We start from the raw sequence: 57671 nt of genomic DNA on the forward strand, positions 1-57671 counted from the left end.
CTTCTTGCGGTTCTGCAGCCGAGTGGTGCGCGCTGCGACGACCGGACGGGAGGCGAGATAGGCGATCAGGAAGGCGGCGCCGGAATAGATGACGATTTCGACCAGGGACGGCCCCCAGATCTTCTTCAGGCCCTTCATGGCCATATAGGCGGTGAAGGCGCTGGCCATCACCGCGATCAGGACCGGCACCCAGAACCTTGCCGCTTCCAGCCTGTCTTCGACGTTGAGGATGCGCTTCTTGATGAAAAACAGGATGGCGGCGGCGCATGCCGCGCCGAAAACCGGCGAGATGACCCAGCTTGCCGCGATCTGGGACATGGTGACCCAGTTGATCAGCCCGAAGCCCGACGCCGCGATGCCGCCGCCAAGCACGCCGCCGACAATGGAATGCGTGGTCGAGACCGGCGCGCTAAGCATGGTGGCGAGATTGATCCACAGCGCTGCGGCGAAAAGCGCGCTCAGCATAAGATCGCGGAACTGCGAGACGTCGATGCTCGTGCCCGGCGAAATGATGCCCTTGGACACCGTCTTGACGACATCGCCGCCCGCAAGGATCGCACCCGCACTTTCGCACACGGCAGCGATCAATACGGCGGCCAGCACGGTCAGAACCTTGCCGCCGACCGCCGGCCCCATGTTGTTGGCGACATCGTTCGCGCCGATGTTCAAGGCCATGTAGCCGCCGACGACGGCGGCGACCGCCACGATCAGCCATTCCTGGCCGAAACTGTCTTGCGACCAGGCGACGAAGATGGCGATCAGCAGCAGGAAAATGCCCGATAGCGCGATGGGAACCAGGGAGCGAAGAACGCTGGGGAACTGCGACTGGCCGACGCCGTAGCGCTTGAGATCGCTTACGTAGCGGTTGGCGGGGTTTTTCTGCTGACTGCTCACGGCATCTTACGTTTAATGGTTCTTAGTCACCTCATCCCATATCGATGTCGCGATGTAAATCCGCAGTCTGTTTGACGGTGCGAGGATGTGAGTTGTTTCAGTGCAGATGCAAAATCATCGCAAGGCACATAGGGGAAACACGGAATTGATAGCTATCTCCCGAGCAGGTTTAATGATGACGTAAAGGAAATAATAGATTTTTTCCGGGGGCAGGATAACCAAGTCGATTGGAGGACTGTCGCATGCGCCGTTTATTTGTCGGAGCCGCACTCGCCACCTTGTTGACGGCACCAGCCGCGGCCCAGTTCATCCCTTCGGAGTCATCGCTATCGGGCATGTACCCGGGCAAGGCCTATTCACCCTATGCCGAGCGCGACTTTCCCGACCGGGTTTTTTTTGGCGACACCCATTTGCACACCGGGCTTTCGGTTGATGCCGGGCTGTTCGGTGCGCGCCTTGGTCTTGACGATGCCTACCGTTTCGCCAAGGGAGAGCAGGTGATCTCCAACACCGGGCAGCCGGTGAAGCTTTCCCGCCCGCTCGACTGGTTGGTGATCGCCGATCATTCCGACGCCATGGGCTTTTTCAACGACCTGTCGAAGGGCGCCCCCAATATTCTCGCCTTCGAGGAAGGAAAGCGCTGGTACGAAGGCTTGCAGGCGGGCGGCGAGGCTTCCGCCAATGCGGCGCTGGACCTGATCACGACTTTCGCGCAAGGCAAGATTCCCCCTGACCTTCTGGCGGATTATTCGCCCGGCGCGAAGAACTACGCTAGCGTCTGGGAAAAGGTCGTGAATGCGGCAGAGGCCCACAACGACCCGGGCAACTTTTCGACGATCATCGGCTTCGAGTGGACATCGCTCGTCAGCGGCAACAACCTGCACCGCAACGTCCTGTTCCGCGACGGGGCGGAAAAGGCCGGCCAGGTGGTGCCCTATACGACGCAGCCGCCTGTCGGCTCGACCGACCCGCTCGACCTTTACAAGTGGCTTGAGAACTACGAGGCGAAGACGGGCGGCACCGTGCTGGCGCTTGCCCACAACGGCAACCTTTCCAACGGGCTGATGTTTCCCGTCGACGCGCAATATACGGGCCGTGCGCTCGACGCCGAATACGTTGAAAAGCGCGCACGCTGGGAAAAGATGTACGAAACGACGCAGATCAAGGGCGACGGCGAGGCCCACCCGCTGCTTTCCCCGGATGACGCTTTCGCGAACTATGAGACCTGGGACGTCGGCAACCTGGACCTGACCCAGGCGAAGACGCCGGAAATGCTGCAATACGAATATACCCGCGAGGCGCTGAAGAACGGGCTGAAGCTGGAAGCGCGGCTCGGCACCAACCCGTATAAATTCGGCATTGTCGGCTCCACCGACAGCCACACCGCACTTTCCACCGCCGAGGAGGACAATTTCTTCGGGAAGGCGGCCAACGCCGAGCCGAAACCGGAGCGCATGCTCCACCCCTTCACAAAGACGGACATCGGCGCCTTCGAAGGCTACCAGCTCGTTTCCTCCGGCTATGCGGCCGTCTGGGCGGTGGAGAACACGCGCACGGCGATTTTCGACGCCATGGCGCGCAAGGAAGTCTACGCGACGACCGGCCCGCGCATGATCGTGCGCTTCTTCGGCGGATGGGACTTCACGGACGATGACCTCAAAAGCCGTCAGCCGGCCTTCCGTGGATATGGCAAGGGCGTGCCCATGGGGGGCGACCTGAGGCCGCGATCCGGCGATGGCGCGCCGACCTTCATGGTCTATGCGCTGCGCGATCCGATCGGCGCCAACCTCGACCGCATCCAGATCATCAAGGGCTGGCTGGACGGCGAAGGCAACACGCACGAAAAGGTCTATGACGTCGCGTGGTCGCCGGGACGCGAACCGGATGCCAATGGCGTGCTTCCCGATGTCGGCAACACGGTGGACGTCGCGGCGGCGAACTGGACCAACACCATCGGCGCATCGGAGCTTGCGACTGTGTGGACCGACCCGGACTTCGATCCCGCGCAACCGGCCTTCTACTATGCCCGCGTTCTGGAGATCCCGACACCGCGATGGGTGGTCTATGACGCATTCCGCTTTGGTGTCGAAATTCCCGAGGCGGCCGAAACCAGCGCTCAGGAACGCGCCTACACATCGCCGATCTGGTACGGGCCTGAAGGTTAGGTCCTGGGCCTGTAAGCAGGCTTGAAACGGCATGCGTGGGTTTGCTCGGTTTCCGAAGAGTTGTTCGCGAAGGCGATGCCGTTTTCTTGGGAAATCTTCCAGTAGAAAATGGACGGATGTGATCGCGAACCCACACTCTGGCAAACAATCGGGGTGAGCTGCGCTAATATACTAATGTTGGGTTGTAAATTGCTTCGAACGATGAATTAATTTGCCCTCAAGTCAGGCAGGGGCGGAACATGTTTCGAAGTAAAGCGCGGAACCTGCAAGGAAAAACCGCCGGGGACGGTTTTGTCGCGTTTCGCCGGCCATCGGTAGCCGGCATGATGTTTGCGGCGTTTCTGGCGCCCGTCACGTCCGTCGTGGCGGAGCAGGAAAACGCAGGATCGCTCGAGACCGCGGCGATGCCGATGGCGGCGACACAAGCGAGCGAGCCACCGCCGCGGGGGGCGGACGGGCAAGGTGCCGCGGTTGCCCTGCCCAGGGCGAAGGCGGCGTCCAGGGAACGCATCGGCGTCACCTTCGAGCTTATCGATTTCGAAAGGAAGCACGACGGGCCGGTGTGTTACATGAACTCCGGCGAACGCCGCGTATTGCCCGAAACGCTCGTGACGGACGGATGCGGAATATCCGCTCCCGTGGATGTGGATTCCTTTGGACCGGGCGGCACCGTGAGGCTGGCGAAAAGCGTGGTGCTCGATTGCGATTTCGCCATCGCCGTCGAAGCTTTCGTCGCAAACGAGATGAGCGACATGACGCTGATCCAGTTCGGTCAACGTCTCGTCGGGCTCGAAGCCGACGCATCCTCCGTCTGCCCGCAAGGCGATGCCGGCGCATCGGACGCGGAGGCAGCCACCGGCGGACGGGCGATCGAATTCACGGGCTTCACGCTTGCCGACAACAGCGAGGTCACCGTTTCCGACAACTGGGGCAAGCATACGCCCGAAGGAAACTTCCTCATGGTGCTGCAGAGAAAAGGATGCACGCGCTTTGAGGAAGTGCATGCGCCGGGCGAGCAGCGGCACGGAGGCGACGGGCTTCGCTTCGCGGCCCCCTGCGAGGGCGACAATTGCAAGGGCCGCCCTTGCCCGTGAAACAGCGTTAAGCCTTTCTTATTTCCGCTGCGTGACAGTGCGTGCATGCCTGCACGGACTCTCAAGATCGCGCTTGCGAGCGCTTGTTTCATGATACTGGCCGGGTGCGGCGCGCTTTGGGACACGGAAGAGCGCGAACCCTGGCGGGCGCGCGAAGAAGCGCAGTGCCTGGCGTCCGGCGAGGTGGAACGCACCCCTTTCATTCAACCGGCGCGCACGATTTCCGGCCCCGGCATCTGCGGTATCGACCACCCCTTCGAGGTGGCCGCGCTGCAGGGCGGGCAAGTCGGGTTGTCGGCACCGGCGACGATGAGCTGTTCCCATGTCCGGGAAACGGAAAACTGGCTTTCTGAAAGCGTTCAGCCGGCGGCCATGGCGATTTTCGGGTCCGCCGTCACGGAGCTTACGGTCGCCGCCTCCTACTCATGCCGCGGGCGGAACGGGGCGAGCAAGGGGCCGCTTTCCGAACATGCGTTCGCGAACGCTCTCGACATTTCGTCCTTCAAGCTGGCCGACGGGCGCAAGATCGCCGTCGAAAGCGGGTGGGGCGACATCTACGAAGGCGCATTTCTGCGCACGGCGCACAACGGAGCGTGCGAGCGGTTTTCGACGGTTCTCGGGCCGGAGGCCGATCGCCACCACCATGACCATTTCCATCTCGACCTTGCCCGGCACGGGCGCAACGGCGACCACCGCGTGTGCCAGTGAGAAGGCCGGTCGATATCCGTACCATGATCATGAAAAAGCCGCGCGCCCGAAGGGACGCGCGGCCTTGTTTGTCATCGTCCAGTCGTTACCGGCAGAAGCGGTACTCGCCCGAATAAGCGACGAAATAGCCGGAGCGCGGATCGAAGCTGCGGTACTTGCGGCTGCAATAGGAGTACCACTCCGGCGTCCATGGTTCCGGCGCGTATTCGACGTATACGCGCTCGCGGTAGACCGGCGCCGGCTCCACGTAATAGTCGCGGTAAACGCGCCGGGGCGGGGGAGGAGCGACATAGACCGGCGCCGGCGGGTCGATGTAGCGGGGACCGGACAGCATGGTCCCGAGCAGGGTTCCGGCGGCAAGGCCGGCCGCACCCGCCGCGATTGCCGTTCCCGGATCGCCGGCATCCGCCGTGGAGGCCATCGGCAGCATCATCGCGCCGGCGAGGGCGGCGGTCAGGCCTTTCGATATCGTCATTCCGCGAAGCATTCGTCTTCTCCGAAGATAGTTCCGGGCCGGTTCTCACGGCCGATACAAGTGTTTCGATTCTTCGAACCGGATTAGAGGACCGGAAAACGCCGAAACCATGTCCGGCGCTTGGCGAACCCGGGGAAATTTCAGCTTATTGGCAAAGCTTCCTGACACCCGAGTAGGTGGTGTAGAGGCCGGTTTCCGGCTCGAAGGAGCGGTACTTCCCCGAGCAGTAGCGATACCATTCCGGCGTCCAGGGGCGCGGCGAATAGTCCACTACAACCGGCCCGCCGTAATTGCCGTAGGCAGGGCCGCGGGGCGGCGCATAGACAGGGCGCGGCGGGTCGATGTATTCGCGCGGCTGCGACAGCGCGGAACCGAGGATCGCGCCGGCGGCAAGGCCGATCACGCCTGCGGCAACCGCCGCGCCCGCGTCGTTGTCGTGGCGCCTGCCATGGCGGGGGCGGTGATTGTGATGATGGCCGTGGTTGTTGCGCCAGCCATGGCGGTGGCCGGCTTCGGCGGAGGTGGTAACGCTCGGCAGGACGATGGCGCCGGCAAGGACGGCGGCAAGGGCCTTGGTGGCGAAGGTCCTGGAGATCGTGGTCTTGGAGGTCATGGGCTTCGGTCTCCGATTGCATCGCGGGGGCGGTGCGTTGAATTCGATGAGACCGTTATAGACAGGGGACCGTGAACCCGTTCTGAGATGCGCGTTCATCTGGCGTTCAGGTTTCGCGGCAGCAGGAGCGCAAGAAGAAAGCGCCGGGGCCGGCGCTTTCTCATTCGCTTCGAAGCCGATTGTTCCGCCGTTCAGTAGCAGAACCTGTACTGGCCTGAATAGGCAAGGAAATAGCCCGTATCCGGGTTGAAGCTGCGATAGCGCGAGCTGCAATAGCTGTACCATTCCGGCGTCCAGGGCGCATAGGCCCCGCGCCGATAAACCGGCGCCGGAGCAACATAGCGAGGTTGCGCAAGACTGCCGGCGATGATGGCGCCCGTCGCAAGGCCGATGATGCCTGCGGCAGCCGCGGCGCCCGGATTGTAGTAGTTTCCGCCGTAATAGTATCTGCGTCCGCCGTAGTAGCGCTTGCCTCGATAATAACGACGCCCCCCGCGATAGCCGCGCTTGCCCCGATAGCCGCGTCCTCCGCGAGCATAGCGCTTGCCTTTCCGCCAGCGACGCCCGCGCGACTGCACCTTCTGCACCAGAGCAGAGCTGTCTTGCGACGCGGTGACGGGCACCAGGGATTTGACAACGGGCATGGCGGCAAGAGCCGGCGTCTGTGGCAGGAACGACGTCACCGTAAACGCCAGGGCGACTGCCAGGGCAGGTGTTTTTCTTCCAGGCATGGGACCATCCCTTTCTGTTGCGCGCATTTTCCCGCAACAGGAGCAGCGCCAGAAAATGGCCGCCAGCCTATAATTTTGTTTTCGTGCCTCCAGCCGGCGTCCGGGGAAATTAACTATACGACATATTGTCCAATTTTTCGAGTATTCGATAAAAATACGTCAGAATGGCTGACAAAAGAGTGCCAGACGATATCTGGCTCTCTTTATGAAATCAGGCGTGAATTTGCGTGTATCTTGTCAGTTGCAGAAGCGATACTGCCCGGAATACGCGAGATAGTATCCGGTGTCCGGATCAAAGCTGCGGTACTTCGCTCTGCAGTAGCGAAACCACGCGGGCGACCAGGGCTCATAGCCGCCGGCGGGTATCGGCGGATCGATGTATTCGCGCTGCTGGGGCTTCGAAAGCGTGCTGCCGAGGATGGCGCCTGCCGCAAGCCCGATGATGCCGGCGGCGACGGCGGCGCCGGCGTTGTCCTTGCCGCGCTTCTTGCGGGGAGGCTGATGATAATGATCGTGCCCGTGATGGCGGCGGTCGTCCCGGCGGGAGTGGCGGCGGTCGTCGCGGCGCGAATGACGCCGGTCCTTGCGCCACCTTCGATCGCGGCGATGATCCACCTTCTGAACGAGAGCGGAAGTATCGCCATCCGTTACGGCAATTACAGGAGGCGCAATTGCCGGCATGGCAATGGCGGGCGGAGGCGGGGCAAGCGATGTCGCGACGAGCGCCAGGGCGGCGAGCGTAATGGGCAACTTTCTACTCACGAAAAAACTCTCCATTCGTGTTCGAACGCACCAAAATTGCATGTGCGGAGGATTCATAGCGGTCGCCCGTGTGCGACCTGTGGCGGAATTCGTGACAGCCTGCAACCGATATTGACGATAAGATGGCTGGCCGGATGTGTAACGGCTTGACGGGATCAACGTTCCATCACAACCGTGAGAGAGCCAGTGTGGTGAATTTGAAATACGCCTCGTTCTGGCGGCATCCTCCGAAGCGTATTTCAAATTCGAAGACCACACTGGCAGCTTTATTTTGCCAGTTACCCTTTTGAACCCGAAGTTCGTTCAGATCACGCTGCGACGGGAGACGAACTTCAGATTCGGGTAACTGGGCGAGGAGGATGAATGACAGACACCGGCGACGTGATACGCCCGACCGACGAGGGGGCGAGAAGGCTCGCCAGGCGATTGATACGTGCGGCGCGATTCGCCGCGATCGCCGTGAAAGAGGCGGAAAGCCAGGTGCCTTTCGTCTCGCGCGTCGCATGCGCAACGGATATCGACGGATCGCCTTTGATCCTGATCTCGACGCTTTCCGCGCATACGCGGGGTCTGATCGAATATCCCGTCTGTTCGCTCATGTTCGGCGAACCGGGCAAGGGCGATCCGCTGGCCCATCCGCGCGTGACCGTCATCGGCCAGGCGGAACGGCTGGAGCGCGGCAGCGCGGACGAGGGCCTTGCGCGGGAGCGCTATCTCGCCCGCCAGCCGAAGGCGAAGCTTTACGCCGATTTCGGCGATTTCGCGCTCTACCGGATCAGGGTCGAACGGGCGAGCCTCAACGGCGGCTTCGGCAAGGCCTTCGAACTGGTGCGCGATGACATTATGGTGGCCGCCGACAGGCTTGGCGGATTCGCCGAGATGGAAGCTGGCGCGGTGGCCCATATGAACGAGGACCATGCAGACGCAATCGCGCTTTATGCCCGCACTTTCGGCAAGGCGGACGAAGCCGCCGGCTGGGCGATGACCGGGCTCGATCCCGACGGTTTCGACCTGATGGCGGGGGATCGGGTGCTGCGGATCGATTTCGACCCGCCATTGTCATCGGTGGACGATGTCCGGCCGAGGCTCGTGGAAATGGCAAAGCAAGCCCGCGCGGATGGTTGACCCCCGGCCGGCTCCCTTCACGCGCGGTTTCGATTGATGCGCGCAAGGCGAGCCGGTAGGTTTCTCGTCGATGAATTTAGCGAATCCGGGACGTTTCATGAGCCGACTTTCTCGCACGATCGCCATTCTTCTGGCTGCGGTGCTGGCGACGACCGGCATGGCGCAAGCCGCCTTCAGGCTCGATTCACACAAGGACCGGCTGTTTCGCTATCCGGGCCTTCTTGCCGGAAAGCCCGGCGACGATTTCGTCATCGTCGACTACGACAAGCGCCGCGACATCCACCGCCGCGACAAGGAATGGGAGCGCAAGGTCCACGGCGAATACGTGTCCACCTACCCCAACCGCTCGCAAGAAGACCTGAAGCTGAAGGCGAACGGGCGCACCGTCAGCTACATCCGCGTCGGCAATGCGGAGCGCAACGCGAAAGCAATCGTCATTTATATCCACGGGCAGGGCGGAAACCGCTTCCAGGGCAACAACGACTGGAGCTTCGGCGGCAACTTCAACCGCATCAAGAACCTGATGGCGCGAAACGGCGGGCTCTATATCTCGCCGGATTTCGCCGACTTCAAGGGCCGCGGCGAGGCGGACATTGCCGCCATCATGCGCCACTACAAACAGACATCGCCGAACGCGCCGATCTTCGTCGCCTGCGGCTCCATGGGCAGTTTCCTCTGCTGGCGCCTTGCCAAGAATCCCTCCACCGCGTCGATGATGGGCGGCATGCTGCTGATGGGCGCGGCGTGGGACGACAGCTTCTTCTCAAGCTCCACGTTCAGGGCACGCAAGCTGCCGATCTATTTCGGCCACGGAAGCTGGGACAAGGTCTATGACTGGCAGAGGCAGGCGGCGTTCTACACAAAGCTCAAGAAACTATCGCCCGGTTATCCGGCCAAGTTCGCGCTCTTCGAAACAGGCACGCATGGCACGCCGATCCGCATGACCGACTGGCGGCTGATCCTCAACTGGATGCTGGAGGTCGGCGGTTATTGAGCGCGCATGCCTGATCTTTCCGGTTTCGATCCGCACTTCACGCTTGCCCAGTTTGCGGTGATCGCCTTCGGCTTCGCTTTCGCGGCCTTCTTGAAGGGGGCGACGGGCCTCGGATTCTCGACGACCTGCCTGCCGTTCCTCGTTCTGGCGGTGGGCCTCAAATCCGCGCTGCCGCTGATCATCCTGCCGTCGATTGCAAGCAACATCTTCGTCATGCGCCAGGCCGGGCACTTTCGTGAGACGGTCGCCCGCTTCTGGCCGATGCTGCTGGCGAGCGTGCCGGGGCTCATCCTCGGGCTTTGGCTGCTCGACACGGTCGACGGGGAGCAGGCGGCGATCGTGCTCGGCGGCGTGCTCGTCGCCTATAGCCTTTATGCGCTGAGGAGCCCTGATTTCACGCTCTCGGAGCCCGCGGCGCGGGCGCTCGCGCCGGTGTCGGGCTTCGCCACCGGGCTCGTCAACGGGGTGACGGGCTCGCAGATCATGCCGGTGCTGCCCTATCTCATTTCGCTCAAGCTTTCGCGCGAACGCTTCGTCCAGGCGATCAACTGTTCTTTCACGATTGGCAGCATCGTCATGGCGCTCGGTCTTTCGAAGCTGGGGCTGATGACGGTGGCGAGCCTTGCCGTCTCGGTTGGCGGGCTCGGCTTTGTCTACGCGGGCACAAGGGCGGGCGGGGTCTTGCGCCGCCGCCTCGACGAGACGGCGTTCCGCCGGCTGGTGCTGATCCTGCTTCTGACGCTCGGCATGGCGCTGGTGGTGCGGGGGATTTGAGAAATAACTTCTTTATTCATTATAGGTTATTTTTGCATTAAGCTTTTCGAAATCATTTATAGGTCAAGCATTCTTGGTTGATGTCTATTTTCAGGATCAATTACTTTATGGACCTTTATTATTTCGTGACGTGAACTCAGAAGAGCGCCAGAATTATCATATTCATACTGGTATCTTACGGTGCAGCGAAGCGATGTTCCAGGTTTCACAATCACGCGGCCTGACCTAAATTCACTTAGCCAATCTTCATCTTGAATATGAGCAGTTATCGGAGTTTTGCCATGCTTGAATTCCCATAGAGCGTTTCCGAGCATATCTGGCTTACGAACAAGCAATGTCATATCCATATCGCCTGTAGAAATTCTATCACGTTCTTCCGGAAGTATGTCGCTAATTAGTTCATTACTATTTTTATCTACATGGTAAGTTTCGCTTTTTGACTGAAGTGTAACAAAATCTTTTGGGCCCAGTAATTTTTTTGCGCCTTGGAACTGATCCATTGGAGGAATTATGTATCTAAGGGGTATCTGGCCAGGAAGTGGAAAAGGTCCAATTCCTGCATTTTTCGCAAGCGTATATAGATCCTCTTGTAGCTGATTTATTCTATTTCTATTTTCTTCTTTTTCTTTTTCATCAAGAAATTTTATTATTAAGTATTTAGCCTTTACCGCGTATGCGCCAATCTGTTGCTTTATATCGAATTCTTTTAAAGCGGCGTCGTCAATTTTTTCAATTTTGTTTTTTATCCATGATGTAATAGATGCAGATTCTATATTTTCCAGAACCATTATTGGCTTAATATTTGGATCGATAGAATTAAAGAATAGCTCATCGAACCGATGAAATGCAGAAAGCATCTCCGACATAGCGGTGAATACTTTTATGGGGTCTGAATTTCCGCGGTCGAATTCAATTTTAATACCGATATCTGCATCTTCTGGGCCCATCTGTATTGTATCCTATAGCACAATAAATTAAGTGGTTGAGTTGTGTGTTTATTATCAACCACGATAATTCAAAATGTCTACAGGGCGCAATTTCAGATCATCTCTTCCAAGCAGCTGCACGAGGGGAAACGCGGCGAGCGCGCGCAACAGGGCGGTTCCGCCATAGGCGGCAGGCGCAATGACGACGCCGGGGCGAAGGACCAACCACGCAAGCGCGCTTTCCTTCAAGGCGGCATCGGCGGCGGCTTTCGTCCGGTAGAAGGCCGTGGAGGACGTCGCGGATGCGCCCGGCGCCGAGATCTGAATGAATTTTTGCGAACCACCGCTTTCGCAGGCTTTGATCAGCGCCTTGATCGACCGTTCGTGGATGTCCGAAAGACTGTCCCGTGCCCCGTCCTGAAGGGCGCCGGCGGCGTTGATCACCGCATCGACGCCTTCAAGATACGGCGCCCATGCTTCGGGTGTGATGAGCGACGAAATGTCGGCAGCGATCCATTCGGCCCGCGGAAATATCCGCTCGCCCTTCTTCGGATTCCGCCCCAGCCCGACGATCTCGTGTCCTGAGCGCGAAAGCCGGCGGACGAGACCCATGCCGATGAGCCCGTATCCGCCGAGAATCAATATACGCATGATTAGCCCCCTGAAATAGCTGCAGTTTCAGGGGAGCAAGCGAAGATTGTCCACCGTGCCTGGATTACTTGGGCGGGAAACTCCGCGCGGCCTTGCCCTGGCCGAGGACCTTGTCGCCGGTTTCGCCGTATGCCGTGACTTCGAACTCGTAGCGGTGCGCGCCGTCGGGCGGGCAGGGGCCGGTGTAGGTGAATGCGCCTTCCGGGATCTTGCCCGTGCCGGTGTAAGGCACCGTCCCGCCGCCATGCGGGAAAGAGGGGGCGTCCAGATCCGTCATCTTGAACTCAAGCGTCTTCGTGCCCTTCGGAACGCCCGAGATGTAAAACGCTGGCGGAACCGAAGAACACTTGTGAGACTCGTTCCAGGAAAAGCTTACGCCCATCGGGGCGACGGTTTCTTTTTCACTGAAAAGTAACGTTTGGCATCCCGAAAGAACAAACGCCGAAAGCGCCACCACCGATATTCCGCTAAATTTCATGCTTTGCTCCTCTGTCGGAAACCGAAGCGATCTCCCGAAAGAATCCATCAAGCGATATCAAATACATATTACTTATAGTGCAAACAACTGATAAAACGGCATTACCTAAAGTAAATATGACTGTAAAATTTCTTACGTTGTTTTATTTTTTGTAATCAGAAATATAAAATATCGTAATTTGATTATATATTGCGGTAATGAAAAGATATTTTGATCGGAATATTGTATTTTCAGGACTTAAAAGGCATTTGGAACAAAGAAACGGCCGCCTTCATGTGCGAAGGCGGCCGTTCTTGTGAGTTGTCGGCGAATTATCGTCGGAAAATCTGGGCTGTTCTTGCTTACGCCTTGCCCCAGCCGCCGGCTGTCGGCGTGACGACGATGACGGCTTCGCCGGCTTTGAGCACCGTCTGGTCGCAGCCCTTCAACTCTTCCATCTCGCCGGTGTCGCGACGCACATAGGTGTGGCCGACTTCGCCGTCCGCCCCGCCGTCGAGGCCTTTCGGAGGCACGGTGCGATGGGAAGACAGGATCGCGCAGTCCATCTCCTGAAGGAAACGGATCGTGCGGCGCGTACCGTCGCCCGCCGACCATTTGCCCTTGCCGCCCGAACCTTCGCGGATGTGGAAGTCTTCCAGCAGGACCGGATAGCGGAATTCCAGCACCTCCGGATCGGTAAGGCGCGAATTCGTCATGTGGACATGCACGCCGTCCGTCCCGTCGAAGCCGGGGCCCGCAGGAGAGCCGGAGCAGATCGTCTCGTAATACTGGTACTGGTCGTTGCCGAAGGTGAGGTTGTTCATCGTGCCCTGGCTGTTGGCCATGGCCTTGAGAGCACCGAATAGCGCGTTCGTCACGTGCTGGCTCGTTTCCACATTGCCGGCGACGACGGCTGCCGGGTAGGCGGGCTTCAGCATGCATCCGTCGGGTATCACGATGTTGATGGGGCGCAGACACCCCGCGTTCATCGGGATGTGGCCTTCCACCATGACGCGGAAGCAGTAAAGCACCGCCGCGCGGGTGACGGGCTCCGGCGCGTTGAAGTTGTTCGGCTTCACGTCCGACGTGCCGGTGAAATCGACGGTCGCCTCGCGAGCCGCCTTGTCCACCGTGATCCTGACCTTGATCACCGAGCCCTGGTCGGTCGGATACTCGTATTCGGACTCCGTCAGCGCCTCGATCACCCGGCGCACGCTTTCCTCCGCGTTGTCCTGCACGTGGCCCATGTAGGCCTGCACGACGTCGAGCCCGAAGTGGGCGACCATCTTGCGAAGCTCCTTCACGCCTTTCTCGTTGGCGGCGATCTGGGCCTTCAGGTCGGCGACGTTCTGCGTGACGTTCCTCACCGGGTAGGGGTGGTCGGTGAGGATCTTCACCAGGGCCTCTTCTTGGAAGGCGCCCCTGTCGACCATCTTGAAATTGTCGATCAGGACGCCTTCCTCGTCGACCGTGGTCGCGCGCGGCGTCATGGAACCGGGCGCGGTGCCGCCGACATCGGCATGGTGGCCGCGCGAGGCCGTCCAGAAGAGGATCTCCTTGCCCGCGTCATCGAAGACGGGCGTGACCACGGTGATGTCCGGCAGATGGGTGCCGCCGTTGTAGGGCGCGTTCAGCGCGAAGACGTCACCGGGGCGGATATCGCCCTTGTTCAGCCGGATAACGGTCTCGACCGAGCGGTCCATGGAACCCAGGTGCACCGGCATGTGCGGGGCGTTGGCGACAAGCGCGCCGTCGGAATCGAAGACTGCGCAGGAGAAGTCGAGCCGCTCCTTCACATTGACCGAATAGGCCGTGTTCTGGAGCGTCACGCCCATCTGCTCGGCGATCGACATGAAGAGGTTGTTGAAGACCTCGAGCATGACCGGATCGGCCCTGGTGCCGATCGCCTCCGTGCGCTTAAGGGCGACGACGCGGTTGAGGATCACGTGATCCTTGGCCGTGATCTCCGCCTGCCAGCCGGGCTCGACCACGATGGTCTGATGCGGCTCCATGACAAGCGCGGGGCCGGGAACCTTGTGGCCGGAGGCAAGATCGGCGCGCAGATAAACCCGCGCCTCGTGCCATTCGCCATCGGCGAAGAAGCGGGTCGTGCGCTCGATATCTGCGTCGGCCGTCGCAAGGTCGCGGTCGCTTTCCTCGATGCCCGCACCGCCGCCGATGGTCTCGACCTCAAGCGCCTCGACGACGATCGGCTTCTCGTCATAGGCGAAGCCGAACTGTGCCTTGTGAGCCTCCTCGAAGGCCGAAATCATCGAGGGAATATCCCCACGCTCGACGGGAAGGGGCGTGTCCGTGCCCTCGTAGCGAAGGTGCGCGCGAACCACCGTCTGGCGCTCGGAAGCCGGAATGCCCTGCTGCTCCAGTTCCTCCTCCGTCTCCTTCGAAAGGGCCGCGCCCAGCTTGTCGAGTTCGGGAAGGACTGTATCTTCAAGCCGCTTGACGACGGCTTGCTGGCGGGTTGCGCGGATATCGGCAAGGCCCATGCCGTAGGCCGAAAGGATGCCGGAAAGGGGATGGACGATGACCGTCTTCATGCCAAGGCTGTCGGCAACCGCGCAGGCGTGCTGGCCGCCCGCCCCACCGAAGCAGGTGAGCGCATAATGCGTGACGTCATAACCGCGCTGGACGGAAATCTTCTTGATGGCGTTCGCCATGTTTTCAACGGCGATCTTGAGGAAGCCGTCTGCGACGTCCTCCGGCGAGCGGCCGTCGCCGATCTTCTCCGCCATTTCCTTGAACGCGGCCTTCACGGCGTCGGCATCGAGCGCCTCGTCGCGGCCCGGGCCGAAGATCTTCGGGAAGAAATCCGGAATGAGCTTGCCGACCATGACGTTGGCATCGGTAACCGCAAGGGGGCCGCCGCGCCGGTAGCACTTCGGGCCGGGATTGGCGCCCGCGCTGTCCGGGCCCACCTGGAAGCGGTTGTCCTTGTAATGCAGGATCGAGCCGCCGCCGGCCGCGACCGTGTGGATCATCATCATCGGCGCGCGCATGCGCACGCCAGCGACTTCCGTCTCGAACGTGCGCTCATAGTCGCCGTCATAGTGGGAAACGTCAGTCGACGTACCGCCCATATCGAAGCCGATCACGGATTCGAAACCAGCCATCTTCGAGGTCTCGACCGCGCCGACGACGCCGCCCGCGGGGCCGGACAGGATCGCATCCTTGCCCTGGAAGAGATCTGCTGCGGTAAGCCCGCCCGAAGACTGCATGAACATCAGCCGGCAGCCGGTACCTTCGATCTGAAGTTCGCCCGCGACCTGCTCCACGTAGCGGCGCAGGATCGGCGAGAGATAGGCATCGACGACCGTAGTATCGCCGCGCCCGACGAGCTTCATGAGCGGTGAAACCTCATGGCTGACGGAAACCTGCGGGAAACCGACCTCGCGGGCGACGCGCGCAACCTGCTTTTCATGCTCGGGGTAGGCGTAGGCATGCATGAAGACGATGGCCAGGGAACGGATGCCGTCGTCATAGGCCTTCTGCAAATCTTCGCGAACCGCCTCAAGGTCGGGTGCGGCCTCGACCGTGCCGTCGGCGCGGGTGCGCTCGTCCACTTCCACGACCTGTTCGTAGAGAAGCTCCGGCTTGATGATTTCCTTGGCGAAAATGTCGGGCCGCGCCTGATAGCCGATCTCCAGCGCGTCGCGGAAGCCCTTCGTGATGACAAGAAGCGTGCGGTCGCCCTTGCGTTCCAGCAGCGCGTTGGTGGCAACGGTCGTGCCCATCTTCACGGTGGCGATCTTTTCCGCCGGGATACGCTCCCCGGCGGCAATGCCCATCAGGTCGCGGATACCCTGGATGGCGGCGTCGCGATAGGCTTCCGGGTTTTCGGACAGCACCTTATGGGCCTTGATTTCCCCGTCCGGCGTGCGTGCGACGATATCGGTGAAAGTGCCGCCGCGATCGATCCAGAAGTCCCACTTGGCTTCAGAGTTCGCCGTTCCCATGATGTGCTCCGTCCCGTTGCAGGGCCTGCGCTGTCTGGACGATTAAGTCTCATTCGCGCGCGGGCCGATCCGTTATGGCGCCGACATTGATAAATTATCGATAAAATGTCAACGTCAGTCTCGTCCGCTCATCGGAAAAGGAGCGGCATTTCCTGAACGCCCGTCCAGGAAAGCCTGCCGCTCTCGTCCGTGCGGATGGTCGGGAAATGGCCCGGCACGATGATGCGCCCGCGCCTCAACACTTCACGCAAGGAAGCGGCGCCGCGCTTTTCCGGGTCGAATTCGAGATCCGGGATGCAGGTGGAGGCCTCGCGCGCGGTCTTGAGCGCGTCGGCGGCAAGCACGACCGGGCCTTCGGGCGAGGACAGCTCCAGAGAAATATGCCCCGGCGCGTGACCGGGCGTGGGAAAGGCGGTTACGCCGGGCAGGATTTCCTCCTCGCCGTCGGTGAGGCGCAACTCGCGACCCTCAAGCAGCATCGGCAGGATGCGCGGCGTGACCCAGTCCTCATCGAAGGGCGTTTCGACATATTCGCGCTCGGTGAGGCTCATGACGACGGGTGCGCCCGGAAAAAGATCAAGGTTGAGGACATGGTCGAAATGGCCATGGGACAGGATCACGAGGTCGATGTCGCCCGGCGCAAGGCCGCGCGCTTCGAGCGCGTTCAAAAGAAGTTTTCGGGTAACGCCGTGACCGCAGTCGAACAGGGCGCGCGTCTTGCCGGACGTAACGAGGACGATGGAGGAAATGCCGAAAAAGCCACCGTGGAAGGCAAGGCTCGAACCTTCGACGAGGACGTCGTATTGCGGGGTCAATGTAAACGTTTCCTTGTTTGCGGATCTCTCCGAAGTACCCGGGTGCGACGATTACCATCCTATCGACCAAAGGCGATGGCGGCCAATAACGACAATTTGTCGATAAATCGTTGACGTTTGTAAAATCTGCGCATACCCTTCCCCCGTGGCATCATGAGGCGCGCGCGGACAGGTTCCGCAAAAACGCGCACAAAATAAAGAGGGGATTCCACGATGACATTCACGAGAAGGACTCTCATGGCAGGTGCCGCGGCCGTTGCCTTCGCAGCAGGAACCGCGACCGCCGCCTTCGCCGAAACCAAGTGGGACATGCCCACGCCCTATGGCGACAACAACTTCCACACGATGAACATTGCCGAATTCGCCGGGGACGTCGGCGAGGCGACCGGCGGATCGCTGACGATCCAGGTTCATTCGGCAGGCTCGCTCTTCAAGCATCCGGAAATCAAGAACGCCGTGCGCAAGGGCCTTGCGCCGATCGGCGAGGTGCTGATCTCCCGCCTTTCCAACGAAGACCCGATCTTCGGCCTCGATTCCGTACCGTTCCTGGCAACTTCCTATGACGATGCCAAGAAGCTTTACGACGCCTCGCGCCCGCTTCTGGAAAAGAAGCTCGAGGAGCAGGGCCTGCAGCTTCTCTTCGCCGTGCCGTGGCCCCCGCAAGGCATCTACGCCAAGAAGGAAGTGACGTCCCTTGACGACCTGAAGGGCGTGAAGTTCCGCGCCTATAACGCCGCAACCGAGCAGATCGCCCAGCTTGCGGGCGCCGTGCCGACGCAGGTCGAGGTGCCGGATATTCCGACCGCCTTCTCCACTGGCCGGGTGGACGCCATGATCACCTCGCCGTCGACGGGCGCCAACACCAAGGCCTGGGATTTCCTCTCCCACTACCACGACACGCAGGCGTGGCTTCCGAAAAACATGGTGATCGTCAACAAGGCCGCCTTCGACGCGCTTTCCGACGACGAGAAGAAAGCCGTCCTGGACGCGGCGGCCGAAGCCGAAACGCGCGGCTGGGAAGCCTCCAAGACCGAGACGGCCGACAAGACCAAGGTGCTTTCCGACAACGGCATCACCGTTGTGGCTCCGAGCGACGCTCTCATGGGCGGCTTTGCCGAGATCGGCGCGACGATGGTCGAGGAATGGAAAGCCTCCGCCGGCGACGAGGGCGCGGCGGTAATCGATGCCTACAGGAACTGACCGACGAAGGGCCGGTGTCTCAACCGGCCCTTCTTGCTTCCGGGGCCGCCATTCCATGCCCCATTATTCTGGTTGGTCGTGATGCGCCCGATACTCACCCGCGCCTACGCGCTTGCCGAAATGCTTGCGGCAAGCTGCCTCGTCATCATCGCCGCACTCGTGCTTTTGCAGGTCATGGGCCGCATCGCCGACGGGACGCTCAAGCTCTTCGGCTTCGAAGCCGTCGGCTTCCTCGTGCCCTCGCTTGCCGAGATCGCGGGCTTCCTGCTGGTCGGCGCCTCGTTCCTGGCGCTCGCCTCCACACTTCGCCACGCGGTGCATATCCGGGTCTCGCTGGCGATATCCCATGCACCGGAAAGCCTTCGAAAGGTCATGGAGACGCTGGTGCTCGTGATCGCACTGGCGCTGATCGCCTATTTCTCCTGGTATGCCGTGCTGCTTGCGCTCGACAGCTATCAATTCAATGAAGTTTCCTTCGGCATCATCCCGATCCCGCTCTGGATCCCGCAGGCCGTCATGGCGCTCGGACTGATCGTTTTCGCAATCTCCATGCTCGACGACCTGATCGTGCAGCTTTCCGGCGGAACGCCGAGCTACGTCCTTGCCGAAGAGGGCAAGGGCATCGAGGGGGCGGACTGATGGATATTTCGCTCTTCGCGCCGCTTCTGGGCGTCGTCCTGCTCGTTTCGCTCGCGCTCGGACTTTGGGTTTCGGTATCGCTCGCCGCATGCGCGCTGTTCGCGATGTATTTCGTCACGCCGCCCTCCGGCCCGGTGCTTGTGACGACGGTGTGGGGGGCAGCGAACTCCTGGGATCTCACGGCCCTGCCGATGTTCATCTGGATGGGCGAGATCCTGTTCCGCTCCAAGCTTTCGGAAAACATGTTCGCGGGGCTTTCGCCCTGGATGCGCAACCTTCCCGGCAGGCTCTTCCACGTGAACATCATCGGCTGCGGCATCTTCGCCGCCGTCTCGGGCTCCTCGGCCGCCACCACCGCGACCATCGGCAAGATGTCGCTGCCCGAACTCCTGAAGCGCGGCTATGACGAGCGGCTCGCGATCGGCACGCTTGCCGGCTCCGGCACGCTTGGCCTCCTCATTCCGCCGTCGATCATCCTGATCGTCTATGGGGCTGCGACCGAACAATCCATAGCGCGGCTTTTCATCGCCGGCGTATTGCCGGGCGCCATGCTTTGCATCCTGTTCATGGGCTACGTGATGGCGTGGTCCTTCCTGAACCACGAGAAGATGCCGGAAGCCGATCCCGCGGTCCCTTTCGTGGAGCGTCTGGTCGCAACGCGCGGCCTCTTGCCGATCATCGTGCTGATCGTCGGCGTCATCGGCTCGATCTATGCGGGGCTCGCATCGCCCACGGAAGCGGCCGCCGTCGGCGTTTTGCTGTCGCTCTCGCTGTCGTGGTGGTACGGCACATTGACGAAGGCAAGCTTCACCGATGCGCTTCTTGGCGCGACGCGCACCTCCTGCATGATCGCCTTTATTCTTGCCGGCGCCGCGATGCTGACGGTCGCCATGGGCTTTACCGGCATCCCGCGCGAGCTTGCAGGCTGGATCGGCTCGATGAACCTTTCGCCTTATGCGCTACTCGCGGCGCTTACGCTGTTCTTCATCGTGCTCGGTTGTTTTCTCGACGGGATCTCGGTTGTGGTGCTGACCACATCGGTGATCCTGCCGATGGTGGAAGCCGCCGGCCTCGACCTCATCTGGTTCGGCATCTACCTCGTGCTCGTGGTGGAAATGAGCCAGATCACGCCGCCCGTCGGCTTCAACCTCTTCGTGCTGCAGGCAATGACGGGGCGGAACATCTTCCAGATCGCGCGAATGGCGCTGCCGTTCTTCCTGATCATGATCCTGGCGGTCGTGCTGATCGTCGCCTTTCCGGGGCTGGCGACCTGGCTGCCGCAAACCATGCTGTCGAATTGACGGGAGACGCCATGTCCAGGGAAGAGGCTAAAGCGGGAGGAAACGGTGAGGCCACGACGGTCGGGCCGGTCGTTTCCGCAGCACATCTGGCGTCCGGAGCCATGCCCGCGCTCTCGGAAGTGGAATTCGCCGTCACCATGATGGTGAACGCCTATCACCGCTGGATGGTGCGCTGCATGGCGGCGGCCGGAGCGGCGGGCATGAGCCCGCTCGACACGCTGGTGCTGCATACCGTCAACCACCGCGACAGGCCGAAGACGCTGGCCGACATCTGCCTCGTCCTCAACATCGAGGATACATATACGGTCACCTACGCGCTCAAGAAGCTGGAGAAGGCGGGGCTTGTGAAATCCGGCAAGCGGGGGAAGGAAAAGACGGTCGAGATCACGGCGGACGGCGAGGACATCTGCATGGAATACCGTCGCCTGAGGGAGGCGCTGCTGGTCCAGCCCGTCAAGGGGCTCGGCATGGACGAGACAGAGCTTTCCAAGCTCGCCGCCACGCTGCGCTCCGTTTCCGGCCATTATGATCAGGCTGCCCGCGCGGCCGCAGCGATGTAATCGCGAGGACGCGCAAAGGGAGAACGCCGCGGCCGCAGCGATGTAATCGCGAGGACGCGCAAAGGGAGAACGCCGCGGCCGCAGCGATGTAATCGCGAGGACGCGCAAAGGGAGAACGCCGCGGCCGCAGCGATGTAATCGCGAGGACGCGCAAAGGGAGAACGCCGCGGCCGCAGCGATGTAATCGCGAGGACGCGCAAAGGGAGAACGCCGCGGCCGCAGCGATGTAATCGCGAGCACGCGCAAAAGGGGAATGTTGCGGCGGCAGCGATGTAATCGCGAGCGCGCGCAAAAGGGGAATGGCGCGGCCGCGGCGATGTAATCGCGAGCACGCGCAAAAGGGGAATGGCGCGGCCGCAACGATGTAATCGCGAGCGTGCTAATAGTGCCGTCTTGCCAATTTCGTATGACCTAACGATACTTTGCGCCGTTTCAAACCGGGGAGAGGCGCATGAACGAGCAGGTGAACGGGTTGATCGACCAGGCGGTCGAGCTGGTGGCTCTTTACGGGCTGAAGGTAATTGGCGCGATCGCGATCCTGATTATCGGTTTCTTCATTGCCGGCAGGGTGGCGGGCTTCACGAAAAAGGGTTTGGCACGCTCAAGCGTCGATCCGATGCTGCAGGGCTTCATTTCAAGCCTTGTCAAATACACCGTGCTGGCGGTCACCGTGATCGCCGTCCTGAACCAGTTCGGCGTGCAGACGGCGAGCCTGATCGCCGTTTTGGGTGCCACCGGCCTTGCCATCGGCCTTGCGCTGCAAGGTACGCTTTCGAATGTGGCCGCGGGCGTGATGTTGCTCCTGTTCCGCCCCTTCAAGGTGGGCGACTATATCGAGGTGGCAGGGCAGGCCGGGACGGTGAAGGACGTCTCCCTCTTCACCTCGGAGCTTGCGACGCCCGATAACGTCCAGATCATCGTTCCAAACAGCCAGGTCTGGGGATCGTCCATCGTCAACTATTCCTTCCATTCGACGCGACGCCTCGATCTTGCGCTCGGCATCGCCTATGAAGACGATATCGGCAAGGCGAAGGCCGCCGTCGAAGACGTCATAAAATCCGACAGCCGCTGCAAGGCCGATCCCGCACCGCTCGTCGCCGTTTCGAACCTCGGCGAAAGCTCGGTCGATTTCGTCATTCGCATCTGGTGCGAAGCCGGCGACTATTGGGACCTCAAGTGGGACATGACGCGGGCGCTCAAGGAGCGGATGGACACCGAAGGCATTACCATTCCCTATCCGCAAAGGGTGGTGCACCGCCTGGCCGACGCCGCCGCATAGGCTGCCGGGCGCCCATTTGTCCCTATATCTCCATTGTAAGAGCGCGGCCGGGATCGCCCCGGCCGTGGCCATTTGAGAGGGTTATGCCATGTCGAGTGCGAAAACCCGCAGGGAAACGGATTCCATCGGCGCGGTGGAGGTGGCCGCCGACAAATACTGGGGCGCGCAGACGGAACGCTCGCTCCACCATTTCGCCATCGGCCACGAGATCATCTCGCTCGAAGTCGTTCATGCGCTGACGCTTATCAAGAAGGCGGCGGCGCGTGCCAACGCCGACCTCGGCAAGCTCGACAAGGAGCGGGCGAACCTCATCGTCGCGGCGGCCGACGAGGTGCTTGGCGGAAAGTTCGACGACCAGTTCCCCCTGCATGTCTGGATGACCGGGTCGGGCACGCAGTCGAACATGAACGTCAACGAGGTGATCTCCAACCGTGCGATCGAGATGGCCGGCGGGGTGATGGGTTCGAAGGAGCCGGTGCACCCCAACGACCATGTGAACATGTCCCAGTCTTCCAACGATGTGTTTCCGACGGCGATCAATGTGGCCTCGGCGCGGATGATCGCGGGCCTCCTGATCCCGGCGGTAAGGACGCTGCGCGACGCGCTCGACGAGAAGGCGGACGCCTGGGCGGATATCGTCAAGATCGGCCGTACGCATATGCAGGACGCCGTGCCGATGACGCTCGGCCAGGAGGTTTCCGGTTATGCCGGCATGCTGGACGATAATATCGAGCGGCTGGAATTCGCGCTTCGAGGGCTGATGAAACTCGCCATCGGCGGGACGGCGCTCGGCACCGGCGTCAATGCGCCGAAGGGGTTCGGCGACAAGGTGGCGGAATACCTTTCCAAGGATACCGGTCTGCCTTTCGTCTCGGCGAAAAACAAGTTCACGGTCATGGGCGCGCATGACGCCATGGTGATGGCTTCGGGCTGCCTGCGCACGCTTGCCGTCTCGCTCTACAAGATCGCCAACGACATCCGCCTGCTTTCCTGCGGGCCGAGGGCGGGGTTCGCGGAGATCGAGCTTCCCGCCAACGAGCCGGGGTCTTCGATCATGCCCGGCAAGGTGAACCCCACGCAGTGCGAGGCGCTGGCGATGCTTTCCGCCCAGGTAATGGGCCTCGATGTCGCGACGGGTTTCGCGGGTGCCGGCGGCATGCTGGAGATGAACGTCTACAAGCCGATGATGGGCTACAACGTCGTCGAAAGCGCGCGCATGTTGGCCGATGGCATGCATGCCTTCACGGTATTCGCCGTCAAAGGCATGAAGGCGAACGAGGCGCGGATCGCAAGGTTCGTGGAAGAATCCTTGATGCTTGTGACGCCGCTGGCCCCCGTCATCGGCTATGACAAGGCTTCGGAGATCGCCCATCACGCCCACCATCATGGTCTGACGCTTCGCGAGGCGGCACTAGAACTCGGCCATGTCTCGGCGGAGGAATTCGACCGGATCGTCGTACCCGCCAATATGACGGGGCGAAATTGACCGCCGGATTTGACCATGACGGTAGAGGAAGTTAAGAGCCGGACAGTCACCGTCCGCATGAGGATTCGATTGCGGCTCATTCCGACCGGTCACGGAAAACGGTCCCCGGCATGAACATCTGGTCAAGGATCAGCGCCGTCGTACAGCAAATCTCCGCGGGCAGCGCGGGGATCGTCGATCGTATCGTGCAATATGTGGCGACCATGGGCGATGGCCGGGAAGGGCGGCGATCGATCGCCTTCACCGTTGCGATGATCGCACTTTCGGCAAAAATGGCGAAGGCGGACGGCGTGGTGACGGGGGATGAGGAGATCGCCTTTCTCGAACTGTTCGATATTCCCAAGGGCGAGGAAAAGAACGTCGCCCGCCTCTTCAACCTCGCAAAGCAGGATGTCGCCGGCTACCGCACCTACGCGGAGCGGATCGCTGGCCTTTTTCCGCAGGACAGCGAGACGCTGGTCGATATTCTCGACGGGCTCTTTCACATTGCCAAGGCGGACGGCGTCGTCCATGAGGCGGAAATCGCATACCTTGGCGATGTCGCCGGGATCTTCGGTCTGGACGAGCGGGCGTTCAACCAGATCCTCGCCCGGCACACGCGTGACGGTGGCGACCCATATGTGGCGCTCGGTCTCGACAGACAAGCGAGCGATGCGGATGTGAGGGCGCAATACCGCCGCCTCGTGCGGGAGACGCACCCCGACCGGCTGATCGCGCGCGGCGTACCGGAGGAATTCGTGAAGATCGCCAATGACCGCATGGCGGCGCTGAATGCCGCCTATCGGCAGATTACGGCCGAGCGGGGGATCTGACGGTAATGGCGGTCAAGACCGACACCTCCCTGCCGGCGCGGCTGCAGCCTTCGCCGAACCACGGCGAACGGCGCGGCGATATGCCGATCGACATGATCGTTCTTCATTATACGGGAATGCAGTCGGGCGAACTTGCGATCAGGCGCCTGTGCGATCCCCGCTCGGAAGTTTCCGCACATTATATTGTCGACGAGGATGGCACGATCCTGCAATGCGTGCCGGAGGCGCGGCGCGCCTGGCATGCCGGCAAGGCCTTCTGGAAAGGCGAAAGAGACATCAACTCCCGCTCCATCGGCATAGAGATCGTCAATCCGGGCCACGAGTTCGGCTACCGCCCGTTTCCCGATGCGCAGGTGGCGGCTGTGACCGACCTTTGCCGGGATATCTGCCGCAGACACGGCATTCCGCCCGAGAGGGTGCTGGCCCATTCCGATGTCTCCGCGGACCGCAAGGAAGATCCGGGAGAGCTGTTCCCCTGGGCGCGGCTTGCGGGCGAAGGCGTCGGGCACTGGGTGGAGCCGGCGCCGACCGGAAGCGGGCGCTATTTCCAGCAAGGAGAAGAGGGCCAGCCGGTCGAGGCGCTGCAATCCATGCTGGGGCTCTATGGCTACGATATCGCCGTTACCGGTGTCTTCGACCGCAAGACGTCCGATGCGGTGAGGGCATTCCAGCGCCACTTCCGTCCCGAGAGGGTCGACGGCATCGCCGATATGTCGACCATCGCCACCCTGCATTCCCTGCTTTCGGCGCTTCCCAGGCTCGGCTGAGAGCCATGTAATATATTTACAGGTGTCGGATTTCCGTCAATGCTGCGATGCAGCATTGCCTAATATGCGGCGAAATTGCCATATTTGGCGGTCCAAACGGGCGAAATGTGACCGAAATCCGGCAAAATACTTAGAATTTTGTAACATTTCGTGATTTGAAGTGCCGGATTTTGGTCTCAGACAGCCTTCATACCCCGCGGCCTCAGATAAGTAAAAATTGAAAAAGGTCGCTCGAATGACGTTTACTCGACGCGCGGTTACTGCCGCGGCGGTGGCTATGCTTGCGCTTAACGCAGGCGCCTGCCAGTCGGCGCAGATTTCAACCACCACCGTCAACCCCGCAATCCTGGAAAATGCAGGGGCTGAGAAATACGACAAGATGATCCGCGCAAGCGCGCGCAAGCACGGCGTTCCCGTGGAACTGGCCCATGCCGTGGTGCAGGTTGAAAGCAACTATAACCCCAAGGCGCGCGGCAGCGCCGGCGAAGTGGGGCTCATGCAGATCAAGCCCGCCACAGCGCGCGACGTCGGCTACAAGGGATCGACGAAGGGGCTTTACGACCCGAAGACCAACCTGGAATACGGCATGAAATATCTTGCCGGCGCGCATGAAAGGGCTGGCGGCGATCTTTGCGGGACAATCCTGCGCTACAACGCCGGCCACTACGCTAAGCGCATGAACCCGGTGAGCAAGCGCTATTGCTCCAAGGTGAAGCAGATCCTGGCCTCGAACTGAGGTTCTGCCGGCTCCTCCTCGTTATCCTGAGAGGACCGGCATAGGTTCGCGTCGATCCGGCCCGTTCGCGTGAAGAACGCGCGGGCCTGGAAGAAGGTTCCTTGCCGGGCGGGAAGATTTTCGAGGCAATCCGGCGGCACGGCGGTAATGCTTGTCAGGCTCCCGGCGGGAGGCTGCTTACGAGGTCGGCAAGCTCCCCGGTCATTTGCGTTTTTTCGCTGCGTAGCCCGCCGATCATGCCGGCGCGGTCGGCTTCCGAGCGGTGCTGATTGAGCTTCCAGCTCCCCTCCAGCCGCTCGACGGCAAGCCTCACGCCGACGATCCCGCGCGATAGCGCGGTGATGAAGCCGTCAGGCGCATCGCCCACGGCCCAAGGCTCGGTCCGCCCGAGTTCATTCCTGTCGGTCAACTGCCGGAGATGATCAAGCAACTGCTGCGGGTCGTCGACCGTGCTCAAGCTTCCATGAGCGTGGACGGCGACATAGGCCCAGGTGGGCACGACCTTTCCCGTCTCGCGCTTCGTTGCGTACCAGGACGGCGAAATATAGGCCTGCGGACCCTGGAAGATGGCGAGCGAAGGCATGGGCCCATCAAGCGCGCGCCAATGCGGGTTGCCACGTGCAAGATGCCCCTCCAGCCGCGCCCCGTTAGCGTCCTCGACAAGGATCATGGGAAGGTGGGAGCAGAAAATTTCCCCGTCCGCTGGCGTTACCAGCATCGCGAAATGAATGTCGCGTATGGCCGCTTTCAGGACTTCGGGACGCGTTTCGCGAGACGTTTCGCGCGTGTACATAAGATTTTACCGATCCATGGCTATCTCAGCTTGCGCGCCGCCGCGGCAAGAGAGGCGGGTGTTTCCGTCCCGGGCGCGAGCATGTTGTCATCCAACGGCGCACCGACGGCGGTCGTGACCGGCAGCACCCCCGCCCACACGGGAAGCGCATAATCCTCGTCATCGTCAACCGGCGGGCCTTGCCGGATCTTGGCGCTTGCCGCCTCGATATCAAGGGCGATGACGCCCGTCGCCTTCATCTCCTTATCCGTCATGGGCCTCGCCTCGTCCCACCTGCCGGGCAGGAGATGTTCGGTGATCAGCACCAGGGCTTCTTCTTTCTCCGCCTCATCCGTTACATGACGCGCCGTGCCGTGAATCATGGCTGCACGATAATTGATCGAATGGTGGAAGGCGGACCGGGCGACCACGAGCCCGTCGACATGGGTGACGGTCAGGCAGAGCGGCGCCGTCTCGTCCAGCCGCTTGATGATCCTCGTCGCCTTCGCGCCATGCAGGTAGACCGTGTCGCCCTTCTTGGCGAAGATCATCGGGATCACCATGGGGCGCCCATCGGAAATGAAACCAACGTGGGCGGTGATAGCGCAATCGAGAATGGCATCGATCGCGGTTCGGTCGTAGTCAGCGCGTTTTGCGTTGCGCACGCGGGCAAAAGGCGGCTGGAGCCTTGCAGCGGTATTCATTTCACCAGTTTCTCCTGTCGTTCGCCTGCAAAATGTGCCATGAACTGGTTCCAATGAAGATCCAGTTTACGTGATTTGGAGAAGACCACTTGATGCTGGCTGGCATATTGGATCTGGACAGGGACGCGGGTCTGCCGCTGCCCGAGCAGATCTACAGGAAAATCCGTGCCGCGGTGGGTGACAGGCGGCTTGCCGCCGATGCGCCGCTGCCTTCAAGCCGGGAGCTTTCCCGCCAGCTTGGCGTATCGCGCAATACGGTGAACGCGGCTTACGAACTGCTGGCGGCGGAGGGTATCATCGCGGTGCGGCCGGGAGCGCGCCCGCGCGTTGCGGAACTGGGGGGGCTGGACGGGGCGAAGCGCGAACTGGAGGAGAAAACCCGCGCGCCGCAGGTCTCAAGACGCGGCGAGGGCCTGTGCCGGGATGTGCGCACCGATGCCTATGCCGACCCGCTGCGCAGGCAAGGCCGTCTGCAGCCCGGCGCCCCGGCGGAGGACTGTTTTCCGCGCGACGACTGGGCGCGGGCGCTGCGGCGCGCCGCCCGCCACGTATCCGGCGGAGCCTTGCTTTACGAAGACTATGCCGGCTATCCGCCATTACGCCGTTCACTTGCCGAGTATCTGACGCGCGAGAGGGGCGTCCGGGCGAAGCCGGAGCAGATTCTCATTCTCCCGACAACGCAAGGCTGCCTGCACCTGTTGGCTCAGGTTCTCAGCGAACCGGGCGATTGCGCCTGGCTTGAGGATCCGGGTTATCTGGGCGCCCGTGCGGCTTTTGCGTCCGCGGGGCTGAACATCGAGCCCTTGCCGGTGGATGTCGACGGCGCCGACGCATCCGGCGTGGAAAGCCGCGAGCCGCCGAAGCTGATCTATGTCACGCCCTCGCATCAGTATCCGTTCGGCTGCCGCATGTCGCTGGATCGCAGGCTGCAGCTCATAGATCGGGCGCGGGAGGCCGGCGCGCTGATCCTCGAGGACGACTACGACAGCGAGTTCCTGTTCTCGGGCCGGCCCATCGCGGCACTTCAGGGCCTTGGCAGCGGCGACGAGGTGATCTATCTGGGAACCTTCGCCAAGAGCATGCTGCCCGGCCTTCGCATCGCCTATATGATCGTGCCGGAAAGCCTCGCGGGGCCAATCGCCATAGCACAACGCAATGCCGGCCTGCTTGGCAACGTCCACACGCAGGCAGCCCTCGCGGACTTCATCGAAAGCGGTCACTACCGCGCACATCTGAAACGCATTCGCGAAACCTACGAAGCGCGCGGGCGCATGATGGTGGAGCGCCTGCGAGATGGCCTTGGAAACCGCATTTCGGTGGATTTTCCCATCGGCGGCATTCAACTGGCCGCGCGCCTGCCGCCCGACGTGGATGACCGCGCGGTCGTGAAGCGGATGGTGACCAAGGGCTTCATGCTCGCCGCCCTTTCGGGATACGGGCTCAAGGCGCGGCTCAACGGATTGGTGATCGGTTTCGCGGACGCAAGCGAAGCGGACATCGACGCCGGCGTCAAGGCGCTCGTCGAGGCGATCGGCACTGGATGAAGCGGTCCGGCCGCGCGAAGTTCCTTGACGCGCTATCTCCCTGAAACTACCTGTCTCCTGCCAGCCGGCCGGACGGCCGCTCCCGCAAATGCGGAAACGCAGCGGGGGAGGAAAGTCCGGACTCCATGGAAATACGGTGCCGGGTAACGCCCGGCGGGGGCAACCCCAGGGAAAGTGCCACAGAAAGCAAACCGCCCCATTCGCGCCGAGAGGCGCCGGGGTAAGGGTGAAAGGGTGGGGTAAGAGCCCACCGCGCGACCGGTAACGGAAGCGGCACGGTAAACCCCACCGGGAGCAAAACCGAATAGGGGCGGCGCGGGCTCGCGCCCGGCCGATTTCCAGGTCAGCCGCCCGGGTAGGTTGCAGGAGACGCACGGTAACGCGCGTCCCAGATGAATGGCCGTCACGCGGGCGGGAAACCGCCGGCCATACAGAATCCGGCTTACAGGCCGGCTGGCAATAATTCTCCGAAATCGCCAAGCGGCCGCAACCGGCTGACGCCGCCGGCAAGCGGCGCTCGCGGATTTAATTCTTCCGCAACGGACGTTCAAAGGACCGAACGCCCTCGAAAAGGCGTCTTCGCAGGCCTTCGCGGTTGGAAACCCAATCTTAAGCTTAATTGTGCATAACCGGTTTACGGCGTGGAAACCATGCCGGGGAGGGGGCTCAAACCATTGGATTCCATTGACGCCCATGCTTGCCCATGTTATCCCAAGATATCCCAGGATGTAACGAAGTATGCGAGGCGTCACGGCGCCGGGGATGGCCGAAGCGGCGCTCGCGCCGACGGATGCATTGCGCTCAACCCGCAGCTTCTTCGTATCGGTCCAGGGGGGATTTCGGGCGCCAGGCGATAGACGCCAGGCGATGGGGCGAGGAGTTCGATGGCCGGCTTCGTGTCGCATTACACCAATCGACTCGACGCGAAGGGCCGTGTCTCCGTTCCCGCCCCCTTCCGCCAGGAGCTCACGCGCGACGGTTTCGAGGGGCTCTATTGCTTTCCTTCGCTATTCCAGCCGGCCGTGGACGCGGGCGGCCACAAGCTCGTCGACCAGATTCAGCGTCGTCTGGAAGGCTTCGATACGTTGACGCTCGATCACGATGCGCTTTCGACCGCGCTCTATGGCGCGAGCGAGACGCTGAAGATCGACGGAGACGGCCGCGTGATGCTTTCCGACATGATCCGCGAGCATGCCGGCATGAAGGACAAGGTGACTTTCGTCGGTCAGGGCTACAAGTTCCAGATCTGGGAACCGGAGCGCTTCCGCGCCCATCAGGCGGAGGCGATGAAACATGCACTCGCCGTTCTCGGCGGCAAATCGGCCGCGCCGGAGGGCGCGAAATGATCGCTCCGGCCGAAAACGGGGCAAGTGCACCCGCAAACCAAGCGCCGCATGTGCCGGTCATGCTGGCGGAGGTCGTCTCCGCCCTTTCCCCCAAAAAGGGTGAGACGATCGTTGACGGCACCTTCGGGGCCGGCGGCTACACGAAGGCGGTCCTTGAAACGGGGGCCAATGTTATTGCCGTCGATCGCGATCCGGATGCAATTGCCGCAGGGCAGGCTTTGGTAAAGGCGGCCGGCGGAAGGCTGCGGCTCGTCGAGGGGCGTTTCTCCGACCTGGAGAACCACCTTGAAGCGCTGGGCGAAGATGCGGTCGACGGTGTCGTTCTCGACCTCGGCGTGTCCTCCATGCAGCTGGACCAGGCCGAGCGGGGCTTCTCGTTCCGCTTCGACGGGCCGCTCGACATGCGCATGGGACAGCATGGGCCGACGGCGGCGGATGTCGTCAATCAACTTCCCCAAAAGGACCTGACGCGGGTTATCGGACTGCTTGGCGAGGAAAAGCGGGCATCGGCGGTTTCCTCCGCCATAGCCCGGCGCAGGACGGAGCAGCCGTTCGAGCGCACGGCCGACCTCGCGGCCGTGGTGGAAAAGGTCGTCGGCCGGTCGCCGAAGAAAGCGCAGATCCACCCGGCGACGCGCACCTTCCAGGCGCTCAGGATCTACGTGAACGGCGAGTTGGAAGAGGTGGCAGAAGCGCTTGGAGCCGCGGAGCGGGTGTTGCGTCCGGGTGGGCGGCTCGTCGTCGTCACCTTTCACAGCCTCGAAGACCGGATCGTCAAACGCTTCCTTGCCGATCGAACGCGCACGCGCGCCGGCGGCTCCCGGCACCTGCCCGAGCAGGATGTGCCGCCGCCAACGTTCGAGCTGGTCGTCAAGGGAGCCGAGGATCCGGGCGAAGACGAAATCCGGCTCAATCCGCGTGCACGCTCCGCACGCCTCAGGGCGGGGCGCAGGCTCGATGCGCCGGCCCGCGAACTCGATGCCGAGGCGCTGGGCGTTCCGCGTCTCGCCGATATTTCAAGCTTGAGGGGATGAGGCAATGACACGTTATCTCAATCTCGTCTTCGTCCTCGTCGTTCTGATCGCCGCCGGCACTGTCTTCGACATGAAACATGCGGCGGAACTTTCGGCGGAGGAGGTGGCGGCGCTGAAGCGGCAGATCGCCGAAGAGCGCGAGCAGATTCAGCTCTTGAAGGCGGAATGGAGCCTGCTCAACCGTCCCGACCGGTTGCAGGGCCTGGTCGAGCGCTACAACGCCTATCTCGAACTCGAGCCGCTCACCGCCGAACAAATCACGCTCCTTGAGGATCTGCCGGTGAAGCCGGTCGACCTTGAACCCGTCAATTCCGATAGCCCGCTTGGCGGATACGCCGGCGACGTGCCGTCGATCCAGTAGGGGAAAGTATGGCGCCGTCTGCCGAACCCAAGTCTTTCCTGCAGCACCGCATCGTGCGGCCGCGCGCCCTCCCGGCGCCGAGCAGGTCTGTCAAGTCGCGCGTCTGGCTGACGATGTTCGCCTTCGCCGCAGTCTACGCGATGATCGCGACGCGCCTGGTGATGCTGGGACTTACGGAAACGGGAGAGGCGTCGGCCTATATCTCGGCGCAGGATTCCGTTGCCGCCGCGCGGCCCGACCTCGTCGACCGCAATGGCGAAATCCTCGCGACAGACATCAAGACCGCCTCCCTTTATGCCGAGCCGCGCAAGATCATCGACGTCGACGAAGCGATCGAAGGCCTTTCGAGCGTCTTTCCCGACCTGCGCAATCCGACGGTGCGCAGACGCCTTGCCAGTGACGCCGGTTTCATCTGGCTGAAGCGCGAACTTACCCCCGGCCAACGTCAGAAGGTCCACGATCTCGGTATCCCCGGCATAGGGTTCCTGGAAGAAAACCGCCGCTTTTACCCCGGCGGGCCGACCGCAAGCCATGTCACCGGAATTGTCAACGTCGACAATGAAGGCATTGCCGGCATGGAACTTGCCGTCGACCGGGCGTGGCTGAAGGACCTGCAGGCGGCGGGCTTTGCCTCGGAAGAGGCTCTTGAGCCGGTCAAGCTTTCGATCGACCTGCGTGCCCAGCATGTCGTTCGCGACGAAGTGCGCCAGGCGATGGAACGATACCGGGCGATCGCGGGCGTCGGCATCGTGCTCGACATCAAGACGGGCGAGGTTGTCGCCATGTCTTCGCTGCCGGATTTCGACCCGAACGATCGCGATGACGCGCTTGACAAGAACAAGCTGAACCGTGCCACCGCCGGCGTCTACGAGATGGGGTCGGTGTTCAAGGGCTTTACCGTCGCCATGGCGCTCGACAGCGGGAAGGTGACGGTGGAGGACAGTTTCGACGCCACGCGCCCGATCCGGGCGGGCGGGCGCACGATCAACGATTTCCACGGCAAGAACCGAATTCTCTCGGTGCCGGAGATTTTCATCTATTCCTCGAACATCGGCACAGTGAAAATGATGCTGGCCGCCGGTATCGAGGAGCAGCAAAGCTTCCTGAAGCGGGTCGGACTGACGTCGAAGCTCAAGACGGAACTGCCGGAAGTGGCGACGCCGCTTCTGCCGAAGCACTGGCGCGAACTGGAGGCCATGACGATCTCCTTCGGCCACGGGATCTCGGTCACGCCGATGCAGACCGCCGTTGCCGCCGCCGCGCTTTTGAACGGCGGGCGCCTGATCCCGCCGACGTTTTTCCCGCGCGACCAGGCAACGGCCGAAGCCTTGGCCGAAGAGGTCGTGACCAAACGCACGAGCGCGGTGATGCGCTATCTCTTCCGGCTGAATGTCCTGTCCGGCTCGGGCCGCCGCGCGGAAGTGCCGGGCTATCTCGTCGGCGGCAAGACCGGCACGGCGGAGAAGATCGAAAACGGCCGCTACGTGTCCAACAAACGGCGGAATTCCTTTCTTTCAGCCTTCCCAATGGACGAGCCGCGCTATGTCGTTCTGGTCGTCCTCGACGAGCCGAAACCGGAACGCCAGGGCATAGGCGCGACCGCGGGCCTGAACGCCGCACCCACCGCGGGAGCAATCATCCGGCGCATCGCGCCCATGCTCGGCGTCTTGCCGAAATTCGGAGAAGGGGGCGACACGATCTCGATTTCTTATTAAGACCGGTAACAACGGCGTGAGGAAATTGCGGGCGGGGTCGCAGCCAGACCCGGGATATCCTCATTCGACGACGCACAACGGACATTGGCGCATGACATGCAGCTCAAGGACATAGCCGGCGACCTGCCGATCACGCCACAAGACGGCGGCGTGACGATCCGTGGCCTTACGGCCGACAGCCGGCAGGTGAGGCCGGATTTTCTTTTTGCCGCGCTGAAGGGCGCGAAAGCCGATGGCACGGCTTTCGTCAAGGCCGCCGTGGAGGCGGGCGCAGCCGTTGTGCTGATCGGCGAGGATGCCGATGCGGACGCCGTGCGTGCCGACGCCGACGGGCGGCCGGTTATCGTCAGCGAGGATCCGCGGCGGACGCTTGCGCTGATGGCGGCGAGGTTCTACGGGCATCAGCCGGAAACGATGGTTGCGGTCACGGGCACCAGCGGCAAGACGTCGGTCGCCGTTTTCGTCCGCCAGATTTTCGCTGCATGCGGCTTCGAGGCGGCAAGCCTCGGCACGATCGGCACGGTGACGTCGCGCGGCGAAGTCTACGGTGGCCTGACGACGCCCGATCCGGTGACGCTGCACCGGGAGCTTGCCCGCCTTGCCGACGACGGCATCACGCATGCGGCCATGGAAGCCTCCAGCCATGGGCTCGACCAGCGCCGCCTGGATGGTGTGGAACTGAAGGCCGCGGGTTTCACCAATCTCGGCCGCGATCACCTCGACTATCACCCGGATGTGGAAAGCTATCTGCAGGCGAAGCTCAGGCTTTTCGATACATTGCTGCCGGAAGACGGGATCGTCGTTGTCGAACCGGCCTCGCCGTATGCCGACCGCGTGATCGATGTTGCCCGCTCCCGAGGGCAGACGCTGTTCACCGTCGGCGAGGGCGGCGAGGACCTCGGCCTTGAGGAGATCCGCCAGGACGGCTTCGACCAGATCCTGACGCTTGCGACGCCCGACGGTGCGCGCGAGGTCCGCCTGCCGCTCTCGGGCCGCTTCCAGGTTTCCAATGCGTTGATCGCCGCGGGTCTTGCAATCGCCGCGGGCGTTCCACGCGACGATGCGCTCAAGGCGCTGGAAAGCCTTGAAGGCGCGACCGGGCGGCTGGAGCGGGTGGGCTCCAAGGCGAATGGTGCCCTTGTCGTCGTCGATTACGCGCACAAGCCGGATGCGCTGGAAAATGCGTTGCAGGCGTTGAGGCCGTTCACCTCCGGACGGCTCTTCGTTGTCGTGGGAGCGGGCGGGGACCGCGATCCGGGCAAACGGCCGTTGATGGGCAAGGCTTCGTTCGAAAATGCCGACGTCGTGATCGTCACCGATGACAATCCGCGCAGCGAAGACCCCGCGAAAATCCGTGCGTCGGTTATGGAAGGCGCCCCCGGCGCGATCGAGATCGCCGATCGTGGCGAGGCGATTTCCACCGCGATCTCCCTGCTCGAGGAGGGTGACGTGCTTTGCGTTGCCGGCAAGGGACATGAAACCGGCCAGATCGTGGGCGAGAGCGTGCTTGAATTTTCCGATCACGAGGCGATCGGCAAGGCGCTTGCGCGCGAGGCGGAAGGCGCGAGCGAGGCTATGAGCGCGGCGGCGGTGGCTGCTGATATCGGCGAGAGCCTTCCCGGCGAGGCGCAGGAGGCCGAGAGGGACGCTGCACGCCCTCTTTCCATCAGCGATGACGAGCTGAAGGCCATATTCGGAGACATCGCGCAAAAAGCCGCCAGGGCGGGCAAGCCGGAACTTGCGGATGAGGAGACCGAAGGCAGGGAAGAGCCGCCCGCCGAAGAAACGGAAATTCCGGATAACGTGCCGCGGGAAACGGACCGGCCAGCCGCCGATCTTGTGGATTTTTCCGCAATGGAAGCGGAATTGTTCGGAGAGATAAATGCCGACGGCCAGCCTGACGCGGAGCCGGAAGAAAACGGCGAAACCGCATCGATAAGCGAAGAAGCGGCTGAAGAGGGCATAGAAGAACCGGGCGATGAGGTGGAGGAGCGGGAAGTCGAGCTCCTTGTCGAGCAGGCTGAAGACGCGGCGGAAAGCGATCTGACGCATGAAGGTGCGGCCGAGGAAGAAACGGTAGAGGAAGTTTTACCGGATCGGGATAAAGACGAGGCTGTGGAGGCCCCCGAAGGGGATCTGGCCGAACCTGAAGAAGAAGATACGCCTGGGACCGAAGCCGAAACACGCGAGGTGGCGGCTGCGGAACCGTTTGCCGCGCCGGTGGTGCCGGACGAGGACGAGAGCGGGGCTCTTTGGACACTCAGGGATTTCCTGAACGCCGTGGGTGGCATTGCCGCCGGAGAGCCAGCACCCGAAATCACGGGAATATCCATCGATAGCCGCACGATTGAGCCGGGCGAGGCGTTTTTCGCGATCGAGGGCGACCATTTCGACGGCCATGACTTCGTCCGTGATGCGGTCAAGGCGGGAGCCGCGATCGCCGTCGTATCGCAGAAGAAGATCGAAGAAATGCCGCGCGGAGGCCCGCTCGTCGCAGTCGCCGATCCGCTCGAGGCGCTTCGTCGTCTGGCGCGGGCGGCGCGCCAGCGCACCAAGGCGCAGATCGTTGCCATTACCGGGTCCGTGGGCAAAACGGGCACGAAGGAGATGCTGAGGCTTGCGCTTTCACGATCCGGGCGCACGCACGCTTCCGTCGCATCCTTCAACAATCACTGGGGCGTACCGCTGACACTGGCGCGGATGCCGGCGGATACGGATTTCGGCGTCTTCGAAATCGGCATGAATCACGCCGGAGAGATAACGCCGCTGACGCAACTGGTCCGCCCTCACGTGGCGATCGTCACCACGGTGCAGCCGGTGCATCTGGAATTCTTCGGTTCGGTGGAGAAGATCGCCGAGGCGAAGGCGGAAATCTTCTCAGGGCTTGAACCCGACGGAATTGCGATACTCAATCGCGACAACGAACAGTTCGATCTTCTCCAGTTCCATGCGCGGATGGCGGGCGTGCGGACGATCTGCACCTTCGGTGTCGACCAGCCGGCGAACGCGAAGGCGGACAAGATTTCGTCGCAGACGGGATGCAGTTGTATTTCGGCGACCGTTCTTGGCGAGGAAATCACGTATAAGGTCGGCGCGCCCGGCCTGCACTACGTGAAAAACAGCCTTGCCGTGCTTGCCGCAGCCAAGCTTGTCGGGGCGGATCTTGCGCTTGCCGGCCTTGCGCTGACCGACATGCGCGCGCCAAAGGGGCGCGGCGCGCAGACCCGGCTGAAGCTGCCTGACGGCATGCTGACGCTGATCGACGAAAGCTACAACGCCAACCCGGCGTCGATGCGCGCCGCCTTGCGGCTTCTGGGCGAAACGCCTGTCAAGCGGCCCGGGCGGCGGATCGCCGTACTGGGTGATATGCGCGAGCTCGGCGAGATGTCCGATGCGCTGCATGCGGAGTTGCGCGATCCGGTTGTTGAAGCCGAGGTGGATAAGGTCTATTGCGCCGGGCCACACATGCATGCGCTCTGGGAAACACTGCCCGCGGCCATGCGCGGCGCCTATTCGGAGGAGGCGAGCGGCCTGCGCCCGCTGCTTCTCGCAGACATGCGCAACGGCGACGTCGTCATGATCAAGGGGTCGCTCGGAACGAGGATGGGTCCGCTCGTGGATGCGCTGATCAAGGAATTTCCCGCCGCCGATGAAGCCGCGGAGTGAGGTAAACGAGACTAATGCTCTACTTGCTTGGAGAACTTGCGGGCCAGGTATCTGCACTGAACGTGTTCCGCTACATCACGTTCCGGACCGGCGGCGCGATCATGACGGCCCTGCTGTTCATCGCGCTGTTCGGCCCAAGGATCATCGCTTCGCTGCGCATCCGGCAAGGGCATGGCCAGCCGATCCGCGCCGACGGGCCGCAGAGCCATCTGCTCACCAAAAAGGGCACGCCGACGATGGGCGGGCTTATGATCCTGTCGGGCATGCTCGTCGCGACGCTCCTGTGGGCGAACCTTGCCAATCCCTATACCTGGATCGTCCTGGGCGTCACGGTGGGCTTTGGCCTCATCGGCTTGTATGACGACTATCTGAAGGTGACCAAGGCGAGCCACGCAGGCTTCGGCGGGCGCTACCGGCTGGCGGTGGAATTCGTGATTGCCGGTATCGCCGCCTATTGCGTGACGCTTCTCGATACCGACCCCTTCACGACCTCCATCGCCTTTCCGTTTCTGAAGGATCTTGCGATCAACCTCGGCATCTTCTTCGTCCCCTTCGCAGCCTTCGTCATGGTGGGGGCGGGAAACGCGGTGAACCTGACCGACGGCCTCGACGGGCTTGCCATCGTTCCGGTAATGATCGCGGCGACCTCCTTCGGCCTGATCGCCTATCTTTCGGGCAATGCCGTCTTTTCGGATTATCTGCAGATCCACCATGTGGCGGGCACCGGCGAACTCGCCGTGCTGTGTGGCGCGGTCATCGGCGCGGGGCTCGGCTTTCTGTGGTTCAATGCGCCGCCGGCGGCAATCTTCATGGGCGATACCGGCTCGCTGGCACTCGGCGGCATGATCGGCGCTATCGCCGTCACGACCAAGCACGAGATCGTGCTGGCGATCATCGGCGGACTGTTCGTGGTGGAAGCCGTATCGGTGATCGTGCAGGTCGCATCCTTCAAGCTTACCGGCAAGCGCGTCTTCCGGATGGCGCCGATCCACCATCATTTCGAGCATATGGGCTGGACGGAATCCCAGGTGGTGATCCGCTTCTGGATCATCGCCGTGGTTCTGGCGCTGATCGGCCTTGCCACCTTGAAGCTGAGGTGAGGCGATGATCCCGGTCGAAAGCTTCAGGGGCAAGCGTGTCGCACTCTTTGGCCTTGGCGGCTCGGGGTTTGCGACGGCGCGCGCCCTTGTGGCGGGTGGTGCCGAAGTCGCCGCTTTCGACGACGCGGAATCCCGCGTGGAGGCCGCTGGAGCGGCCGGCGTTCCGACAAACGATTTGAGGACCGCCGACTGGTCGCAGTTCGATGCACTCGTGCTGGCGCCCGGCGTGCCGCTGACCCACCCCAAGCCCCATTGGACGGTGGAAGCCGCGCGCGCCGCCGGTGTCGAGATCGTCGGCGATGTCGAGCTTTTCTGCCGGGAACGGCGTCGGCGCGCGCCCGATGCGTCACTCATCGCAGTGACGGGCACCAACGGCAAATCGACGACCACGGCCCTGATCGCCCATATCGTGCGTGAAGCCGGGCGGGACGCGCAGATGGGCGGCAACATCGGTACGCCCGTCCTCGACCTTGCCGAACCACGGCGGGGCCGCGTTTATGTCGTCGAATGTTCTTCCTACCAGATCGACCTTGCGCCGACCCTCGACCCGACGGTCGGCATCCATCTGAACCTTTCGCCCGATCACCTCGACAGGCACGGCACGATGGAAAACTATGCGGCGATCAAGGAACGCCTCGTTTCGAATGCGAAGCTCGCCGTCGTCGGGATCGACGACCGGTACTCTTCGGCGATTGCCGACCGGATCGAGCTTTCGGGAACGCCGGTGCGCAGGATATCCGTGAGGAATCCCGTCTCGGACGGCGTATATGCCGCAGGGCAGCGGATCTTCGTGGCGGAAGACGGCGCGCAGACGCTCTTTACCGATCTCGGCGGCATCGACGCGCTTCGTGGCGCGCATAATGCGCAGAATGCGGCAGCGGCGATCGCGGCCTGTCTGGCTGTCGGACTTGACCGGCAGGAGATCGTAAAAGGTCTGAAGTCGTTTCCCGGCCTCGCGCATCGCATGGAAATCGCCGCGCGCGAAGGGAGCGTCATGTTCGTCAACGATTCCAAGGCGACGAATGCGGATGCGGCGGAACGCGCGCTGGCAAGCTTCGAGCGCATCTTCTGGATCGTTGGCGGGCGCGCCAAGACAGGCGGCATCGACATGCTGTCGGATTATTTTCCGCGGATCGCCAAGGCCTATCTCATCGGCGAAGCGGCGGATGAGTTTTCCAAAGCGCTTGAGGGCAAAGTCGAATACGAAATCGCGGGCACGATCGACGCCGCTGTCGCGGCGGCGGCGCGCGATGCGCGGGCGGACGATCACCGCGAACCCGTGGTGCTGCTTTCGCCGGCTTGCGCGTCATTCGATCAGTTCGCGAATTTCGAACTGAGGGGCGCGGCTTTCATCGAAGCCGTTGGCCGCGTGTTGCAAAAACCCCGTGGACAGGAGGTTGCCTGATGGTCAGCCGTGCCGATCGCAGCGCCTTTGCGGAATGGATCTGGACCGTGGACCGGCTGTTGCTGGCCGGTTTTCTCGTGCTGATGATCGGCGGGATCGTGCTGTCGCTTGCCGCAAGCCCCCCGGTTGCCGAACGGCTCAACATCGACACCTATCACTTCGTCAAACGGCAGGCCCTGTTCCTGGTTCCGGCAATCATGATCATGCTGGGGGTTTCCGCGCTCACTCCGCGCCAGGTTCGCCGGCTCGCCCTCGTCGTCTTCCTGGGATCGGCGGCACTTATGGTGGCAACGCTCTTTCTCGGCATCGAGGTCAAGGGTGCGCGGCGCTGGATACAGCTCGGCGGCATATCGCTCCAACCCTCTGAATTCCTGAAGCCCGCCTTCGTGATCCTGGTTGCGTTTCTCCTGTCCGAATCGGGACGGCGCAGGGAAGTGCCGGGCGGGCTGTTCGCAGGCCTTTTGTTCCTCATCTGCGTCGCCCTGCTCGTCGCCCAGCCGGACTTCGGCCAGACGATGCTGCTCAGCATGGTTTTTGCGGGTCTTTTCTTTCTCAACGGCCTGCCGTGGCTTGCGATCATCCCGCTCGGGCTTCTGGGCGTCGGCGGCCTTTTTGCGGCTTATGCCTTCCTTCCGCACGTGCAAAGCCGCGTGGAACGCTTCCTCAATCCAGACGCCGGAGATACCTTCAACGTCGACCGGGCGGTTGAGTCCTTCATCTCGGGAAGCTGGTTCGGGCGCGGACCTGGCGAAGGGACGATCAAGCGCGTGCTGCCCGAAAGCCATACGGATTTCATCTTCGCCGTCACGGCAGAAGAATTCGGCATCGTTGTCTGCCTGCTGCTGCTCGCGGTTTTCGCTTTCGTCGTCCTGCGCGGGCTTGCGCAGGCGGGGCGCGACACCGATCCGTTCAACCGCCTTGCCGCGTCTGGCCTCATGGTGCTCTTCGGCCTCCAGTCCTGCATCAACATGGCGGTGAATGTGAACCTGATGCCGGCCAAGGGCATGACGCTGCCGTTTATCTCCTACGGCGGTTCGTCACTCGTCTCGGTGGCCCTTGCCATGGGCTTCGTACTCGCGTTGACCCGAAAACGCCCGCAGCCGACGAGAACGGACGCTGTCGTCGTTTCCCGCCTGCAGCCTTCCAGTCTCGCGTGAGGCACGATGGGCGAAAATATCCTGATAACCGCCGGGGGCACGGGCGGGCACCTCTTCCCCGCCTTCGCGCTGGCTGCTGAACTTGAACGCCGCGGGTATGAAGTCGACCTCGCGACCGACGAACGCGCCGACAAATACGGCGAGCGTTTTCCGGGCCGCGCGGTGCATGTCATCCAGAGCGAAACCGTGCGCGGGCGCAATCCGGTTGCGCTCTTTCGCACGGCCGTCAGGCTCGGGCGGGGAACGCTGCAGGCGCTTTCCCTGATCAGGCGAAAAAGGCCGCGAGCGATTATAGGCTTCGGCGGCTATCCGACGTTTCCGCCGATGTTCGCCGGTTTCCTTTCAGGCGTTCCGACGATCCTGCATGAGGCGAATGCGGTGATGGGCCGTGCGAACAGGATGCTGGCCGGGCGGGTGAAGGTGATCGCGCTTGGCCTTCTTGGCGGCTCGGGAAGTTCCCTTGCGCCGGAAAAAACCGTCATCACGGGAAACCCGGTGCGTCCGCAAGTGCTTGACGCGATGGGCAAACCCTATGCCGCGCCGGAGGCCGGTGAAGACTTCAGGCTGCTCATCTTCGGCGGATCGCAAGGCGCGCGCTTCTTCTCCGAAATGGTGCCGGAAGCGCTCGGCATGCTGGATGAGGCGCATCGCTCTCGCTTGGCGCTTACCATGCAGGCCCGTGCGGAGGACCTCGAAAGCGTGCGCGAACAACTTTCCAAGATTGGCATCAAGGCCGAACTCGCGCCCTTTTTCACGGATATGGCGGAAAGAATCGCAGATGCGCATCTGGTCGTTTGCCGGTCGGGGGCCATGAGCGTCACGGAGCTTGGAGTTATCGGACGTCCCGCGATCCTTGTTCCGTTTCCCCATGCGCTCGACCAGGACCAGGCGCTCAATGCCGCGGTGTTGGAAGAAGCGGGCGGTGCCTGGCCGATCGCGCAGGCCGAGCTTTCGCCGGCACGCTTCGCCGAAACCCTGGCGGGGCTAATGGACGAGCCTGAGCGGCTGGCGAAGGCGGCGGAAGCGGCAAGGTCCGCCGGTGAGCCGGGCGCCGTTACGCGGCTCGCCGATCTCGTCGAGCATGTGAGTAACGGCGGGAGCGCAAAAGATTTCGACAAGGGAGACGTCTCATGAAAATGCCGCAGGATATCGGCCCGGTCCATTTCGTCGGCATCGGCGGTATCGGCATGAGCGGCATCGCCGAGGTGCTGCATACGCTCGGCTATCCCGTACAGGGCTCGGACCTCAGCGAGAACGCCAACGTGGCACGCCTGCGAGAGCGCGGCATCAAGGTTTCCATCGGCCATGCGGCGGAAAACCTGGGCGATGCGCGCGTCGTGGTCGTCTCCTCGGCCGTGAAGGGCGACAATCCGGAGCTTCTGGCTGCGCGCGAGCGTTTTCTCCCCGTGGTGCGCCGCGCGGAGATGCTGGCCGAACTCATGCGCTTCAAGCAGGCGATCGCCATCGGCGGCACGCACGGCAAGACGACCACGACGTCGATGATCGCTGCACTTCTCGATGGCGGCGGACTTGATCCGACGGTGATCAACGGCGGTATCATCAACGCCTACGGCACGAATGCGCGCATGGGTGACGGCGACTGGATGGTTGTCGAAGCGGATGAAAGCGACGGGACTTTCGTGAAGCTTCCGGCCGATATCGCGGTGGTCACCAACATCGACCCGGAGCATCTCGACCACTACGGCGATTTCGACAAGCTGCGCGCCGCATTCAAGCAGTTCGTGGAGAACGTGCCCTTTTACGGCTTCGCCGTGATGTGCGTCGACCACCCTGAGGTGCAGGCGCTTGTCGGCCGGGTCGTCGACCGCCAGGTGGTCACTTACGGGCAGAACCGGCAGGCGGATGTGCGTTTCTTCAACGTCAGGAGCGAGAGGGGCAACGCGATCTTCTCGATCGAGTTTCGCGACCGTGTGACCGGCGAGACGGAAACGATCGAAAGCCTGATGCTGCCGATGCCGGGGCTCCATAACGTCTCCAACGCGACGGCTGCGGCTGCGGTCGCCTGGAAGCTGGGCCTTTCGCCGGATGCGATTCGGCGCGGACTTGCCGGCTTCGGCGGCGTGAAGCGGCGCTTTACGCATACGGGCAGGGTCGGCGGCATCGATATATTCGACGACTACGCCCACCATCCTGTGGAGATCCGAGCGGTCCTCTCCGCGGCCAGAGGCGCGGCGGAAGGCAAGATCACCGCAGTCGTGCAGCCGCATCGATATACGCGCCTGAAGAGCCTGTTCGACGAATTCTGCAGCTGCTTCAACGACGCCGACCATGTGATCGTCGCACCTGTCTATGCGGCGGGAGAAGCGCCGATAGAAGGTGCCGACAGCGCCGCCCTTGCCGAAGGTTTGCGCTCCCGCGGACACAGGAACGTCCATCTGATCGGCGACCAGCGCGAGCTTGCCCCAAAAGTGGCGGAGCTTGCCGCCGCCGGCGACTATGTCGTCTGCCTGGGCGCGGGGTCGATCAGTACCTGGGCGCATGCGCTTCCGCGCGAACTTGAAAGCCTGATGAGCGGGAGCCGCACATGAGTTTTCCCGATCTCATCGCCGAGCGTGGTCTCGACGTTTCGGGCATTCGTGGCAAGCTGACGCCGAATCAGCCGCTTTCCGCCATCACGTGGCTTCGCGTCGGCGGACCCGCGCAACTTCTGTTCCAGCCCGCCGATACTGAAGATCTGGCGGCGTTCATGAAGCTCCTGCCGGAGGATATTCCCGTCCTGCCGGTCGGGCTCGGCTCCAACCTCCTCGTGCGTGATGGCGGCATTGCGGGGGTCGTGATCCGCTTGAGCGGGCGGGGCTTCGGGCAGGTGAATGTGGAGGGCGGGGGCGTTCTTCGTGCCGGCGCCGCCGTGCCTGACCGCAAGCTTGCCGAGGAAGCGGCAAAGGCGGGTATCGCCGGTTTCGCCTTTTATTCGGGCATTCCCGGCGCTCTCGGCGGCGCCTTGCGGATGAATGCCGGTGCGCATGGCGCTGAGACGAAAGATGTGATGATGGATCTGACGGGCGTGACCCGCAGGGGTGAAATCATCCATCTGAAAAACGCCGATCTCCATTATCGCTACCGCCACAGCGATGCGCCGTCCGACACGATTTTCACGGAAGCGGTGTTCAAGGGGCGCCCGGAGAGAAGCGAGGCTATCCGGGCGGAGATGGCCGCGGTCGTGGAACATCGCGAAAAAGCGCAGCCGATCCGCGAGAAAACCGGGGGCTCGACGTTCAAGAACCCGCCCGGCTCATCCGCGTGGAAGGTCATCGACGCCGCCGGCTGCAGGGGACTGCAGATCGGCGGGGCGCGCATGTCCGACATGCATTGCAACTTCATGATCAACACGGGTGAGGCAACGGCAGAAGACCTGGAGCGCCTTGGCGAGACCGTGCGCGCCCGCGTTCTGGAGCATTCGGGCATCGAGCTGGAGTGGGAAATCAAGCGTCTCGGCCTTTTTCCCGAAGGCGTTTCGGTCGAGCCGTTCTGCGGACGGGAGAACGAGCGGGAAGGGGTAGCCCATGGCTGAGCGAAAAAAGCATGTCGCAGTTCTCATGGGAGGCTGGTCTTCGGAGCGGCCGGTCAGCCTCAAGTCGGGTGAGGCCTGTGCCGCCGCGCTGGAACGCTCCGGATACGAGGTGACGCGGGTCGACGTCGACCGCGATGTCTCTCGCGTTTTGCAAGACCTGAAGCCCGATGTCGCCTTCAACGCGCTGCACGGCCCCTATGGCGAGGACGGATGCATTCAGGGCGTTCTGGAGGTTCTCGGCATTCCCTACACGCATTCGGGTGTGGCGGCATCGGCGCTTGCCATGGACAAGGCGAAAGCCAAGGCGGTGATGAAGGCGGCCGGCATCCCCGTTGCCGAACACAAGGTCATCCACAGGCTTGAGGCGGCGAAAGCGCATGCAATCAAGCCGCCTTATGTGGCCAAACCCGTTAGGGAAGGCTCTTCTTTCGGTGTTTTGATCGTTCCGGACGACGCGCCCCACCCGCCGCAGCAGCTTTATGCCGACGACTGGCCATATGGCGACATTGTGATGGTGGAGCGCTTTATCCCGGGCCGTGAGTTGACCTGCGCGGTGATGGGCAATGTCGCGCTTGGGGTCATCGAGGTGATACCCGAAGGCCACGGCTTCTACGATTACGACGCTAAATACGCCCCCGGAGGGTCCCGGCACATTCTTCCTGCCGAAATTTCACCCTTTGTTTACCAAGAAGTACAGAAAATTACCCTCAAGGCGCATTTGTCCCTCGGCTGCGCCGGCGTCACCCGCGCGGACTTCCGCTACGACGACCGGCTGCACGGCACGGGGGAACTCATCTGCCTTGAAGTCAATACGCAGCCCGGCATGACGGAAACCTCGCTCGTGCCGGAGATTGCAGCCCATGCGGGTCATTCGTTCGAAGAGCTCGTCAGTTGGATGGTGGAGGACGCAAGTTGCGGACGCTGAAGGGAAAACGCGGCAAGGATACCGTACTCCCGATCGAGGCGGAGCTCGCTCCGCGCGGTCGCGGCGTGGCGCGCCTGCACCGCCGTCCTGTGTGGCGGGCGGCCGGAATTCTTGCCGACCTTCCCGTGTGGGCCGGCACGGCGGGCGCACTCACCTTCCTCGGCGCGACCATCGCCTACGGTATCGCGCTCGGCGGCTATGGGACCATGGTGAGCGAATCGCTGACGGCAGCAGCCGGTTTCCGCGTCGAGGCGGTCAAGCTTTCCGGCCAGCGCGAGACCACCGAATTCCAGATCCTGGAAGCTCTGGAAATCCAGTCCGATTCGTCGCTGGTGCTGTTCGACGCGCAGGCGGCGCAAAAACGGCTCAGCGATATCTCGTGGGTGGAAAAGGCCTCCGTCCAGAAGCTTTATCCGGGCACCCTGCAGGTCAAGATCAAGGAGCGTGAACCCTTCGCGCTATGGCAGCGCGGCGACGTCATCTCCATTATCTCCAAGGACGGAAGGGTCATTACCGACGACGTGGATGGGCGATATGCCAATCTTCTGCTCGTCATCGGGCACGGGGCCCAACATCGCGTCGGTAACATCTTGCACGAACTCAAGGTCGTGCCGGAGCTGCGCTCCAGGGTACGTGCCGCGAGGCTGATCTCCGACAGGCGCTGGAACCTCGTTCTCGAAAACGGCATCACGATCCGCCTGCCGGAAACGGGTGTGGAAAAGGCGCTTCTCGACATCGCGAGGATGGACGCCGACAGCGGCCTGCTTTCGCGCGACATCGTCGCCGTCGACATGCGTCTCGACGACCGGGTGATCGTCAAGCTCAGCGACGGTGCGGCAGAGCGGCGCAAGGGTGTTGTCTCGCAACGCCGCGGTGGCGCGAACGGAGCCGAGACATGACGTCCGCTTCGTCGATCTACCTGCCGCGCATGCGTCCGCTGCCGACGCGGCGATCGGTCATCGTCTCGGTGCTCGACATCGGTTCGACCAAGATCTGCTGCCTGATCGCCAAGCTGACCCCGCGCGAGGAAAGCGAGGTCATGCCCGGGCGCACTCACGCGATCGAGGTGCTTGGCTATGGCTATCAGCGCTCGCGCGGCATCAAGAGCGGCGTCGTCATCGACATGGATGCCGCCGAACATGCGATCCGCCTTGCCGTCGACAATGCCGAGCGCATGGCCGGCGTCACCGTCGAAAGCCTGATCGCGAACGTCAGCTGCGGCCGGCTGAAGAGCGAAATCTTCTCTGCCGGCGTCGAGATGGTTTCCGAATCCGTCTCGGAATCCGACATCCAGCGCGTACTCGCTGCCGGTTCCGCGCATAGTGTCGCGGAAGGCCGCGCGGTGATGCATGCGCTGCCGATCTCCTATGCGCTCGACGGCAACCGCGGCATTCGCGATCCGCGCGGCATGATGGGCCATCGCCTCGGCGTGGATATGCAGGTGATCACCGCGGAAGTGCCGCCGGTTCGCAATCTGGAGCTCTGCGTCAACCGGGGCCACCTGAGCGTGGAGACCATGGTCGCGACGCCTTACGCGAGCGGCCTTGCGACGCTGGTCGACGACGAGGCGGAGCTTGGCGTGGCCTGTGTCGACATGGGCGGGGGTACCACGACGCTTTCGATCTTCGTGGACGGTCAGATGGTGCATCTGGATGCGCTTGCCGTTGGCGGGCACCACGTGACGATGGATATCGCGCGTGCGCTTTCGACCCGCCTTCAGGATGCGGAGCGCATCAAGACGCTGCAGGGCTCGGCCCTGCCGAGTTCGGCGGATGACCGAGATTTCATCACCGTCCCTCCGGTCGACGCGGAGACGGACCTTCCCAACCAGATCCCGCGCTCCATGCTGACTCGCGTGATCAGGCCGAGGATTGAGGAGATTCTGGAACTTGTGCGCGATCGCCTGGCCGCTTCCGGTTTTGCCGGGCGGGTGGGAAAGCGCGTCGTGCTTACGGGAGGCGCCAGCCAGCTCACCGGATTGAGCGAGGTTGCGCGGCGCATTCTCGGACGCAACGTGCGGCTTGGACGGCCGCTCGGCATCGCAGGCTTGCCGGAGGCGGCGAAAGGCCCTGCCTTCGCAGCTTCCGTGGGTCTGCTCATCTACCCCCAGGTTGCCCAGATCGAACAATTCGAACCAAGAACGCTGGGTCGCCGCTGGGGCCTTGGCTCGGGCTATCTGGCCCGCGTCGGGCAATGGATCAGGGAGAGTTTCTAAGGCGGGTATTCCGCCTTGGGCAGGAGTAGTCCGGTACGCCGGAATGATTTGGATACGAGGGAAATTAGGGCTTTCGAGAGGAAGTCCGGAAGGGGTCGCGAGGAAATTATGACCATCAACTTGCAAATGCCCGACATTCAGGAGCTGAAGCCACGCATAACGGTCTTCGGCGTCGGCGGCGCGGGCGGAAACGCCGTCAACAACATGATCCAGGCAGGCCTTCAGGGTTGCGACTTCGTGGTCGCCAACACCGATGCGCAGGCTCTTGCCACCAACCACGCCGAACGGGTCGTCCAGATGGGCGTCGCGGTGACCGAGGGTCTCGGCGCCGGTTCCCAGCCCGACGTGGGCGCGGCGGCCGCGGAAGAGGTGATCGACGAGATCAACGATCATCTGGCCGGTTCGCACATGGTTTTCATCACCGCCGGCATGGGCGGCGGTACGGGCACGGGTGCTGCGCCCGTCATTGCGCGCGCCGCGCGCGAGAAGGGCATTCTGACCGTCGGCGTCGTCACCAAGCCGTTTCAGTTCGAAGGCGCGCGGCGCATGCGTGTTGCCGATTCCGGCATCGAGGAGCTGCAGCAGAATGTCGATACGCTGATCGTCATTCCAAACCAGAACCTGTTCCGCATCGCCAATGCGCAGACGACCTTCGCCGATGCCTTCGCGATGGCTGACCAGGTGCTCTATTCGGGCGTTGCCTGCATCACCGACCTGATGGTGAAGGAAGGCCTCATCAACCTCGATTTCGCCGACGTGCGCTCGATCATGCGCGGCATGGGCAAGGCGATGATGGGCACCGGGGAGGCGTCGGGCGACAATCGTGCCATGCAGGCGGCGGAAGCCGCAATTGCCAACCCCCTCCTCGATGAGACTTCGATGATGGGTGCAAGGGGCCTTTTGATCTCCATCACCGGCGGCAACGACCTCACCCTCTTCGAGGTCGACGAGGCGGCAACCCGCATCCGCGAGGAGGTGGACCCGGACGCCAACATAATCATGGGTGCCACCTTCGACGAGAGCCTGGACGGTATCATCCGCGTTTCCGTCGTCGCCACCGGCATCGACAAGGTCGCAAGTGAAATTTCATCGCCGGCCGAGGCTCGCGTTGCCGAGATTACCGAGCGCTTGCAGGAACAGCCGAAGCCCGCGGCGCCGCGCACGGCGGCACCGCACCGTCCCGCCGTCACCGCCAAGGCGGTCGAAACGCTGGAGCGCGAGCTCGAGATCGGCGAACCGGAAGGAGTTGCGGCCTCGACCGATCCTGCTGTCGAGATCAAGCCGTTCAAGCCAGCGCCCGAAATGATGGAAGACGAACCCTCCACGATCGAGGAAATCGAGGAGGAGATGTCGCAGCCCGCTCCCGAGGCAGCGCAGCCGGCTCCCTATATTCCGCCGGTTGCCGAGAATGCGGAAGGACCGGTGCATATCCCGAGCATCGAGGATTTCCCGCCGGTGGCCCAGCGCGAAATGCGCGCTCATGAAGGCGAGGCCGATCATCACGACGACCACGAGTATCATGAGGACCGCCGCCCGATGAGCCTGCTGCGCCGACTGGCGAGCGGCCTGTCGCGCCGCGAGGAGCATCACGAAGAAGACGAGCGGCCTGAAATGCCGGTCGAACCTCGCATGGCCGATAATGCGCGCCATGCCCAGGCCGCTCGGGCGCCTGCACGCCCGCAGCCCGCCGCCCAGGCGCCTGCGGGCCAGCCTGCCGCCGCGCGCCAGCCACAGGCCGCGCAGGCACGGCCCGTGGCACCGCGCCCAGCCCAGCCGCAGCGCCCGCAGACCCAGGGGGCAAGCGGCCAGCTCGACACGACGGGTCGTCCGGCGCCGCAGCCGCGCCCGATGTCGGAAGAGGACCAGCTGGAGATTCCAGCGTTCCTGCGCCGGCAGGCGAACTGATAGCGCTCCCTCGCGCCCCTCGGTGGCGGCCCGGAAACATTCCGGGCCGTCTGCCGTTAGGACAAATAAAATTCTTTTATAAATTCAATGACTTGCGACGTCCGTAAGCGTTACAAACCGTAACAAAGCTTTATTTCCCGAATTCACCTGCATGCCTGTATGTTGGCATACGAATTCGAAGCATTAACCGAATCAATACGTTAACGGTTGATTGCGGTGGGTGCTCGATCCTCTCGTTGAACATCTCGCGGTCTTGAGCCGGCGCAACCGACAGCTAACGACATGCGCTCCCGGTTCGATCGCGAAACAGCAGGCGATACAGGCAATAAAAGATGGTGCAGCGCTTGGACCGGCAGAAGACGATAGCCGAACCGATCACCCTGAAGGGTATCGGAGTCCATTCGGGAGACCCGGCCTGCGTCAGTCTCTATCCCGCGGAAGCCGGCTCGGGCATCGTCTTTCAGGGCAGGGATGCCGCGCGTGGACGCGATATCGAAATTCCCGCCCATTGGAAGAGCGTGAGCGCGACATCGCTCTGCACGGTTCTGGGTGATCCCGGGGCCGGTGGCGTTGCCACGGTGGAACACCTCATGGCTGCGCTTCGCGGTCTTGGCGTGGACAATGTGACCGTCGAAATGGACGGTCCGGAAATGCCGATCATGGATGGTTCGTCCGCGGCATTCGTCGAAGCCATCGACAGTGTGGGCCTGAAGTCGCTGGCGGCGTCGCGCCGCTATATCAAGATCATGAAACCTGTCCGCATCGCCAGTGGCGATGCGTGGTGCGAGCTGCTGCCCTATGACGGGACGCGCTTTGAAGTAACGATCGACTTTCCGTCCGCGGCGATCGGCTGCCAGAGCATCGACCTGGACCTTACGCCGAATGTTTTTCGCCGGGAACTTGCGCGCGCACGCACCTTCGGCTCCGTGTCCGATGTCGAAAAATTGTGGGCGAACGGCTTCGCGCTCGGTTCCTCGCTCGAGAATTCGGTGGCGATCGCGGATGACAAGGTCGTCAATCCGGAAGGCACTCGCTGGCCGGATGAATTCGTTCGTCACAAGACGCTCGACGCGGTTGGCGATCTGGCGTTGGCCGGACTGCCGATCCTCGGCCACTTCCGGTCCTACAAGGGCGGGCACCGCATGAACCATGCGATTCTCGTCGAGCTTTTCGAGAATGCGGGCCAGGGCGCCTTCCAGATAGCCGTTGCTCCTCAGGTGCGCGAGATCGGCTCGGCGGAGCTCGTAAGCGGGTTATCCGCTGCGGCATTTGGGCCTAACGTTTCCTGAAATCGACCGCACGCCACCGCGATATGGGCCGCGGCCACAAAATTGCTTCAAACCTTTTGCACAGGACGTGGCGAACCGTTCCGTTATCCGCTACAAGCGTTGCGGCCGCGACATCCATCGGGTCGTGGATCGACCGGCATAATACGAAGCGGCGCGCAGCTTCGAGTGGAGACGCTAGAGCGCTTTTCGATCAGATGGTTCCACCTGATCGAAGGGAAATCGCTCCGGTATCACTGTGTCGAAGCATATTTTCGTCGCCGACGCGTCTCCGCCTTGGCGGAATATGCTTTAAGCGTGCAGGGAGTTTGGAAACGTGCATCCGGAACGACGCGACATGAATGATCTTCGCCGCCATGCCAGCAAACGGTGTTTCCGCGGCATTGCGCGCGCAGGCATGTTCGTGGCGCTGCTTGGCCTTGCGGCTTGCTCGTCGACGTCGGATGATGCCGATCTCGCAACGACCGACATTCCTGCCGAAGAGTTGTACAATCAGGGCCTGGCGCTGCGTAACGAAGGCCGCTTCCGCGAAGCTTCGGATAAATTCGCCGAACTCGACAGATATTATCCCTATTCCGAGTACGCGCGTAAGTCGCTTATCAATGTGGCTTATGTGAACTACAGCCGCAGCAAATATCCCGAAGCGATCAATGCCGCGAAGCGCTTTACCACGCTTTATCCCGGCAATCCCGATTCAGCTTATGCGCTCTACATAATCGGGCAGTCGTATTTCAAGCAGATCCCGGATGTGACGCGGGACCAGCAAAACACGCAGCGCGCGCTTTCGGCCTTTGGCGAGTTGGTCCAGCGCTTCCCCGATTCCGAATATGCAAGCGATGCTGAAACAAAGATCCGCGCGACGGAAGACCAGCTTGCCGGCAAGGAAATGGAAGTCGGCCGCTATTACCTGAAGCGCGACAACTACGTTGCCGCGATCAACCGCTTCAAGCTGGTCGTGCTCAATTACCAGACGACCCGGCACATCGAGGAAGCGTTGTTCCGGCTGGTGGAAAGCTACTACGCGCTTGGCGTGATCAACGAGGCGCAGACGGCAGCCGCCGTGCTTGGCCACAATTACCCCGACAGCCAATGGTACAAGGATGCCTACAACCTGCTGCAGACCGGCGGCTATTCGCCCGAGAGCGACGGCGGGAGCTGGATCAGCAACGCGTTCAAGGGCATCAACGTCCTGTAAGCCCGTGCCACGCGGGATTGGGCTCGCGTGTGGCGCGGAATCCAAGTATCAATTGATCTGGTTCTTGTCCCAGCGAATCACTCCTGGATGCTAGCCGCACTTGCCATTCGCGATATCGTCCTGATCGATCGTCTCGACCTGGAGTTTTCCGGCGGCATGTCCGTGCTGACCGGAGAAACCGGGGCGGGCAAATCCATTTTGCTCGATGCGCTTACGCTCGCGCTTGGCGGGCGCGGCGATGCCGGCCTTGTGCGCAACAATGAGGAACAGGGCCAGGTTACCGCGGTCTTCGATGTCGCGGGCGGTCACCCGGCAAGGCAAATTCTGCGTGAAAACGGTATCGACGACGATGGCGACGTGATCCTGCGCCGCATCCAGGCTGCGGACGGGCGCAGCCGTGCTTTCGTCAACGATCAGCCGGTCAGCGTTTCCCTGCTCAGGCAGATCGGTACCGTTCTTGTGGAAATTCACGGCCAGCACGATGCGCGCGCGTTTGTGGATCCGGAGGAGCACCGGGCGATCCTCGATTCGTTTGCCGGGCTGGAAGCCGACCGCGAGGATGTGGGAATTGCTTTTCGTGCGCAGCGCGCCGCGATCAAGGCGCAGCGCGATCACGAAGCTCGAATAGAGGCCGCGCGACGGGAGGCGGACTTCCTTCGTGCGGCGGTCGAGGAGCTTTCGACGCTCGATCCGCAGCCGGGAGAGGAAGAGGAACTTGCAGCCCGCCGCACGGAAATGATGCAGGTGGAAAAGATCGCAAGCGATCTCAACGAAGCCTATGACGCCCTGAACGGGAATGCGTCGCCGATCACGGAACTGTCGAGCCTCTGGCGCCGTCTGGAGCGCAAGGCGGAGCAGGCAAGCCGGCTCCTTCATGAGCCGGTTTCGGCGCTTGCCGCCGCGCTGGACAGCCTTGAGGAAGCGCGTTCGGGCCTTGAGGCGGCGGTGCGCGAAACCGAATTCGATCCAAGGGAACTGGAAGCGGCTGAAGAGCGCCTTTTCGCGCTGCGCGGGGCTGCGCGGAAATTCAACGTCACGGTCGACGAACTTCCTGTGCTGCGGGACCGGATGGCGGATGATCTTGCCGCGCTCGATGCCGGCGAAGAAAAGCTGGCGGGCCTTGAGGCGGCAGCACGTGAAGCGCTCGCGCTTTATCGTGCCAAGGCCGAAGTCCTTTCCGAAAAACGCCGCAATGCCGCAAGGGCCCTTGAAGAGGCGGTAGCTCGCGAGCTGCCGGATCTAAAGCTGGAGCGTGCCCGTTTCATCGTCGAACAGGCGGCCGATGCCGAAAGCGGCGGGGCCGACGGCATCGACCATATCGAGTTCTGGGTACAAACCAACCCCGGAACGAAGCCGGGCCCGATGATGAAGGTTGCCTCCGGCGGCGAACTGTCGCGTTTTCTGCTTGCGCTTAAGGTGTCGCTTGCGGACCGGGGCTCCGCTCCGACACTGGTTTTCGATGAAATCGACACAGGTGTGGGTGGCGCGGTCGCACAGGCAATCGGCGCGCGTCTTGCACGCCTTGCCCGCGACGTTCAGGTGCTGACCGTCACCCATGCGCCGCAGGTGGCCGCGCGTGCGGAAGGCCACTTCCTGATATCCAAGGCGGAAGCGGAGCCCGAGCGTGTGGTGACGCGAGTGAGCCGGATCGCGGAGAGCCACCGCCGCGAGGAGATCGCGCGCATGCTTGCCGGCGCGCGCATCACAGAGGAGGCGCGGGCCGCCGCCGACAGCCTGCTTTCCGAGATTTCCGCGTAAAACTCCTTCAGGCGTTTGTACGGCCTTTTCCGAATGTCCGGATTGCGCCATTTATTGGCGTGCATTGCCAGACAACCCGCATTCCAAGAGCAAACTCGCCAGGGCCATGACCGAAACCGTCGAAAAAGAGCTGTCCCGCCGCACCATCGAAGACCTGACGATGGAGGAGGCGGCAAGCGAGCTGGAGCGTCTGGCAAGGGAGATCGCCTATCACGACGAGCGGTACCATCGCGAGGATCGACCGGAGATTTCCGACGCGGATTATGATGCGCTGAAACGGCGAAACGATGCGATAGAGGCGCGCTTTCCCGAACTCGTGCGCGAGGACAGCCCGTCACTCAAGGTCGGTGCGCAGCCTGCCGAGGGCTTTGGCAAGGTCACGCATGCCGTTCCCATGCTCTCGCTCGACAACGCGTTTTCCGACGTGGATGTACGGGATTTCGTGGGCCGGGTGCGCCGATACCTGAAGCTCGATCCGTTGGCGGGAAGCCTGGGCGTGACGGCGGAACCCAAGATAGACGGGCTTTCGCTTTCGTTGCGTTATGAAAACGGTGCGCTCGTTACCGCAGCGACACGCGGTGACGGCACGGTTGGCGAAAACGTCACGGCCAATGCGCGGACGATCGGCGATATTCCGCACAAGCTTCCAGGTGGTGTGCCCGGCATCGTGGAGGTTCGCGGCGAAGTCTATATGGCACACGAGGATTTTCAGGCATTGAACGAGCGTATGGCGGCGAACGGGGGCAAGGTTTTCGCCAATCCACGCAATGCCGCGGCGGGCTCCTTGCGCCAGTTGAACCCGGCTGTGACGGCCGAGCGTCCCTTGCGCTTTTTCGCTTATGCCTGGGGCGAGATGAGCGAGATCCCGCGCGAAACTCAGTTGGACATGGTCGCGCTTCTGGGAGAGTGGGGTTTTGCCGTCAACAGCCGCATGATCCGCTGCGAGAGCGTGGAAGAACTGCTTGCCGCCTATCACGGTATCGAGGAGGAGCGTGCCACCCTCGGCTACGATATCGACGGCATGGTCTATAAGGTCGACCGGCTCGACCTGCAGGCGCGCCTGGGTTTTGTCTCACGCGCGCCGCGTTGGGCGATTGCGCATAAGTTTCCTGCCGAAAAGGCCTTTACGATCGTCAACGATATCGAAATCCAGGTCGGGCGCACGGGTGCGCTTTCTCCGGTTGCCAAGCTGGAACCCGTTACGGTCGGCGGTGTCGTCGTCTCCAATGCCACGCTGCACAACGAGGATTATATCAAGGGACTTGGCGCGAACGGGGAGCCGATACGGGGCGGCAAGGATGTGCGTATCGGCGATACGGTGCAGATTCAGCGTGCCGGAGACGTCATTCCGCAGATCATCGATGTCGATCTGGAAAAACGCGGCGATGATGCGCAGCCCTATGAGTTTCCGACCGTTTGCCCGGCCTGCGGCAGCCATGCCGTGCGCGAGATAAACCCGAAAACGGGCCGCCCCGACGCCGTACGCCGCTGCACGGGCGGCCTTGTCTGCCCGGCGCAGGCAATGGAGAAACTCAAGCATTTCGTCTCGCGCAACGCCTTCGATATCGAGGGTCTTGGCGACAAGCAGGTGGAGTTTTTCTACTCTCTGCCGATTGACGAAGGCGGCATTCATCAGCCGGGGGATATCTTTACGTTGCAGGCGCGCGATGATGCGTCCGAACTGAAGAAGCTGCGCAACCGGGATGGTTGGGGCGAAACATCGGCCTCAAATCTCTTCGCCGCTATCGATGCCCGTCGCGAAATCGAGTTGAACCGCTTTATTTTTGCCCTCGGCATCCGGCATGTAGGCGAAGGCAACGCCAAGCTTCTGGCGCGTCACTACGGGTCCTGGAGCATCTTTTCCGAGGCGATGGAAGCTGCAAGCGATATTGCGGGAGACGCATGGCACGAACTCAATAACATCGACGGCATCGGTGAAACCGTTGCACGCGCAGTCGTCGATTTTTTTGCGGAAGGTCACAACAGGAAGGCTGTCGAAGCCCTGCTGAACGAGGTGACGCCGCTAGACATGGAACGTATCGATGTCGATGCCAGTCCGGTTGCCGGCAAGACGCTCGTATTTACCGGTACGCTTGAGCATATGAGCCGGGATGAAGCCAAGGCCAAGGCGGAATCCATGGGAGCGAAGGTTGCGGGATCGGTTTCCAAGAAGACCGACCTCGTCATCGCCGGCCCGGGCGCGGGATCGAAGCTGAAGAAGGCTCATGACTTCGGAGTGGAAGTCATCGACGAAGCCGCATGGCTTGAAATGGCCGGCTTGCGCTGAAGCCGATTCACGTATTGCGTTTGGATTTTCACGAAAACGTGAATTAAAGAAATGAAAACCAATGCCTCGGGGAATATTTCGCATTCCGCCCGTGTTGGTTGTTGAGAATGCGTTATGTTTGAAGCTGAAACGCCTCTCGCGCAAATATCTACTTTCAAACAACTTGTTATCTTTGATTGGCATGCGATATTTTCGTGTTCAGTGTTATTTTTGCTTAGCTCATGATTTCTTCTGAATAATAGTTAATTGTAATTTTTTCGTACTAAGGTGGGTTTCTATGAAGGAAATATACCCTTCCCTTTGGGTATTCACAGGCTGCGGATTAAATAATAACGCAGCGTAATACTTTTGCCTTCCCGGAAATGATTCGCTCATCGAAATCTTAGGGATAATAATTTCACAGTGAGAATTATTTATCATTGGTAAGTCGCCGGAATATGGGGATGGGGGGGCGATAAATTCTGCTCGTACTTGCAGGCGTACGTGGGACGACTTTGGAAATGCCTTCGTCATGAGCAGATGGATTGAAGTTTTCGGGAGTTCGCGCGAAACGGTCACTGTTTCCGGTGATCGTTGGTAAGCGGGTCGGGCGGTACTCTTTATTGAGCGTCGTAATGGACGCTCGATGAAAAACGATGCGCGCAGGTTGGGAATGCAAGGCCCAATATTGGTTCTAGAGAGCTTTCCGCGAATGCGGAATTGCGTTCTGGACCGGAAAGTGCGCCAAAGGCATGCAGGGGGGGACGTTGCCGGGCGATGCAGGTTCAGTGGCTATAGGCGAGGGGAAAAGGCGCGACGGGCGCAAGATCGCAAGTTTCGCGGGGCTTGTCGTGCTTTTCGGCAACCGGCGTTTGGTTCGCATGGCCGTTCTGACGGCCACTTTCGTCATGATGCTCGGCGTCGGGGGTGCCATCCTTTCAATCATGGTTGGCGATGATCTCTCCCGCCAAAATGATGCAGGCATCGGCGAATATGAGGTCCTTACGATACGTTCGTTCGAACTGATCACCCTTTTGGAGCGGCAGGTTACCGCCGAGGCCTGCTCGCCTGCTTTTCTTGAGGGAATGCGAAAGCTTGCCTTCCTTCCGGATGGCATAAACAGCATCCTCTATGCGCAGGACGGTGTGATCGCCTGCACGTCCAATGCTGGCAAACTTGAAGCGCCGGTCATAATCGGGGAGCCCGATCTTGCCGCAAGCGAATCCGGCGCGACCTTCGATATCTGGTTCGACCGTCCACAAGGGGCACTGGGCCTTCCGGGCGAAACCGGCACGATCGTCGGCGGCGACGGTTTTCTCGTCACGATGCCTGAGATATCCGCCCCGGCGAGCCTTTTTGGCAAGAGTTCGCGCGAGGTCGTTTTCCGCGTTGATGACGAAACCTGGATATCGCGCGGCGGCCGGGCCGGACTCTATGCCGTTGCCGGAATGGCAGGCGCGGGCGGCTTCAACTGGGCCGACTGGTCATTCTACGGCCGTGACTGCGGCGAGTCCGGTCTCTATTGCGCGGCATCGCGTGCGCCGCTTTCCAGCGTGATTTCGTCACGGCCTTTCGAGATCGGAGGGTTCCTGGCTTTTTCCGGGATCGTCGCTCTTTTCGTCGGCGGGCTCGCCGATCGGGGCATGCGTTCCTACTGGTCTCTGGCCGCCCGCTTCGTTCGCGGCCTGACGCCGGAGCGCATGGAATGCGTTTATCAGCCCGTGGTGCGGATGGAAACCGGCGAAATCGTTGGCGTGGAGGTTCTGTCGCGCTGGCGGGACGCGGATGGACGCGTCGTTTTTCCCGACACCTTTCTGCCGATCGTGAACGAACGCGGTCTGTCGCGCAGG

At 62.0% G+C, this 57671-nt stretch carries 48 protein-coding genes and 1 other RNA gene (2 of these 49 only partly in view); 37 read left to right on the forward strand and 12 right to left on the reverse strand.

Going from position 1 to position 57671, the window contains the following annotated elements; translation table 11 throughout:
* Positions 1-894: the 5' portion of an inorganic phosphate transporter gene (locus GR183_RS01065; RefSeq protein WP_160773737.1), read on the reverse strand. 600 nt of this gene lie to the left of the window's left edge; only the first 894 of its 1494 coding nucleotides appear in the window; it begins with the start codon at positions 892-894; the stop codon falls past the left edge of the window.
* A gap of 242 nt (positions 895-1136) precedes the next feature.
* Here GR183_RS01065 and GR183_RS01070 point away from each other — a divergent pair, with 242 nt between their 5' ends.
* From GR183_RS01070 to GR183_RS01080, 3 genes are all read left to right on the forward strand, one after another.
* Complete coding sequence (locus GR183_RS01070) at positions 1137-3059, forward strand: DUF3604 domain-containing protein (RefSeq protein ID WP_160773738.1); 1923 nt, start codon at positions 1137-1139, stop codon at positions 3057-3059.
* A 239-nt stretch (positions 3060-3298) separates the two neighbouring features.
* Positions 3299-4153, forward strand: coding sequence for an extensin family protein (locus GR183_RS01075; RefSeq protein ID WP_160773739.1), 855 nt, complete (start codon positions 3299-3301; stop codon positions 4151-4153).
* Between the two features lie 45 nt (positions 4154-4198).
* Positions 4199-4861 carry an extensin-like domain-containing protein gene (locus tag GR183_RS01080; RefSeq protein ID WP_160773740.1) on the forward strand — a complete coding sequence of 221 codons (663 nt, stop codon included), beginning with the start codon at positions 4199-4201 and terminating at the stop codon, positions 4859-4861.
* Between the two features lie 85 nt (positions 4862-4946).
* On the opposite strand, the gene GR183_RS01085 is transcribed toward GR183_RS01080, so the two are convergent.
* The 4 genes from GR183_RS01085 to GR183_RS01100 form a co-directional block, all read right to left on the reverse strand.
* Complete coding sequence (locus GR183_RS01085; protein WP_244313572.1) at positions 4947-5348, reverse strand: BA14K family protein; 402 nt, start codon at positions 5346-5348, stop codon at positions 4947-4949.
* Positions 5349-5481: 133 nt separating this feature from the next.
* Complete coding sequence (locus GR183_RS01090) at positions 5482-5949, reverse strand: BA14K family protein (RefSeq protein WP_160773741.1); 468 nt, start codon at positions 5947-5949, stop codon at positions 5482-5484.
* Between the two features lie 191 nt (positions 5950-6140).
* Positions 6141-6680 carry a BA14K family protein gene (locus GR183_RS01095; protein ID WP_244313573.1) on the reverse strand — a complete coding sequence of 180 codons (540 nt, stop codon included), beginning with the start codon at positions 6678-6680 and terminating at the stop codon, positions 6141-6143.
* Positions 6681-6917: 237 nt separating this feature from the next.
* Positions 6918-7442, reverse strand: coding sequence for a BA14K family protein (locus tag GR183_RS01100; RefSeq protein ID WP_312846755.1), 525 nt, complete (start codon positions 7440-7442; stop codon positions 6918-6920).
* Positions 7443-7805: 363 nt separating this feature from the next.
* Here GR183_RS01100 and GR183_RS01105 point away from each other — a divergent pair, with 363 nt between their 5' ends.
* From GR183_RS01105 to GR183_RS01115, 3 genes are all read left to right on the forward strand, one after another.
* Positions 7806-8567, forward strand: a complete 762-nt coding sequence (locus GR183_RS01105; RefSeq protein ID WP_160773742.1) for a HugZ family pyridoxamine 5'-phosphate oxidase — start codon at positions 7806-7808, stop codon at positions 8565-8567.
* Positions 8568-8664: 97 nt separating this feature from the next.
* Positions 8665-9561 carry an alpha/beta hydrolase family protein gene (locus tag GR183_RS01110; RefSeq protein WP_160773743.1) on the forward strand — a complete coding sequence of 299 codons (897 nt, stop codon included), beginning with the start codon at positions 8665-8667 and terminating at the stop codon, positions 9559-9561.
* A 6-nt stretch (positions 9562-9567) separates the two neighbouring features.
* Positions 9568-10335, forward strand: a complete 768-nt coding sequence (locus tag GR183_RS01115; RefSeq protein WP_160773744.1) for a sulfite exporter TauE/SafE family protein — start codon at positions 9568-9570, stop codon at positions 10333-10335.
* 56 nt (positions 10336-10391) lie between these two features.
* Here GR183_RS01115 and GR183_RS01120 read toward each other — a convergent pair whose 3' ends face one another.
* From GR183_RS01120 to GR183_RS01140, 5 genes are all read right to left on the reverse strand, one after another.
* Complete coding sequence (locus GR183_RS01120) at positions 10392-11282, reverse strand: hypothetical protein (protein ID WP_160773745.1); 891 nt, start codon at positions 11280-11282, stop codon at positions 10392-10394.
* A 54-nt stretch (positions 11283-11336) separates the two neighbouring features.
* The gene (locus tag GR183_RS01125) at positions 11337-11912 is read right to left on the reverse strand and encodes an NAD(P)H-binding protein (protein ID WP_160773746.1); all 576 of its coding nucleotides are present in this window, start codon (positions 11910-11912) and stop codon (positions 11337-11339) included.
* Between the two features lie 64 nt (positions 11913-11976).
* A complete protein-coding gene (locus GR183_RS01130; protein WP_160773747.1) occupies positions 11977-12294 on the reverse strand; it encodes a YbhB/YbcL family Raf kinase inhibitor-like protein in 318 nt (105 codons plus the stop codon).
* A 437-nt stretch (positions 12295-12731) separates the two neighbouring features.
* Complete coding sequence (locus GR183_RS01135; RefSeq protein ID WP_160773748.1) at positions 12732-16340, reverse strand: hydantoinase B/oxoprolinase family protein; 3609 nt, start codon at positions 16338-16340, stop codon at positions 12732-12734.
* A gap of 128 nt (positions 16341-16468) precedes the next feature.
* Positions 16469-17155 (reverse strand): MBL fold metallo-hydrolase, encoded by a 687-nt coding sequence (locus tag GR183_RS01140; protein ID WP_160773749.1) that lies wholly within the window; start codon positions 17153-17155, stop codon positions 16469-16471.
* A 237-nt stretch (positions 17156-17392) separates the two neighbouring features.
* On the opposite strand from GR183_RS01140, the gene GR183_RS01145 reads away from it, so the two are divergent.
* The 9 genes from GR183_RS01145 (at position 17393) to GR183_RS01185 (ending at position 25935) form a co-directional block, all read left to right on the forward strand.
* Complete coding sequence (locus GR183_RS01145) at positions 17393-18355, forward strand: TRAP transporter substrate-binding protein (RefSeq protein WP_244313574.1); 963 nt, start codon at positions 17393-17395, stop codon at positions 18353-18355.
* 81 nt (positions 18356-18436) lie between these two features.
* Complete coding sequence (locus tag GR183_RS01150; RefSeq protein WP_160773751.1) at positions 18437-18994, forward strand: TRAP transporter small permease; 558 nt, start codon at positions 18437-18439, stop codon at positions 18992-18994.
* Entirely contained in the window at positions 18994-20295 is a 1302-nt protein-coding gene (locus GR183_RS01155; protein WP_160773752.1) for a TRAP transporter large permease, read from the forward strand. The genes GR183_RS01150 and GR183_RS01155 overlap by 1 nt, the downstream gene beginning before the upstream one ends.
* Positions 20296-20306: 11 nt before the next feature.
* Positions 20307-20855 (forward strand): winged helix DNA-binding protein, encoded by a 549-nt coding sequence (locus tag GR183_RS01160; RefSeq protein WP_208999718.1) that lies wholly within the window; start codon positions 20307-20309, stop codon positions 20853-20855.
* A gap of 451 nt (positions 20856-21306) precedes the next feature.
* Positions 21307-22134 carry a mechanosensitive ion channel family protein gene (locus tag GR183_RS01165; RefSeq protein WP_160773753.1) on the forward strand — a complete coding sequence of 276 codons (828 nt, stop codon included), beginning with the start codon at positions 21307-21309 and terminating at the stop codon, positions 22132-22134.
* Between the two features lie 88 nt (positions 22135-22222).
* Positions 22223-23620, forward strand: coding sequence for a class II fumarate hydratase (gene fumC, locus GR183_RS01170; protein ID WP_160773754.1), 1398 nt, complete (start codon positions 22223-22225; stop codon positions 23618-23620).
* A 110-nt stretch (positions 23621-23730) separates the two neighbouring features.
* Entirely contained in the window at positions 23731-24432 is a 702-nt protein-coding gene (locus tag GR183_RS01175; RefSeq protein ID WP_160773755.1) for a J domain-containing protein, read from the forward strand.
* A gap of 5 nt (positions 24433-24437) precedes the next feature.
* Positions 24438-25199, forward strand: a complete 762-nt coding sequence (locus GR183_RS01180; protein WP_160773756.1) for an N-acetylmuramoyl-L-alanine amidase — start codon at positions 24438-24440, stop codon at positions 25197-25199.
* Positions 25200-25434: 235 nt separating this feature from the next.
* On the forward strand, positions 25435-25935 hold the full coding sequence (locus GR183_RS01185) for a lytic transglycosylase domain-containing protein (protein ID WP_208999719.1): 501 nt from the start codon (positions 25435-25437) through the stop codon (positions 25933-25935).
* 154 nt (positions 25936-26089) lie between these two features.
* On the opposite strand, the gene GR183_RS01190 is transcribed toward GR183_RS01185, so the two are convergent.
* Together GR183_RS01190 and GR183_RS01195 are read right to left on the reverse strand one after the other, a co-directional pair.
* A complete protein-coding gene (locus tag GR183_RS01190; protein ID WP_160773758.1) occupies positions 26090-26728 on the reverse strand; it encodes an FMN-binding negative transcriptional regulator in 639 nt (212 codons plus the stop codon).
* Between the two features lie 20 nt (positions 26729-26748).
* Positions 26749-27411 carry a pyridoxamine 5'-phosphate oxidase family protein gene (locus GR183_RS01195; RefSeq protein ID WP_160773759.1) on the reverse strand — a complete coding sequence of 221 codons (663 nt, stop codon included), beginning with the start codon at positions 27409-27411 and terminating at the stop codon, positions 26749-26751.
* 92 nt (positions 27412-27503) lie between these two features.
* Here GR183_RS01195 and pdxR point away from each other — a divergent pair, with 92 nt between their 5' ends.
* The 22 genes from pdxR to GR183_RS01310 form a co-directional block, all read left to right on the forward strand.
* A complete protein-coding gene (pdxR, locus tag GR183_RS01200) occupies positions 27504-28955 on the forward strand; it encodes a MocR-like pyridoxine biosynthesis transcription factor PdxR (RefSeq protein WP_160773760.1) in 1452 nt (483 codons plus the stop codon).
* 60 nt (positions 28956-29015) lie between these two features.
* An RNA gene (rnpB, locus tag GR183_RS01205) (RNase P RNA component class A) lies at positions 29016-29416 on the forward strand.
* A gap of 423 nt (positions 29417-29839) precedes the next feature.
* Positions 29840-30301, forward strand: coding sequence for a division/cell wall cluster transcriptional repressor MraZ (gene mraZ / locus GR183_RS01210; RefSeq protein WP_160773761.1), 462 nt, complete (start codon positions 29840-29842; stop codon positions 30299-30301).
* Complete coding sequence (gene rsmH / locus GR183_RS01215) at positions 30298-31335, forward strand: 16S rRNA (cytosine(1402)-N(4))-methyltransferase RsmH (protein WP_160773762.1); 1038 nt, start codon at positions 30298-30300, stop codon at positions 31333-31335. The genes mraZ and rsmH overlap by 4 nt, the downstream gene beginning before the upstream one ends.
* A gap of 4 nt (positions 31336-31339) precedes the next feature.
* The gene (gene ftsL, locus GR183_RS01220) at positions 31340-31696 is read left to right on the forward strand and encodes a cell division protein FtsL (protein WP_160773763.1); all 357 of its coding nucleotides are present in this window, start codon (positions 31340-31342) and stop codon (positions 31694-31696) included.
* An 8-nt stretch (positions 31697-31704) separates the two neighbouring features.
* Complete coding sequence (locus tag GR183_RS01225; RefSeq protein ID WP_160773764.1) at positions 31705-33411, forward strand: peptidoglycan D,D-transpeptidase FtsI family protein; 1707 nt, start codon at positions 31705-31707, stop codon at positions 33409-33411.
* A 96-nt stretch (positions 33412-33507) separates the two neighbouring features.
* Complete coding sequence (locus GR183_RS21845) at positions 33508-37077, forward strand: UDP-N-acetylmuramoylalanyl-D-glutamyl-2,6-diaminopimelate--D-alanyl-D-alanine ligase (protein ID WP_244313575.1); 3570 nt, start codon at positions 33508-33510, stop codon at positions 37075-37077.
* A 14-nt stretch (positions 37078-37091) separates the two neighbouring features.
* Complete coding sequence (gene mraY, locus GR183_RS01240; RefSeq protein WP_160773765.1) at positions 37092-38177, forward strand: phospho-N-acetylmuramoyl-pentapeptide-transferase; 1086 nt, start codon at positions 37092-37094, stop codon at positions 38175-38177.
* A 4-nt stretch (positions 38178-38181) separates the two neighbouring features.
* The gene (gene murD / locus GR183_RS01245; protein WP_160773766.1) at positions 38182-39582 is read left to right on the forward strand and encodes a UDP-N-acetylmuramoyl-L-alanine--D-glutamate ligase; all 1401 of its coding nucleotides are present in this window, start codon (positions 38182-38184) and stop codon (positions 39580-39582) included.
* Positions 39582-40739, forward strand: a complete 1158-nt coding sequence (gene ftsW, locus GR183_RS01250; protein WP_160773767.1) for a putative lipid II flippase FtsW — start codon at positions 39582-39584, stop codon at positions 40737-40739. Before murD ends, ftsW begins: the two co-directional genes overlap by 1 nt.
* 6 nt (positions 40740-40745) lie before the next feature.
* Entirely contained in the window at positions 40746-41873 is a 1128-nt protein-coding gene (gene murG, locus GR183_RS01255) for an undecaprenyldiphospho-muramoylpentapeptide beta-N-acetylglucosaminyltransferase (protein ID WP_160773768.1), read from the forward strand.
* On the forward strand, positions 41870-43288 hold the full coding sequence (gene murC, locus GR183_RS01260) for a UDP-N-acetylmuramate--L-alanine ligase (protein ID WP_160773769.1): 1419 nt from the start codon (positions 41870-41872) through the stop codon (positions 43286-43288). Before murG ends, murC begins: the two co-directional genes overlap by 4 nt.
* Positions 43285-44271, forward strand: a complete 987-nt coding sequence (murB, locus tag GR183_RS01265) for a UDP-N-acetylmuramate dehydrogenase (protein ID WP_160773770.1) — start codon at positions 43285-43287, stop codon at positions 44269-44271. Before murC ends, murB begins: the two co-directional genes overlap by 4 nt.
* Positions 44264-45196 carry a D-alanine--D-alanine ligase gene (locus GR183_RS01270; RefSeq protein WP_160773771.1) on the forward strand — a complete coding sequence of 311 codons (933 nt, stop codon included), beginning with the start codon at positions 44264-44266 and terminating at the stop codon, positions 45194-45196. Before murB ends, GR183_RS01270 begins: the two co-directional genes overlap by 8 nt.
* A complete protein-coding gene (locus GR183_RS01275) occupies positions 45184-46095 on the forward strand; it encodes a cell division protein FtsQ/DivIB (RefSeq protein WP_202395785.1) in 912 nt (303 codons plus the stop codon). The genes GR183_RS01270 and GR183_RS01275 overlap by 13 nt, the downstream gene beginning before the upstream one ends.
* The gene (ftsA, locus tag GR183_RS01280) at positions 46092-47411 is read left to right on the forward strand and encodes a cell division protein FtsA (protein WP_160773772.1); all 1320 of its coding nucleotides are present in this window, start codon (positions 46092-46094) and stop codon (positions 47409-47411) included. The genes GR183_RS01275 and ftsA overlap by 4 nt, the downstream gene beginning before the upstream one ends.
* Positions 47412-47519: 108 nt before the next feature.
* Positions 47520-49316, forward strand: coding sequence for a cell division protein FtsZ (gene ftsZ / locus GR183_RS01285; protein ID WP_160773773.1), 1797 nt, complete (start codon positions 47520-47522; stop codon positions 49314-49316).
* A gap of 332 nt (positions 49317-49648) precedes the next feature.
* Positions 49649-50605 (forward strand): UDP-3-O-acyl-N-acetylglucosamine deacetylase, encoded by a 957-nt coding sequence (gene lpxC / locus GR183_RS01290; protein ID WP_160773774.1) that lies wholly within the window; start codon positions 49649-49651, stop codon positions 50603-50605.
* A gap of 334 nt (positions 50606-50939) precedes the next feature.
* The gene (locus tag GR183_RS01295) at positions 50940-51797 is read left to right on the forward strand and encodes an outer membrane protein assembly factor BamD (RefSeq protein ID WP_160773775.1); all 858 of its coding nucleotides are present in this window, start codon (positions 50940-50942) and stop codon (positions 51795-51797) included.
* 87 nt (positions 51798-51884) lie between these two features.
* On the forward strand, positions 51885-53555 hold the full coding sequence (gene recN / locus GR183_RS01300) for a DNA repair protein RecN (RefSeq protein ID WP_160773776.1): 1671 nt from the start codon (positions 51885-51887) through the stop codon (positions 53553-53555).
* A 106-nt stretch (positions 53556-53661) separates the two neighbouring features.
* Entirely contained in the window at positions 53662-55842 is a 2181-nt protein-coding gene (gene ligA / locus GR183_RS01305) for an NAD-dependent DNA ligase LigA (RefSeq protein WP_160773777.1), read from the forward strand.
* Between the two features lie 767 nt (positions 55843-56609).
* A protein-coding gene (locus tag GR183_RS01310) for an EAL domain-containing protein (protein WP_208999720.1) crosses the window boundary here: on the forward strand, positions 56610-57671 show its 5' portion. The gene runs 636 nt beyond the window's last position; only the first 1062 of its 1698 coding nucleotides appear in the window; its start codon is at positions 56610-56612; the stop codon falls past the right edge of the window.

It is taken from the genome of Stappia sediminis (genome assembly GCF_009826895.1).
In the GTDB taxonomy this organism is placed as follows: domain Bacteria; phylum Pseudomonadota; class Alphaproteobacteria; order Rhizobiales; family Stappiaceae; genus Hongsoonwoonella; species Hongsoonwoonella sediminis.

What these genes read in the sequence shown, in the direction of transcription:
- GR183_RS01070 (WP_160773738.1), top strand. Translation starts at nt 1,137, where the DNA reads ATGCGCCGTTTATTTGTCGGAGCCGCACTCGCCACCTTGTTGACGGCA.
- GR183_RS01075 (WP_160773739.1), top strand. Translation starts at nt 3,299, where the DNA reads ATGTTTCGAAGTAAAGCGCGGAACCTGCAAGGAAAAACCGCCGGGGAC.
- GR183_RS01080 (WP_160773740.1), top strand. Translation starts at nt 4,199, where the DNA reads ATGCCTGCACGGACTCTCAAGATCGCGCTTGCGAGCGCTTGTTTCATG.
- GR183_RS01085 (WP_244313572.1), bottom strand. Translation starts at nt 5,348, where the DNA reads ATGCTTCGCGGAATGACGATATCGAAAGGCCTGACCGCCGCCCTCGCC.
- GR183_RS01090 (WP_160773741.1), bottom strand. Translation starts at nt 5,949, where the DNA reads ATGACCTCCAAGACCACGATCTCCAGGACCTTCGCCACCAAGGCCCTT.
- GR183_RS01095 (WP_244313573.1), bottom strand. Translation starts at nt 6,680, where the DNA reads ATGCCTGGAAGAAAAACACCTGCCCTGGCAGTCGCCCTGGCGTTTACG.
- GR183_RS01105 (WP_160773742.1), top strand. Translation starts at nt 7,806, where the DNA reads ATGACAGACACCGGCGACGTGATACGCCCGACCGACGAGGGGGCGAGA.
- GR183_RS01110 (WP_160773743.1), top strand. Translation starts at nt 8,665, where the DNA reads ATGAGCCGACTTTCTCGCACGATCGCCATTCTTCTGGCTGCGGTGCTG.
- GR183_RS01115 (WP_160773744.1), top strand. Translation starts at nt 9,568, where the DNA reads ATGCCTGATCTTTCCGGTTTCGATCCGCACTTCACGCTTGCCCAGTTT.
- GR183_RS01120 (WP_160773745.1), bottom strand. Translation starts at nt 11,282, where the DNA reads ATGGGCCCAGAAGATGCAGATATCGGTATTAAAATTGAATTCGACCGC.
- GR183_RS01125 (WP_160773746.1), bottom strand. Translation starts at nt 11,912, where the DNA reads ATGCGTATATTGATTCTCGGCGGATACGGGCTCATCGGCATGGGTCTC.
- GR183_RS01130 (WP_160773747.1), bottom strand. Translation starts at nt 12,294, where the DNA reads ATGGGCGTAAGCTTTTCCTGGAACGAGTCTCACAAGTGTTCTTCGGTT.
- GR183_RS01135 (WP_160773748.1), bottom strand. Translation starts at nt 16,340, where the DNA reads ATGGGAACGGCGAACTCTGAAGCCAAGTGGGACTTCTGGATCGATCGC.
- GR183_RS01145 (WP_244313574.1), top strand. Translation starts at nt 17,393, where the DNA reads ATGGCAGGTGCCGCGGCCGTTGCCTTCGCAGCAGGAACCGCGACCGCC.
- GR183_RS01150 (WP_160773751.1), top strand. Translation starts at nt 18,437, where the DNA reads ATGCGCCCGATACTCACCCGCGCCTACGCGCTTGCCGAAATGCTTGCG.
- GR183_RS01155 (WP_160773752.1), top strand. Translation starts at nt 18,994, where the DNA reads ATGGATATTTCGCTCTTCGCGCCGCTTCTGGGCGTCGTCCTGCTCGTT.
- GR183_RS01160 (WP_208999718.1), top strand. Translation starts at nt 20,307, where the DNA reads ATGTCCAGGGAAGAGGCTAAAGCGGGAGGAAACGGTGAGGCCACGACG.
- GR183_RS01165 (WP_160773753.1), top strand. Translation starts at nt 21,307, where the DNA reads ATGAACGAGCAGGTGAACGGGTTGATCGACCAGGCGGTCGAGCTGGTG.
- fumC (WP_160773754.1), top strand. Translation starts at nt 22,223, where the DNA reads ATGTCGAGTGCGAAAACCCGCAGGGAAACGGATTCCATCGGCGCGGTG.
- GR183_RS01175 (WP_160773755.1), top strand. Translation starts at nt 23,731, where the DNA reads ATGAACATCTGGTCAAGGATCAGCGCCGTCGTACAGCAAATCTCCGCG.
- GR183_RS01180 (WP_160773756.1), top strand. Translation starts at nt 24,438, where the DNA reads ATGGCGGTCAAGACCGACACCTCCCTGCCGGCGCGGCTGCAGCCTTCG.
- GR183_RS01185 (WP_208999719.1), top strand. Translation starts at nt 25,435, where the DNA reads ATGACGTTTACTCGACGCGCGGTTACTGCCGCGGCGGTGGCTATGCTT.
- GR183_RS01190 (WP_160773758.1), bottom strand. Translation starts at nt 26,728, where the DNA reads ATGTACACGCGCGAAACGTCTCGCGAAACGCGTCCCGAAGTCCTGAAA.
- GR183_RS01195 (WP_160773759.1), bottom strand. Translation starts at nt 27,411, where the DNA reads ATGAATACCGCTGCAAGGCTCCAGCCGCCTTTTGCCCGCGTGCGCAAC.
- pdxR (WP_160773760.1), top strand. Translation starts at nt 27,504, where the DNA reads ATGCTGGCTGGCATATTGGATCTGGACAGGGACGCGGGTCTGCCGCTG.
- mraZ (WP_160773761.1), top strand. Translation starts at nt 29,840, where the DNA reads ATGGCCGGCTTCGTGTCGCATTACACCAATCGACTCGACGCGAAGGGC.
- rsmH (WP_160773762.1), top strand. Translation starts at nt 30,298, where the DNA reads ATGATCGCTCCGGCCGAAAACGGGGCAAGTGCACCCGCAAACCAAGCG.
- ftsL (WP_160773763.1), top strand. Translation starts at nt 31,340, where the DNA reads ATGACACGTTATCTCAATCTCGTCTTCGTCCTCGTCGTTCTGATCGCC.
- GR183_RS01225 (WP_160773764.1), top strand. Translation starts at nt 31,705, where the DNA reads ATGGCGCCGTCTGCCGAACCCAAGTCTTTCCTGCAGCACCGCATCGTG.
- GR183_RS21845 (WP_244313575.1), top strand. Translation starts at nt 33,508, where the DNA reads ATGCAGCTCAAGGACATAGCCGGCGACCTGCCGATCACGCCACAAGAC.
- mraY (WP_160773765.1), top strand. Translation starts at nt 37,092, where the DNA reads ATGCTCTACTTGCTTGGAGAACTTGCGGGCCAGGTATCTGCACTGAAC.
- murD (WP_160773766.1), top strand. Translation starts at nt 38,182, where the DNA reads ATGATCCCGGTCGAAAGCTTCAGGGGCAAGCGTGTCGCACTCTTTGGC.
- ftsW (WP_160773767.1), top strand. Translation starts at nt 39,582, where the DNA reads ATGGTCAGCCGTGCCGATCGCAGCGCCTTTGCGGAATGGATCTGGACC.
- murG (WP_160773768.1), top strand. Translation starts at nt 40,746, where the DNA reads ATGGGCGAAAATATCCTGATAACCGCCGGGGGCACGGGCGGGCACCTC.
- murC (WP_160773769.1), top strand. Translation starts at nt 41,870, where the DNA reads ATGAAAATGCCGCAGGATATCGGCCCGGTCCATTTCGTCGGCATCGGC.
- murB (WP_160773770.1), top strand. Translation starts at nt 43,285, where the DNA reads ATGAGTTTTCCCGATCTCATCGCCGAGCGTGGTCTCGACGTTTCGGGC.
- GR183_RS01270 (WP_160773771.1), top strand. Translation starts at nt 44,264, where the DNA reads ATGGCTGAGCGAAAAAAGCATGTCGCAGTTCTCATGGGAGGCTGGTCT.
- ftsA (WP_160773772.1), top strand. Translation starts at nt 46,092, where the DNA reads ATGACGTCCGCTTCGTCGATCTACCTGCCGCGCATGCGTCCGCTGCCG.
- ftsZ (WP_160773773.1), top strand. Translation starts at nt 47,520, where the DNA reads ATGACCATCAACTTGCAAATGCCCGACATTCAGGAGCTGAAGCCACGC.
- lpxC (WP_160773774.1), top strand. Translation starts at nt 49,649, where the DNA reads ATGGTGCAGCGCTTGGACCGGCAGAAGACGATAGCCGAACCGATCACC.
- GR183_RS01295 (WP_160773775.1), top strand. Translation starts at nt 50,940, where the DNA reads ATGAATGATCTTCGCCGCCATGCCAGCAAACGGTGTTTCCGCGGCATT.
- recN (WP_160773776.1), top strand. Translation starts at nt 51,885, where the DNA reads ATGCTAGCCGCACTTGCCATTCGCGATATCGTCCTGATCGATCGTCTC.
- ligA (WP_160773777.1), top strand. Translation starts at nt 53,662, where the DNA reads ATGACCGAAACCGTCGAAAAAGAGCTGTCCCGCCGCACCATCGAAGAC.